The following is a 56071-nucleotide window of genomic DNA, read 5'->3' on the forward strand; positions in this document are numbered from 1 at the left end:
CCCACGACTCCATCGGCATGGGCGAGTCGCCCCGGCGGATCTTCGTGCTCGACGCCTGGCGCGAGACGGAGCTGTACACCGAGCAGGAGCGCGCGGCGCTGGCGCTGACCGAGTCGATGACGCGGATCGCCGACGCCAAGGACGTGCCGGAGGACGTCTACGCCGAGGCCGTCCGGGTGTTCACCGAAGAGCAGTACCGGGTGATCGCGTGGGCGATCATCACGATCAACTCGTGGAACCGCATCGCGGTCCCCAGCCATTCGCCGCTGCCGGACCGCACCGCGTGAGCGCCGGCGCACTGCGGGCGCTGCACGTTCCGGGACGCCCGCTGGTGCTGCCGAACGCCTGGGACGCCGACTCCGCACGACTCGTCGTCGAGGCCGGTTTCCCTGTGGTGGCAACGAGTTCCGCGGCTGTCGCGGCGGTGCTCGGCCACCCGGACGGCGAGGGCGCGCCGGTGGCCGACATGCTCGCCGCCGCCGCGCGGATCGTCGGCGCGGTGTCCGTGCCGGTGACCGTCGACGCGGAGTCCGGGTACGGCCTGGCGCCGGCCGACCTCGCGGGCCGGCTGCTGGAGATCGGCGTGGCCGGGTGCAACTACGAGGACACCGATCACTCGGCCGGTGGCCGGCGTCGGCCGTTCGACGAGCAGGCCGCGCGCATCACGGAACTGCGCAAGGCCGCGGGTGACGAGCTGGTGCTCAACGCGCGCGTCGACTCGTTCCTCGGCGTGCCCGACGAAGCGGCCGTGTTCGACGACGCTGTGGCCCGCGGCCGCGCCTACCTCGAGGCGGGCGCGGACTGCGTGTACCCGATCCTGGTGCGCTCGCCCGAACTGCTCGGCGAGTTCGTCCGCCAGGTCGGTGGCCCGGTGAACGCTGCCGCTTTCCCTGGCGGCCCGGGGCTCTCCGCACTCGCCGACCTGGGGGTGGCGCGGATTTCCCTGGGCACGGGGCTGTGGCGGCATCTGCGCGGCGTGCTGCAGGACGTCCTCGGCGGTATTGCCGCGGGGCGGCTGCCTTACTGAACCGTTAAGGCCTCCTTACCCGCGTCCGACGCGGGTAAGGAGGCCTTAACGGACTTCGGTGGCTCAGTGCTCGGTGGCCTTCTCGGCGCCCGCGCCGGTCAGGGACCGCACCTCCATCTCCGCGTACTTCGCCGCGTTGTGCTCCTTCGACAGCACGGTGCCGAGCCAGCCGAGGAAAAACGCGATCGGGATCGAGACCAGGCCCGGGTTGTCGAGCGGGAACCAGTGGAAGTCCACGCCCTGGAGCATCGACGCGCTCTTGCCCGTCTTCGCGTCGATCGGCTTCCCGGAGACCGCGGGCGAGAAGATGATCAGCACGAGGGTGATGATCAGGCCGCCGTAGATGCTCCACAGCGCGCCCTGGGTGTTGAACCGCTTCCAGAACAGCGAGTACAGGATCGTCGGCAGGTTCGCCGACGCGGCGACGGCGAACGCCAGCGCCACCAGGAAGGCGACGTTCTGCCCGTTGGCCAGGATGCCGCCGAGGATCGCGACGGCGCCGATCACCAGCGCGGTGATCCGCGCGACGCGGACCTCCGAGCCCGGCCGCGTCTTGCCCTTCTTGAGGACGTTCGTGTACACGTCGTGGGCGAAGGAGGCCGACGCGGTGATCGTCAGCCCGGCCACCACCGCGAGGATCGTGGCGAACGCGATGGCGGAGATCAGCCCCAGCAGCACCGGGCCGCCGAGTTCCAGCGCCAGCAGCGGCGCGGCCGAGTTGACGCCGCCGGGCGCGGCCTTGATCTCGTCCGGCCCGACCAGCGCGCCGGCGCCGTAGCCGAGCACCAGCGTGAACAGGTAGAACACGCCGATCAGCACGATCGCCCAGACCACCGAACGGCGGGCCTCACGCGCCGTCGGCACGGTGTAGAAGCGCATCAGCACGTGGGGCAGGCCCGCGGTGCCGAGCACCAGCGCGATGCCGAGCGAGAAGAAGTCCAGTTTGGACGTTCCGGTGGCGCCGTACTGCTTGCCCGGCCCGAGCAGCGTCTCGCCGGCCTTGCCCGCCTTGTCGACGGCGCCCTGCAGCAGGTCGGAGAAGTTGAAGCCGTACTTGCCCAGCACCCACAGCGTCATCGCGAGCGCGCCGATGATCAGCAGCGCGGCCTTGATGATCTGCACCCAGGTGGTGCCCTTCATACCGCCGATCAGCACGTAGGCGATCATGATCACGCCGACCACGGCGATGACCACGGACTGCGCGGCCTTGCCCTCGATGCCCAGCAGCAGCGCGACCAGGCCGCCCGCGCCGGACATCTGCGCCAGCAGGTAGAAGAACGACACCACGAGCGTCGAGATGGCCGCGGCGGCGCGCACGGGCCGCTGCTTCATCCGGAACGCCAGCACGTCGCCCATGGTGAACCGGCCGGTGTTGCGCAGCAGCTCCGCGACGAGCAGCAGCGCCACCAGCCACGCGACCAGGAAGCCGATCGAGTAGAGGAAGCCGTCGTAGCCGTAGACCGCGATGGCGCCGGCGATGCCGAGGAACGACGCGGCCGACAGGTAGTCGCCGGAGATCGCGATGCCGTTCTGCGGGCCGGTGAACGCGCGCCCGGCGGCGTAGTAGTCCGAGGCGGTTTTGCTGTTGCGGCTCGCGCGGAACACGATCACGAGCGTGATCAGCACGAACACGGCGAAGATGATGATGTTCAGCGTCGGGTTGCTGCCCTCGACGCCGGCCGCCAGCGTGGTCATTCGGACTCCTTCGCGGCCGGGTGCTCGATGTCCTCACGGATCCGGTCGGACAGCGGGTCCAGCTTCCGGTTGGCGTAGCGGACATACAGCCACGTGATGAGGAACGTGGAGACGAACTGCAGCAGGCCGAACAGCAGGCCGACGGTGAAGTTCCCGGCCAGCTTGGTGCTCATGAACCCGTGCGCGTAGTCCGCCAGCAGCACGTACAGCAGGTACCAGGCGAGGAACAGCCCGGCCATCGGGAAGACGAACCGCCGCAGCCGCCCGCGCAGCTCCCGGAACTCGGCGCTCTGCTGCACCTGCTCCCAGTCCGCGTCCGGCGGCCCGCCGGTCGCCTCGGTGTCGCCTGCGGTCATGGGCTTCTCCCTCGCGACGCTGCGAATGTGGTCTGCGCCACAGTAGGGAGCCGGACACGGCGGGAGGAACCGTCAGCGGCTCAAACGCCGGGCGACACGACGAACGGTTGACGAGCGGTACGCGGGCGCGGCCGAATGGGGCGGCTCCGGACCGCGCTCGCGCTCGTCGAGGTGCAGGCGGAGCATCGCCGCCCCGGCCCAGGCCGCCGGCCGCCCGCGCAGCGAGACCGCGGCCATCACGCCGAACGCGACCGGTACCGACCAGGGTGCCGGTTGCGCGACCAAGATCGCCACCCAGCCGTGCAGTTCCGGCCCGGCGAGCGCGAACAGGATCGAGCCGGACGAGCCGAGCAGCCCGGCGAGCACGCCGCTGATCGCGCCGGCCGCGGTGAGCCGCGGCCACCAGATGCCGAGCACCAGCAGCGGGCAGAACGTCGAGGCGGCCACGGTGAAGCCCCACGTCACCAGCACCCCGGCGTCGAGGCCCGCGGAGGGGAGCGCGAGCAGGACCATCGCGACGGCGACGAACACCACCGTCACGCGCAGGCGCCGCAGGCCGCCGGCCATCAGGTCGTAGGCGAGCGCGCCGGACATCACCAGCAGCAGGCCCAGTGACGTCGCGAGGAACGCGGCGAACGCGCCCGCGGTGAGCAGCGCGGTGAACAGCTGGCCGGCCCAGCCGTGGTCGACCTGGGCCGGGAGCGCGACGACCACGGTGTCGGTCGCGCCGGAGAGGTACAGCTCGGGCACGAGCACCCGGCCGAGCACGCCGTAGACGCCGGGGAAGAGGTAGAACACCCCGAGCAGCGCGACGGTGATGGCCGCGGTGCGGCGGGCGGCGCGGCCGTCCGGGCTGGTGTTGAAGCGCATCAGCACGTGGGGCAGGCCCATCGTGCCGAGCATCGTGGCGATGAGGACGGCCCACGTGCCGAGCAGCGGGTAGCCCTTGTCGTCGAGGTCGAGCAGCGGCCGTTGCCAGTCCGGCCCGCCGAGCGCCGCGCCGCCGCGCACGGCCGGGACCGGTGCGCCCGCGGCGAACACCAGCCGTTCCCCGCTGTGGGCCGTGAGCTCGCCGGGCGGGACGAGGCCGGGTTTGCCGTCGGTGAGGAGGGTGGTCGGCTCGCGCAGCACCAGCGTGACGTCGGCCTGGAACTCGACCGGGGTCTCGCGCCCGAAGTGCGTGAACTCGACCGGGTTGAGGGCGGCGTCGCGGTCCGTCGCGCTGACGTGCAGCACGAGCCAGAGCGCGGGGACGAGGAACAGCACCAGCTTCAGGAAGAACTGGAACGCCTGCACGTACGTCGCCGCGCGCATCCCGCCGAGCGCGAGGGTGACACTCACGGCCGTGCCCGCGATGACCACGCCGACCCAGTACGGCGTGGCGCCGACCGCGGTGAGCACCAGCCCGGCCGTGCGGAACTGCGGGACCACGTAGATCGTGCCGATCACCAGCACCACCACCGCGGCCAGCCGTCGCAACGCGGGAGAGGCCAGGCGCGCCTCGGCGAAGTCGGGCACGGTCAGCGCGCCGGAGCGCCGCATGGGCGCCGCGACGAGCACGAGCATCGCGATGTACCCCGCAGTGAACCCGACGGGGTACCAGAGCGCGCCGACGCCGTCCTTCACCACCAGCCCGGCCACCCCGAGGAACGACGCGGCGGACAGGTACTCACCCGACACCGCGGCGGAGTTCACGAACGGCGAGATCCGCCGTGAGGCGACCAGGAAGTCCGACGTCGTCCGCATCGCGGCGACCCCGCGCACGCCGATGAGCAGCGTCACGAGCACCACGGGCGCCACCGCGAGCGCGATCTCCACTAGCTCGATCTCCACTGGCGCGATCTCCCTTGGCGCGCCCCGGCCGGGTGGTCGCCTTGATACGCCCCAATGTGGCGTTGGTTGCGTTGGACGCACCCAATGTGGCGTTCGGTGCGCTGGACGCACCGAACGCCACATTGGGGCGCGGCGGGCGGGGGCGTCATCGCTCGTCCTCGGGGCGTTCGGCGTCCTCGGCCCGGCGGAGCTGCCAGCGGGCCAGCACGACCATCACCGGGTACGGCAGCAGCGCGATCATCAACCAGGACAACGGGATTCCCCACAACCGCACGTCGTCGAGGCCCGGTGCCGCCGCGAAGACCACGGGCAGTCCCAGCACGAGCACGAACATCGCCACCAGCGCGGGGATCCCGCGCCGCCGCTGGGCGCGGTAGAGGACCGCCGCGCGCTCGGCGTCGGCCACCTGCAGCCGGGGCATGCGCCAACGCCCGCGCGCCTGTCGCCGCGAACGGGCCAGTCGCGTCTGCGGGCTCGTGACGGCGACTCGCCGTGTCCGGCTCACCGCGCCACCAGGACTCGTGAGTGTTTATGCCGGTTAGAACCGGCATAAACACTCACGAGTCCGATCCCAGCTGGCCTCGTTGCGCCGCTTCCAGCAGCCGGTCACGCAGGTCGCGGGCGTGGCGGCGGCTCACCGGGACGTCGCCGGCCTCGGTGTGGGCCAGCAGCCCGCCCGCGGAGTCGCTGCGCAGCTCCAGCACCCCGGCGACGGCGAGCAGGAAACCGCGGTGCACGCGGGTGAAACCGGTGCCCTCCCAGTACTCCGCCAGCCGCGAGATGGGCATGCGCACCAGGTGCACGCCGCCGCGGGTGTGCAGGCGGACGTAGTCGCCGTGGGCCTCCACGAACAGGACGTCGTCGCGGCGGACGTAACGCGTGCGGCCGCCCGAGTCGACCGGCAGGGCGGCCATCGCGTCGGGGGCGGGGCGGGGACGGCCGCTCGGGGCCATCCGCAGCACCTTCGCCAGTGCCGCCGCGAGCCGTTCCGTGCGGACCGGCTTCAGCAGGTAGTCCACGGCGCCGAGGCCGTACGCCGCCACGGCGTGGCCGTCGTGCGCCGTGACGAACACGATCACCGGCGGCTCCGAGAGCTTCGCCAGCAACGACGCCAGCTCCAGGCCGTCGAGGCCCGGCATGGAGATGTCCAGGAACACCGCGTCGAACCGGTCCGCCTGCAACAGCTTCACCGCCTGCAGCGCGTCCCCGGCCCCGGCGACCTCCCCGACCTCCGGTGCCTCGCGCAGCATCCGGCACAGCTCCGCCAGCGCCGGCGGCAGGTCGTCGACGGCCAGCACCCGCAGCCCGCTCACGGCAGCACCCCCGGCTGGAACCTCGGCACCCGCACGATCACCCGGGTGCCCGCGGACAGTCCGGTCTCGACGGTCAGCCCGTACCACGCGCCGTAGACGTTCCGGAGCCGTCTGTCCACATTGGCCAGTCCGACACCAGCACCGTCGGCGCTTTCCCCGACGCGCCCCGCGAGGATGTCCGCCGCGAGCGCCGGGTCCATGCCCACCCCGTCGTCCTCCACGCTGATCACGCAGTCGTTCCCTTCCGCCTGCCCGTGCACCTGGACCAGCCCGGCGCCGGCCCGCGGCTCGATGCCGTGCCGGATCGCGTTCTCCACCAGCGGCTCCAGCACCAGGTACGGCACCGCGACGGCCAGCACCTCCGGCGCCACCCGCACCTGTACCCGCAGCCGCTCGCCCAGCACCGCGCGCTGCAGCGCCAGGTACGTCTCCACCGCGCGGAACTCCTCGGCCACCACGGTGTACTCGCCGTGGCGCGCCAAGCTGTAGCGCGTGTAGTCCGCGAAGTCCAGCATCAGGTCCCGCGCGCGGTCCGGCTCGTCGCGGACCAGTGAGGCGATCACCGTCAACGCGTTGTACACGAAGTGCGGCGACATCTCCGCTCGCAGCGCCCGTAGCTCGGCCTGCGCCGCCTGGTCGGCGGAGGCTTCCAGGCGACCGCGTTCGAGCGCCTGCACGACGACGTCGGCCGCCTGCCGCAGCACGCCGCCCGGCGGGTCGCCGATCACCAGCAGCGCGCCGGCCAGTTCATCGTGGACGTGCAGCGGCACGGCGGCCACCCCGCCCGCCGACGTCGGCTCCTCGCTGTGCAGCACCTCGTCCAGCACGTGGGCGACGGCCTCGTCCGCGCCCGGCCGCCCGGACCACAGCAGCGAACCCGACAGGTCCGTGAGGCCGAGCCCGGCGAAGCCGAACAGCCGCCGCAGCCCGTGGGTCGCCCGGCGCGCGCGGACGCCGGTGAGCCCGTCCATCAGCTCGTCGGAGGCCTTCCTGGCCGCGGCCAGCACGGACGCGGTGTCGGCGCCCGCGGCGGGCCGCCAGGGCAGGCGCGCACCCTCGGTCATCGGCGGCCTCCCCTCGGCGACGGTGTCTGGGGGAGCCGATCCTAGCCCCGAACGCCGTCAAGGCCTCCTTACCCGCGCCGCACGCGGGTAAGGAGGCCTTGACGGCCTTGAACGTGAGAAGTGCGCTGGTCCCAGCTCAGCACTTCTGCTTGTAGAAGTACTGCGAGTTCGCGTCCATGTCGGCCTTGGTGATGGAGTGCAGGTTCGCGGTGAGGTTGCGGGTCACCGACTTGCCCTCCAGCGAGGCCACCGCCTGGTCGACGCCCTGGACGCCGATCGAGGCCGGGTCCTGGGCGATCAGGGCCTGGTACTCGCCCTTGCGCAGGCCGTCCACTTCGGACGGGCTGGCGTCGAAGCCGACCAGGTTGACCTGGCCGATCTTGCCCGCGTTGCGCAGGCCGGTGGCCGCGCCCTCACCGGTGTTCAGGTTGGTGGCGAAGACGCCGATCAGGTCCGGGGTCGAGGCCAGCGCCGCGGTCACCTTGGCCGCCGCCTGGTCGGGCTCGTTCTGGGTGAACTGGATGCCCGCCGACTTGAGGTTCGGGTGGTTCTTCAGCTCTTCCTCGAAGCCCTTGGCGCGCGCGGCCGTGGTCGACGTGCCCGCGATGGTGTCGAGGATCAGCACCGAGCCCGCCTTGCCACCGGCCAGCTTCGCCAGCGTCTGCGCGGCCAGCTTGCCGCCCTCGGTGTTGTCCGAGGAGATGGACGACACCGCGACACTCTTGTCCTGGAGCGAGGTGTCCACCTCGACGATCTTCGTGCCGCGGTTCTTCACCTGCTGGATCGGCGCGAGCATCGCCTTGTCGTCGGTCGGCGTGACGAGCAGCGCGGCCGGCGGGTTGGAGCCCAGCGCGTTGACGATCGTGGTCTGCATCGCCGCGTCGAACATCTGCGGCGCCTGCGTGGTCAGGTCGTAGCCCAGCTTCTTGGCCTCGTCCTGCGCGGCGCACTGCATCGAGATGTAGAACGGCTCGGCCTGCACGCCCGGCACCAGCGCGAGCTTCTTGCTGTTCGCCGTGTTCGACGTGCCGCCGGAGCCGCTGCTGCTCTGGCCCACCTGGCCCTGGCCGCACGCGGCCACCAGCGAAGCGGTCGAGGCCAGTATGCCGGCGGTGATCAGGGTCTTGCTCAGCTTCATCTTCAAGCACCTCTTCGTACTCGGGGGGAGTCAGCGGGAGTTGCGGTTGCGACGGCGTCGCTGGTCGAACCAGACGGCCGCGATCAGCACCGCGCCGACCGCGATCATCTGCCAGAAGTCCTGGACGTGCGTGATGTTGAAGCCCTTCTTCAGCACGGCCGGGATGAACACGCCGATCACCGTGCCCAGCACTGACCCGACGCCGCCGAAGAGGCTCGTGCCGCCCATCACCGTGGCGGCGATGGCGTTCAGGTTGTCCGTGGTGTGCGCCGAGATCGTGGTCGACGCGTAGTAGGCCAGTGAGAGGAACCCGGCGGTCCCGGCCAGGAACCCGGTCAGCGTGTACACCTTCAGCAGGTGCGCGGTGACGCCGATGCCGGAGCGCCGCGCGGCTTCGGCGTTGGAGCCGACGGCGAAGGTGTAGCGGCCGAACTTCGTGGTGTGCAGCAGCCACGCGCCGATCAGCGTGATCACCACGGCCACCATCACCAGGTTCGGCACCCCGCCGAACGACGTGCCGTAGCCCAGCGTCTTGTTCAGCTCGGTGGGCACGCTGCGCACGTCGGACCCGCCGTTGAGCAGGTACGCCGCGCCGAGTGCCGCGCCCATGGTGCCCAGCGTGACGATCAGCGGCGGGATGTTCGCCACCGCGATCAGGAACCCGTTGATCAGGCCCCACACCGTGCCGGCGGCGACGGCCGCGACCAGCCCGACGATGATCACGCCCCAGCCGGCGTTCGACGCGTCGCCGCCGCTGAGCGCCTCCATCGTCTTGCCCGCCACCATGCCGGCGAAGATCAGCACCGAGCCCACGGACAGGTCGATGCCGGAGGTGATGATCACGAACGTCATGCCGACCGACAGCACGAGCAGCACGGACGTTTCGATCAGCAGCGTCTGGAAGGTGAACAGCGTCGCGAACTCGTTCGGCGCGATCGCGGTGAACACGATGACCAGCGCCAGCAGCACCAGCGCGATCCAGAACGTGTTGGCGCCGATCAGCCGCTTGCCCAGCGGCACCTTGCCGAAACCACCGTCCACAGTGGTCTGGATCTCCGGGTCCTTCGCGGGTGCGGTCACGCCGCTTCCTCCTGAACGAGAGCGCCGGTCATGGCCGCGACGAGGTCTTCCAGCTTCGTGGCCGAGCCGACGAACCGCGCGACGCGCTTGCCGAGCCGCAGCACCTCGATCCGGTCGGAGACCGACAGGACCTCGGGCATGTTGTGGCTGATCAGCACCACGGCGATGCCCTTGTCCCGCACCTTCTTGATCACGTCCAGCACGCGCTCGCGCTGCACCACGCCGAGCGCGGCGGTCGGCTCGTCCATGAACACGACCTTCGACGCCCACACCACCGAGCGCGCCACCGCGACACTCTGCCGCTGCCCGCCGGACAGGGAGCCGATCGGCACGTCGGTGCTCTGCAGCGTCACGCCGAGGCGCTTGAACTCCTCGACCGCCCGCCGCCGCATCTCGGGCTTGTCCAGCATGCCGATCTTGCCGAGGAAGCCCTTGCGGTGGATTTCCCGGCCCAGGAACAGGTTCGCGGCCGGGTCGAGCTCCGGCGCCACCGCGAGGTCCTGGTACACCGTCTCGATGCCGAGGCGCCGCGCGGTGGTGGGGGTGTCGAAGTGCACCTCGGCGCCGTCGAGCAGGATCTTGCCCGACGACGGCTGTTCGGCGCCGGACAGGCACTTCACCAGGGTCGACTTCCCGGCGCCGTTGTCGCCGATCAGTGCGGTGACCTCACCCGCGCGGGCCTGGAAGGAGGCGCCGCGCAGGGCCTCGACCGAGCCGTAGTGCTTGGTGAGGTCGACTGCGTCGAGCAGGATCTCGCTCATCGGCCTACCTCTTCTCGGGGAGCGGGGGACGGCAGCGGATCACGGTCAGGTTCCCCGTGACCTCGGCCTGGCCGGAGTCGTACGGGACCACGTAGGTGTCGCCCTTGGCCAGCGGGTGCTCGCCGCCGTCCTCCGTGCGCAGCGTGCCTTCGCCGTCGAGCACGACGAGCACGGCGAACGACGGGTCCAGCGCCACCGGCGCACCGGTCACCTGGAGCCGGTCCGCGCGGAAGAACGCGTCCGAGCCCGCCGCCAGCAGGTCCACAGTGGACGAGGTGTCCGCCGCGGTGTGCTTGACGATGGACTTCAACCGCTCTTCGTCCCAGCCGGAGGTGTCCAGCGTCTCGATCGCGGTGTCGAAGCCGATGCCGAGGTGGCCCTTCTCCGGCGAGGCCAGGAAGTCCCGCCACTCCAACGTCAGCGAGAAGTCCGTGGGCTGCTGCAGCTCGACCACGAACACGCCCTCGCCGATCGCGTGCGGCAGGCCCGACGGGATGTACACCGTGTCGCCGGCCTGGACGCCGACGCTGTTGAGCGCGCCCAGCATGCTCGGCGCGTCCTGCTCGCGGGTCCACTCGGCGACGGTCGCCTTGTCCACCGTCTCCTTGAAGCCCGGGTACACCCGCGGGTCGTCGCCGTAGGTGCCGACCACGATCCACGCCTCGGTCTTGCCGAAGTGCGAGTCGAAGTGCTGCTGGGCGAACGCGTCCGACGGGTGGAAGTGCACCGGCAGCCGCTGCCCGGCGTCGAGCAGCTTCACCAGCAGGCCGGTGGAGTCGCCGAGCGACGCCACGTGCTTGGCGCCGAGCCACGCGGCCGCGTTCTCGCGCACGGCGTCGCGCAGCCAGACGCCGCTGGGCAGCCGGGTCAGTCCGGTGGTGTCCTGGCCGAACATCGTGGTGACGGACCCGACCCAGTCCTCGGGGCCGAACTTGGTCTCGGAGCCGACGCCGCGCAGGGCCGCGATGGCGTCGCCGCCGCGATAGAACTGCGGCGGCTGGTTGGCCGGGAGCCGGATCGGCTCGAGGTGCGTGCTCACGGGGCGACCTCACCGGAACCGCGGGCGACAAGATGCACGGGCAGGATTACCTTTCTCGGTGCGGACTGATCCCCCTGGACGCGGGCGAACAGCAGCTCTGCCCCCGCGTGCCCGAGGGCGCTGACGTCGTGTGCGACGACCGTGACGGGCGGGTCCAGCAGATCCGCCAGCTCGAAGTCGTCGAAGCTGACCATGGCGAGCCGGTGCGGCGCGTGCGCCAGCGCGCGCAGCAGGTGGACCGCCACCCGGTTGTTGCCGGCGATCACCGCGGTGGCGGCGCCGGGGCCGGTGAGCAGGGACCGCACGGCGTGGCCGACGGTCTCCGGCGTGGGCGTGGTCATCACGACCAGGCTCTCGTCGTAGGAGATGCCGTTGCGGACGCAGCCCTCGCGGAAGCCGCGCAGGCGCTCGGCCGCGGTGAAGATGTCCGGGCTGTCGCCGAGGAAGGCGATCCGGCGGTGGCCGTGGACCGCGAGGTGGGTGACCGCCTCGATGGCGCCGCCGAGGTTGTCGAGGAGCACGGTGTCGGCCACGATGTCGCCGGCCGGCCGGTCGAGGAACACCACGGGCGTGCCCGCGCGCATCTCCGGCACCAGGTAGCCGTGCTGCATGCCGGCGGGGACGACGAGGATGCCGTCCACGCGGCGCGCACAGAACTCCAGGGCCAGCTCGCGCTCGCGGTCGGAGTTCTCCTCCGACGAGCCGGTGAGCACCTGGCGGCCGAACGAGGTCGCGATCCGCTCGACCGCGCGGTTCAGCTCCGAGTAGAAGGGGTTGCCGACGTCCTCGACGATGAGGCCGATGGTGCCGGTCGTGGACCCGCGGCGCAGGTTGCGCGCGCCGAGGTTGCGCCGGAAGCCGAGCTGCTCGATGGCCGCGACCACCCGCTCGGCGGTGTCCGGATGCACCGCGGGCTCGTCGTTGACGACCCGCGACACCGTTTTGATGCTGACGCCCGCCAGCCGGGCCACGTCGCTCATGGTGGCCCGTCTGCTCGCCGGGCGGGGGAGCCCGTCCGCTTCCCGGCCGTGAGGAGACAACGTTGTCATAGTGGCGCAGATTGCACACCACGCAGCGGGGGTATGTCAATCCCCGTGCCGCGATGACCGGAATTCAGCCTGCGAAAGTCGTGGTGCAATCGGCTGATCAGTCTGTCCTGAACTGGACAGACTCCCACCTCGGACTTGACGTTCTCGTGAGGTATTGCCCAAGGTTGCCCGCATCGACGGTGTGCGCGACAAGGTTGTCATCCATGCCTGGACCACGGTGGTGGGCGACCGGCGTCGCGCCGACAATTGGAGAGGCGATGGCGATATGGCGCGAGCGCGCTGGAGAGCCGGACTGATCTTCCTGACCACGGCGGTGGTGGCGGCGATGGCCCCGGCCGCGCCCGCCCTCGCGGCGGCGAATGCCCCGGCCCAGGACCTGGCCAAGTGGGTCAACCCGTTCGTCGGGACGCGGCCCGGTGGTGCGGACCAGGGGACCGGCGGCGGCGCCGGCAACACCTTCCCCGGCGCGGTGGCGCCGTTCGGCATGGTGCAGTGGAGCCCGGACACGGTGAAGTCCCAGCCGGGCGGGTACTTCTACGACGACAACGCCCTCACCGGGTTCAGCCTCACGCACCTTTCGGGCGCGGGCTGCTCGAGTTACGAGGACATCCCGTTCATCCCGTACGTGGGCGAGGTGACCACCTCCCCGGCGACCGACCCCGGCCACTACACCTCGACGTTCTCGCACGACAACGAGCACGCCACTGCCGGCGCGTACGACGTGAAGCTGGACAGCGGCGCGAAAGTCGAGCTGAGCGCGACCCAGCGCACCGGCTCCGCGCGCCTGACCTACCCGGCCGGCGCGTCCTCGACCCTGCTGGTGAACACCTCCGGCTCGGTCAACGGCACCGACGACGCGTCGATCAGCATCGGCAAGGACACGATCAGCGGCTGGGCGACCAGCGGCCGGTTCTGCGGCGCGAAGAACAGCTACCGGGTCTACTTCTCGGCGAAGTTCGACACCCCGTTCGCCTCCGTCGGCACCTGGAAGAACGGCGCGGTGACGCCGAACAAGACCGCCGAGTCCGGCGGCGCGAAGGCCAAGGTGGCCCAGCCGAACGGCGTCGACGCCGCGATCGCGCGCCCGGCCAAGGAGAAGACCCAGGACACCACGGTCAGCGGCCCCGGCAGCGGCGGCTACGTCACCTTCGCGAACCTCAACGGCGCGCAGGTCAACGCCCAGGTCGGCCTGTCGTTCGTGTCGGTCGACGGGGCGAACGCGAACCTCAAGGCCGAGAACAACGGCAAGAAGTCGTTCGACCAGGTGGCCGCGGCGACGCGCCAGGCGTGGAACGACCAGCTCGGCAAGATCGCGGTGAGCGGCGGCGCCGACGCCGACATGACGACGTTCTACACCTCGCTCTACCACTCGCTGATCCAGCCGAACGTGTTCTCCGATGTGGACGGCAGCTACCCCGGCTTCGACGGGCGCATCCACAAGGCGGACAAGGGCCACGCGATGTACACCAACTTCTCCGGCTGGGACATCTACCGCTCGGAGATCCCGCTGCTGGCGACGATCGACCCGAAGCAGACCTCGGACATCGTCCGCTCGATGATGGCGTACGCCGAACAGGGCGGCGCGTGGGACCGCTGGACCGTGGCCAACGACTACACCGGCGTGATGAACGGCGACCCGTACCACATCATCGTCTCCAGCGCGTACGCCTTCGGTGCCCGTGACTTCGACGCCCAGAAGGCGTTGCTGCTCATGATCAAGGGCGCGACCCAGCCGACGCAGGGTTACACCGAGCGGCCGGGCCTGGCCGACTACCAGAAGCTCGGCTACGTGCCGGGCGCCGGCGCGGACACGCTCGAGTACTCCAGCGCCGACTTCTCCATCGCCGAGTTCGCGAAGCGGCTGGGCGACAGCGCCACGTACACCACGTTCATGAAGCGCGCGCAGAACTGGCAGAACCTCTACAACCCGGGCACCGGGCACCTGCAGCCGCGCAACGCGGACGGCTCGTTCTCCGGCAGCTTCGACCCCGCCAGCTCGCAGGGCTGGGTCGAGGGCAACGGCGCGCAGTACGACTGGATGGTGCCCTACGACCTCGGCGGCCTGGTCACGGCGTTCGGCGGCAACACCGCCGTGCAGTCCCGATTGGACACTTTCTTCACCGAGCTGAACGCGGGCACGCAGAAGCCGTACGCCTTCATGGGCAACGAGCCGAACTCCAACGCGCCGTTCGTCTACTCCTTCGCGGGCGCCCCGGCCAAGACCCAGTCCATCGTGCACCGGTCGATGGACGAGCTGTACAACCCCCGCCCCGAGGGCCTGATCGGCAACGACGACCTCGGGCAGATGTCGGCCTGGTACGTCTGGTCCGCGCTCGGCCTGTACCCGGAGATCCCGGGCCGCGCCGAGACGCTGCTCACCACGCCGCGGTTCGCCCACTCCGTGCTCACCACGGGCGCGGGCAAGAAGATCACCGTCAACGCGCCGGGCACCGGTGACTACGTGGGCAGCCTGAAGGTCAACGGCTCGCCCGAGGCCAAGGCGTGGCTGCCGGAGGCGCTGATCTCCTCCGGGGGCACGCTGGACTACACGCGTTCGGCCACCGCCACCGCGTGGGGCAGCGCCGCGGCCGACGCGCCGCCGTCGTTCCGCGACCAGGAGAAGCCGAGCCTGTCCTTTGTGGACCCGGCCCGCGTGGTGGCCCCGGCCGGTTCGACCACTACGGCCTCGGCCGGCGTGCAGGACCTGTCCGGTACCGCGAAGACGTGGACCTACACCACCGGCTCGGTCGACGGGATCACCCTCTCGCCGTCGACCGGCAGCGTCGTGGTGCCCGCGGGCGGCAAGGCGCACGCCACGTTCACCGTTTCCGTGCCGCCCGGCACGTCCGACGGTTCACGGCGGATCCCGGTGACCTTCTCGGCGCCGGGCCTGGCCGGCACCCAGGCGACGCTCACCGTGCTGGTCGCGCAGCCGAACAGCTGGCTCGCCACGGTCGACAACACCGGCATCTCGCCGGACTCCGACCCGTCGAAGGCCAACTTCGACGGCGGCGGCTGGAGCTACTCGGCCGACGCGCTGGCCGCGGCCGGCGCCAAGCCGGGCGGCACGGTGACCAGTGACGGGATCAAGTTCACCTGGCCGTCGTTCGCCACCGGCGATCCCGACAACGCGGTCGCCAACGGCCAGACGGTGAACGTGACCGGCAGCGGCACCCAGCTTTCCCTGCTCGGCGCGGGCGCGGACGGCAACGCGCAGGGCACGCTCACCATCACCTACACCGACGGCAGCAAGTCCACCGCGACCGTCGGGATGTCGGACTGGACGCTGGGCGGCGGCGGCGCGCAGCCGGCGTTCGGCAACCGGATCGTGCTGAACACGCCGTACCGCAACGCCTCGGGCGGCGACCCGCAGCAGATTCGCACGATGGTGTTCGGCACGGCGCCGATCACGCTCGACGCCGGTAAGACGGTGGCCAGCGTGACGTTGCCGTCCAACGTCAGCGGCGGAGTGCTGCACGTGTTCGGCATCGGCATCGGCTGATCTGAAACCCCGCAGTCGTCAAGCCCAGTGCCGTCAAGGCCTCCTTACCCGCGTCCGACGCGGGTAAGGAGGCCTTGACGGACTTTCACCAGTAAGGAAGCTCAATGAGGAGCAGAGTTCTGGCGGGCGCCGTCGCGCTCGCCGTCGTCGCGGCCGGGCTGACCCCCGCGCCCGCCGGCGCGCGCCCGGGCGGTGACCCGCTCGACGCCGTCAACACGTTCATCGGCACGCAGGACGAGGGGAACACCTTCCCCGGTGCGTCCGCGCCGTTCGGCATGACGCAGGTCAGCCCGCAGACGACCCATTACGCCGGCTACCTCTACACCGACACCGCGATCCGCGGCTTCGGCCACTTCTTCCTGTCCGGCGCGGGCTGCTGGGAGCAGGGCGGCCTGGTGTCCACGCTGCCCACCACCGGCGAGGTCGGCCCGGGCGGCGCCTTCGACACGACGAAGCCCGCCACTTTCGACAACGCCGCCTACGCCGCGCCGTACACCCACGACGGCGAGGTCGGGAAGCCCGGCTACTACAAGGTGCACCTCACCGGCTACGGCGGCGTGGACGTGGAGACGACCGCGAGCACCCGCAGCGGCGTCGAGCGCTACACGTTCGACAAGTCCGGTCCCGCCAACGTGTTCGTGAACGTCGGGCAGGCCAACGCCAAGGAACCGGTGACGGGCAGCAGTGTGCGCGTGATCGACGACCACACCATCGCGGGCACGGTCGAGGCACAGGCGTTCTGCGGCGGCAAGGCCTACACCACGTACTTCACCACGAAGTTCGACAAGCCGTTCTCCAGCTACGGCACCTGGTCGCCCACCGGCGGCACGCCCGGCAGCAAGGAGTCCGCCGGTGGCGCGGGCCTGCGTGGCGCGTGGCTGACCTTCCCGAAGGGCGGCCAGGTCACGGCCACCACCTCGACGTCCCAAGTGGACGCCCGGGGCGCCGACATCAACCTCGCCGCCTCCCGGCAGCGCCCGTTCGACGCGGTGAAGGCCGACGTGCAGCGCGACTGGCGGCAGGAGCTGTCCAGTGTGGACATCGGCGGCGGCACGACCGACGACCGCACGGTGTTCTACACCTCGCTGTACCACTCGTTCCTGCAGCCGCTCACCGCGAACGACGCGGACGGGCGGTACTACGGCTTCGACAAGAAGATCCACTGGGCGATCGGCTGGACGTACTACGACTTCTTCTCGCTGTGGGACACCTACCGCTCGCAGAACCAGCTGCTCGCGCTGCTGAAGCCCGACCGGGCCCGTGACATCGCGAAGAGCATCCTCGCCATCCACGACCAGGGCGGCTGGCTGCCGCGGTGGGCGTACGCGAGCCAGGAGACGAACACGATGACCGGCGACCCGGTCACGCCGTTCCTGGTGGACCTGTGGCGGTTCGGCGCGCTGAGCGGGGACGAGGCGCGGGCGTACCAGGCGCTCCTGCAGAACTCGCGGGAGATCCCGCCGGCGTCCTCGCCGTTCCAGGGCCGCTCGGGCAACGCGAGCTACCAGGCCGACGGTTTTGTCCAGTACCAGCCCGACTTCCCGAAGAAGGGCCAGGACACCGACCCGAACCACGGCGCTTCGGCCACCCTCGAATACGCCCTCGGCGACTGCTCGTTGTCGGTGATGGCGGCGGCGCTGGGCAAGAAGCAGGACGCGGCCGCGCTGGCCGCGAAGGGCCGCACGTACTCCACGCTCTGGGACCCGAGCGTGAGCGACCGCGGCTTCACCGGCTTCTTCCGGCCGAAGGTCCCTGGCGGCTCCTGGTTCACCCCGGCCGACGGCCCGTACAGCCCGCAGAGCCAGGACGGCTTCCACGAGGGCACGGCGTGGCAGTACCAGTGGCTGGTGCAGCAGGACGTGCCCGGCCTGGAGCAGAAGATGGGCGGGGCGGCGAACGTCGGCAAGCGCCTCGACGACTTCTTCTCCTACGACAACCTGGTGAAGGACCCGGCGGCGACCGTCCGCAAGGACTGGGTGGTCGGCCCGTACAGCTACTACAACCAGTTCCGCTATAACCCAAATAACGAGCCGGACCTGCACTCGCCGTGGATGTACACGCTCACCGGGCAGCCGTGGAAGACCTCCGCGGTGGTGCGCGCGGCGCACACGCTGTTCACCAACGCGCCCAACGGCGTCACCGGCAACGACGACCTCGGCACGATGTCGGCGTGGTACGTCTTCAGCGCGCTGGGCCTCTACCCGGCGGTGCCGGGCACGGGCAATTTCGTGCTGAACGCGCCGCGCTTCGCGAAGTCCGTCCTGCATCTTGAGAACGGCCGCTCGGTCACGATCAAGGCCGGCGGCGCGGACGGCGCGAAGCTGCAGTACGTGCAGGGCCTGAAGGTGGGCTCTCGTCCGAGCGACAAGTCCTACGTCAGCGTCGAGCAACTCCGCCGTGGCACGACTCTGGACTTCTCGCTGACGACGGACGCGGCGGAGGCGACGTGGGCAACGTCACCATCGTCGGCGCCGCCGTCGCCATGTGCCGGTTAGTGTCCGGCTGAGGACAATCCGTGAAGGCTCTTTCCCGCCATGCAGGATCGGGAAGGGGCCTTCACGGTTTTCCCGGCATTTCGCCGCGGCTCACCGCGGTTCGCCCCAGTGGTCCAGACCACAATGGACCAGTTTCGTGAGCACGATCACGGCCCCCGGTGTTCCGGTGAGGGCGATCACGCCTCACACTGTTCTCATACAACGTCCGACAGTGCTGTTGACGCCAAGCGGGTCCGTCCGTCTTGGACAGTGCTACTCGGACGTTTTTGTGTGTGCAGGCAGCACGCACCCGTGTGACGCACAGGAGGAAGTCGTGTCCAGCAAGGCCGCTCTCGTGTTCCGCGTGGCCGCAGTCGCCGAAGCCCTGTCCTGGGCCGCGTTGCTGATCGGGATGTTTCTCAAGTACGTCGTGCACTCCTCCGGTGAGGGCGGCGTGCCCGTCATCGGCATGGTGCACGGCGTGATCTTCGTCCTGTACCTGCTGGTTTCCCTCTCCGTGGCGAAGCCGCTCGGCTGGCGCCCGAAGACCCTGGTGCTCGCGCTGCTGTCCAGCATCCCGCCGCTGTTCACCTGGCTGTTCGAGAAGTGGGCCCTGCGCAACGGCCGCCTCGACGGCCCGGAGCGCCTGACCCACGGCGGCGTCGGCCTGTTCGAGCCGCGCGTGCCGGAGACCGCGGCCGCCTGACCTGCTCTTCCTGACTCGTGAGTGTTTATGACGGTTAGAACCGTCATGAACACTCACGAGTTTTTTATTCGCTGAAGTCGCCCGAGGACTTGCGGACCTTGGTGAGCAGCTCGGTGAGCTGCTCGACCTGGCGCTCGGTCAGGCCGCTGAGGCCGAAGTCGATCGAGATGACGGCGTCCGTCGCGGCTTCGCGGCGCCGCCGGCCGTCGTCGGTGATCTCCACCAGCGTGGTGCGGCGGTCGGTGGGGTGCGGCACGCGCTTGACGAGGCCGTCGCGCTCCAGCCGGTCGACTATGTTGGTGACGCTGGTGGGGTGCAGCTGCAGCCGTTCACCCATCACCCGCATCGGCAGGCTGGCGGTGCGGGCGAAGGTGAGCAGCACAAGCGCCTCGTAGCGGGCGAAGGTGAGGCCGTGCGGCTTGAGCGCGCCGTCCACCGCGGACTGGATGATCTGTTGCACCCGCATCACACCGGTGACCGCGGCCATGGTTCCGGCCGGGCCGATCCGGTCCTCCCAGAGCTCGGCCGCGCGGGCGATCGGGTCGAACGGCAACGGACGGTTCATGACACGCGAAATTACCAGCGAGTACTCCGAACGTGACGCTCGACCTGCTCGGTGGCTTTTGACCGATCCGACAAGTGAAGGGACCCGGACATGATCGTCGCGTTCAGCGTGAGCCCCTCGGGCGGCGACCCGGACGGCGGAGTCAGCGAGGCGGTTTCGCGCGCCGTGAAGGTGGTCCGGGACAGCGGGCTGCCCAACTCGACCAACGCGATGTTCACCAACGTCGAAGGCAGCTGGGACGAGTGCATGGCCGTGGTGAAGCAGGCCGTCGAAGCCGCGGGGGAGGGCTCGGCGCGCGTCGGGCTGGTCCTCAAGGCCGACATCCGCCCCGGCTACGACTCGGGCCAGCTGACGGCGAAGGTCGAGCGCGTCGAGGCGCACCTGCGGGAGGACTGAGCGCGGCTCCGTGCCCTGAAGGCCACCATCAGGGTCGTTGGTGCCCTCAAGGCTCCCTTCAGGGCACGCCACAGCGGTGGGATCATCTGGCCGTAGCGGTATGCGTGACCGAGGTTGATCGCTAGTCCGTGCTGGACCCTGCGCGGAAGATGGGATCGAGAATCGCGGCGACGAGTGCGACTTGGTTGTCGAGGAGCTCTTCGGAGATGGTGTCGCGTCCTTCCTTGCGTCGCCATGCGGCCCATTTGGTCTGTCCGACGGTTCCGTAGCCGGCCAGGTGCAGGCTGACGGGTTCGAGGTGGACGCCGCGGTAGCGGGCGGCCGCCTGAGCGGAGCGCAGAAGCTCGTCTGCGTCGACGCCGTGCTGGGCGAGTTGGACGATGTCGATGTAGTCACGCCATCGGGTGCTGGTGATGCCTCGCTCGAGGATGGTGACGCCCTTTTCCGCGATGGTCGTCTCTGGTGCGTAGCCGAGTATCTTGATCGGATCCCCGAGTACTCGCCCGATTCGCACGGTTCGTGGAGCGGGGACGATCGGGTCGCCGGTGGACACGTCCCAGGCTGCGACACCCTGCCAGGGTCCGATCGCGGCCTTCACTCGCACTCGATAGCCGGGATAGTCGGCTTGCTCGCGAATCTCCTGCACGGTGATCGTTTCGACGTCGAAGACCACGCCGTCGGGGGCGTCGACGGCGGCGATGTCGTGCACCACGGTGCTGAGGTGCGCGGTCGAGACCTCGGCGTTGACTGCGTTCGCGTCGACGTCTTTGGTGGGGCGGCGTATCCCGTAGGCGGCGAGCAGGATGCCGCCTTTGAGAACGAAGTCCTCGGCATGGGTCGTGCGGGTGAGGCGGTCAAGGAACGATTCGAGGACGTGCCGGAGCAGGTATTCCTGCGTCGGGACGGCGTGTCCTGTTTTTGCCGCGGTCGAACGTGCGGTGGCCTGGATCTGCTTGAAGGTCGCGTCGCCGGTGTTCATGCGAGTGCGTCCAGCGCGGTGAGGATCGGGGTCTTGGCCCTGGGCAGGGTGGTGGCGAGCTTGATGAGGTGTGCGGGCTTACCGCCGCGGCGCAGCCACTCCTTCAAGGCGTCCCGGGCGAGTTCGTAGCCGATCTCACCGCGGAGGCGGAAGGCGTCGGCGATCGACCGTTCGGGGGAGTAGAGCCCGATTGCCAACTCGGTGCCGGGGATGGGGATCTCGTCGCGGCCGAGTTCGAAGGTGGCCCGGTCGAAGGAGTGCCACGCGATCGATGGGTTCCCGGCGGGGATGCGCGACCCCCGAGGGATCGCGACGTCCAGCGCGGCCGGGATGGTGTCGGTCAGATCATGGTGGGCCAGTGCCGAGGTCAGGCAGACCGTCGCCTTCGGGCGCCGGATCGCTGCCTCGGTCCAATCCCAGTCCGCTGCGGCGGCGTCCGCCGGCAGATAGATCCCGCGGGCGATGCGCTCCAGCTGTCCTTCCCGCGCGGCGCGGTACAGCCCGCTGCGCGACAGGCCGTGACGTTCGGCCGTGCCCGGTGTCACCGTCGTCATCGCAGCCACCTCCGCTCGTGGAACAAAACGTCTACACGTAAGAGTACCTGATGACAGTTCGTTCCAAGCTGTCCCTTTGTCGGGCCGGGCTGATCAGGCGGCCCGATCACGGCAACGGCGGGGTGAACGCCACCGTCCAGCGGCCCTCTTCCGCCGTCACGGCCAGCCGGTAGCTGAACGCCCGGTGGTCACCGGCCACACCGGTGACCACGGCGGTGGTCGGCGACCGGTCGTCCGGGACGAGGCGCACGGCGACGTCACGGACGGCCTGGTCGTTCAGCACGGCGACGTAGTCGTCGGCGAAGTCCGAGGCGCCCGAGCCGGGGTAGTTCAGCAGGCTGCCCAGCGCGTCGGCGTCGTGGGCGGTGAGTGCCGAGGCCAGCGCGTCGCGCAGGGCGGCCGGGGAGGGGGCGCCGGGGTCGGGCTGGTGGGCGATGAGCACGGTGACCGTCCCCAGCCACACGGCCACCGCGGCGATCGCCAGGGTCACCGTCATCCTCCGCCGGCTCATCATGTCCGCCGTCACCTCCCGCCCGTTCCCGCGTGAGCTTGCCCGAGCCGGGTGAACCGCGCCGGGCGGGGCGGGCACCGGCAGTGAAATGCCGGGGGCAGACGTGCCAGGATGGCAGAGTGACACACCCACGCGGATCTGCAGCGAACTCGGCGGCGATGTCCGCCGCACTGTCCGGCGCGGTCGACCTGTCCGCGCTCAAGGCCCGGGCCGAATCGTCCCGGAACCAGCCCCCGGCGCCGCCCGCGGGCGCGCCGCCGGCGAGTGGCTCCGCGCCGCCGTCCGGCGCGGTCTTCGACGTCACCGAGGCCACCTTCCAGTCCGACGTCGTCGAGCGCTCGCTGAACCAGCTCGTCGTGGTGGACCTGTGGGCCGAATGGTGCGGCCCGTGCAAGCAGCTCAGCCCGGTGCTGGAGCGCCTGGCCGCCGAGTCCGGCGGCGCCTGGGTGCTCGCCAAGGTCGACGTGGACGCGAACCCGCGCATCGCGCAGCTGTTCGGCGCCCAGTCGATCCCGACCGTCGTCGCCATCGGCGGCGGCCAGCCCGTGGACGCGTTCTCCGGCGCCCTGCCGGAGCCCGAGATCCGCAAGTGGCTGAGCGCCCTGCTCGACGCGCTGCGCGATCAGCTGCCCGGCATCCGTGCCGCGGAGGAGGCGAGCGGCGGCCCGGTCGAGGAGCCGGAGGACCCGCGCTTCACCGAGGCGGAGGACGCCTTCGAACAGGGTGACTTCGCCGCCGCGCAGGCCGCCTACGAACGCATCCTCGACGCCGAGCCCGCCAACGAGCTGGCCAAGAACGCGCTGGCCCAGGTGAAGTTCACCGCCCGTGCCGAAGCGGCCGACCCGAACGCCCGCGCGAAGGCCGACGCCGACCCCGCGGACCTCGACGCCCAGCTCGCCGCCGCGGACCTGGACATCGCGGAGCAGGACGTGGACGCCGCCTTCACCCGGCTGATCGACACGGTCCGCCGTACCGCGGGCGACGACCGCAACCGCGTCCGCGAGCACCTGGTCGCCCTGTTCGAGCTGTTCGACCCGGCGGACGAGCGCGTCATGAAGGCTCGCCGCAATCTGGCGAGCGCCCTGTTCTGAGGAGAACCGGCGAGCACGGCGGACACCGTGCTCGCCGGATCCCCGCCCGTCACGGCTCGGCGATGTCCAGCGTGACCTTGGACAGCGGGCAACCCACGCAGGCCAGGACGTAGCCGTCGGCCTTCTGCGACGGCGTCAGGCAGTTCGGTCCGCTCATCGCGACCTCCCCGCTGCGGAGCTTCACCATGCAGTCGCCGCAATTGCCGACCGTGCACGAGTACGGCATCGGCAGCCCCGCCGCGAGCCCGGCGTCGAGCAGCGTCTGGCCGGGCTCGACCACCACGGAGCCGACCTCGTGCGTCCCGTCCTCGACGACCATCTCCTGCGGCGCGGTGGTCGCGGCGGTGGTGTCCGCCCCGCTGGTGTAGCGCTCGTGGTGCACGCGGTCGTCCGGCACACCGTGCTCGGTCAGGACGCCCTTGACCGTGTCCATCAGCGCCTCGGGTCCGCACAGGTAGTACCGCGCGTCTTCTGACGGCCGCAGCTCGGTGAGCCAGCTGCGCGCACCCGCAGCGTCGAGCCGTCCGCGCTCCTGCGTCAGGACGTGTGTGACCGCGAGTCGTGCCGAATTCTCCTTGCCCAGCCGGAGGAGCTCGTCGGCGAAGATGACCTCCTCCTCGCTGCGGTTGGTGTAGAGCAGCGCGATCCGGTGAGTCCCCGACGTCGCGAGCAGGGTGCGGATCATGCTCATCATCGGCGTCACCCCGCTGCCCGCGGCGACCAGGACAACCTCGTGCGCCGCCGCCGGATCGGCGTGGAACGCCCCCGAAGGGCCGCGCACCGACAGCCGGTCCCCGGCGCGAAGGTTCCGGTGGACGTGGGTCGAGAACCGGCCGCCTTCGACCTGCTTGACCGTGACCTCCAGCCGCGCTGCCCCGGGCACCGACGACGCGGAGTAGGCGCGCCGCACCGGCTGGCCGTCGATGTCCGTGACCAGCGTGAAGAACTGCCCTGGCCGGAAGTCGAAGGAGCCCGGGTGCTCGGCGTCTTCCAGCACGAGGGTGACCGCGCTGGGTGTTTCCCGGCGTACCTCGGCGATCCGCACCTCCCGCAACGGGTTCTCCGCCGCGGGCTCGGCGGCGAGACGCTTCAGCCGTGCGCCGCGCTGTGAGCCGACCTCGACGTCGTCGTAACCCTCCTTCTGCAGCCCGGACCGGTAGGCGCGGTTCATCACCAGCCGCACCACCCGGCCGATCCCGGGGATCCGTGCAACGACCTTGAGCACGCGAGCGAGCACGCCGCCCTCGGCGTTGGCCATGTTCGTGGCGAGGTGGTCCCCGGCCAGCACCATCAGGTCCGGCACCGTGCCGCGCTCCAGGTGCGCGGCCGCGGTCCACGCCCGCGAGCGCGTCACGGCGGCGCTGGCGGTCACTTCGGCGTGCTCGACGTCGATGAGCAGCGCCGCGTGCGGGGGCGTCCCGCGCAACGCCATCGTCTCCAGCAGCGCCGGATCGTCGGTGATCGAGCCCCGGCCGCTGACGTGCAGCACGCCGGTCCGGCCCGGGACGAGCGCGGCGAACGAGAGCCGGTCGTCCTGGAGCAGGTTGTGCAGGCTGTCCGCGCGCTTGTTGCCCTTGCGGTCCGGGATGGCCAGCGTCCGGCTGTCGAGGATCCGCGCGACGGCCTGCCGGTCCCCGCGCGGGCTGGTGTCACTGCCACCCGATCCGTCCCAAGTGGACAGAGTGAGGAACGAGGCGGCGGCAAGGAACTCCGCGACGCCGGGCCGGGACAGCGGGCCCTCGCCTTCGACCTCGGGCGTCGGCTCGGCGGGAGCGGGCGGCTGCCACAGGCGCGAGCGGATGACGGCCTGCGCGCAATGCACGTACGCCTCTTCGATGTCGACGAACGTCTCGGCGCCCTTCCGCTTGGCCACGGAACCGTTGACGCGCAACGTTTCCCCGACGCCCGGCAGGAGGAAGACGAACGACGCCGGGCCGTGCGCCTCGTCATCGGGCAGGGTGAACGAGATCCGCGTGGGCGAGTGGACGCGCGCGAATCCCGGTGGGCCGCCGAGGAACGTCGTGTGGCTGACGCCGTCGGCGTCGCGGTAGCCGAAGCCCGCGAGCGGGCAGTGCGCCAGGATGGTCCGGCAGCCCTCGTCGAGGGCGCTGATCTGCTTCAGCGCGATCATCGACGGCGGTTGTCCCAGGATGCCCTCGACCTCGTCGACCGTGGTCAGGCGGTGGAGTGTGCTCAACTGCATCGTCAATTCCCCCTCATCCCGGTGCGGACCAGCCGTGGCGCCAATAACCCGCGAACGAGATGTCCGCCTTCGCCAGGCCGCGGTCGTTGACAAGGTGCCGCCGCACCGACGTGGCCAGCCGGGACTCGCCCGCGACCCACGCGTAGACGCGGCCGGGCGGCATCGTCGCGCGGCGAACCGCTTCCAGCACAACGGTTCCCGGTCGGTGGTCCGGGACGTCGTCGCGGCTGGACCAGTGGATTCGCACCCCGGGCGGTGCCACCACGGCCCGTACGTCGGCCGCGGTCGGCACTTCCAGGTAGACCTCCGCGGTCAGCGACGGCGGCGCCTGGTCGAGGATCGCCAGGATGGCCGGCAGCGCGGTCTCGTCGCCGACGAGCAGTTGCGACTGCGCGTGCTCCGGCGGCCGGTACGTGGTGCCCATGTCGAAGATGCCCGCCGGGTCCCCGGGCCGCACCCGGCGCACCCAGGACGACAGGGGGGAGTCGCCGTGCAGGGCGAACTCGATGTCGACCTCGTCCTCGGCGGGCCGGGCGCGGCGGATCGTCAGGGTCCGGACCTGGGGGCGGACCGACTTCGGCATCAGCAGCACCTGGGCCATCCACGCCTCGCTCGACGCGGTCGGCATTCGCAGCGCGGTCTGGCCTTCGCGGGGGAAGAACAGCCGGACGGCCTGGTCGCCACCGGCGACAGTCAGGTCCTGCAGCGCCGGGCCGCCGAGGGTGACGCTCGCGAAGCCCGGCGTCAGCGACTCGCGGCGGCGTACCTCCAGCGTGATCATCGTGCGCGACTCCGGCAGGCGCACCTTCGGGATCACGCGATCCCGCCTGAAGTCTTGTTTACGCAGCTCATAGCATTATTATGAGCATTAACTCAAGTATTGACCACTCGCTTTTGCCGCCCCAAGAGGAGGACCAGGATGCCACCGGCAGACCGCCGTTTAGAGCCACGTCGCAAGCCCCGCCAGGTGCGCGCCGAGCTCACCCGCGAGCGCATCCTCACCGCGGCTGCTCACGTTTTCGCCGAGCACGGCTACGCCGCCGGCACCACCAACCGCATCGCCGAGCGCGCCCGCATTTCCATCGGCTCGCTGTACCAGTACTTCCCGAACAAGGACGCCATCCTCGCCGAGCTCCTGATCCAGCACATCGACCGCGGCACCTGGACGGAGACCGACACGCTCGACCTCTCGCCCGGGACGCTGGAGGCGACGGTCCGGGCGCTGATCCGCGACGCGATCGACAACCACAGCGACGATCCCCGGCTGCTCCGGGTGATGGTCGAGGAGGCACCGGTCTCCCAGGAGCTGCTGAACACGGTCGCCCGGCACGGGAAACTGCGCACGGCCCAGGTCCGCGACGTCCTCGTCCGGCACCCCGACGTCCAGGTGGGCGACCCCGAGGTGGCCGCGGAGCTCATCCTGTTCACGGTGGAGATGAACACGCACAAGTTCATGGCCGCCCCGCAGGACTTCCCCGTCGAAACGTTCGAGAACGAGCTGGTCGCCATGATCACCCGCTACCTGCGCGGGGACCAGTAGCCGTTCGAAGACCAGGCCTCAGCCGTACTGCTTCGAGCAGACCGAAGACCCCTCCAGATACCCGCGCCGCAGGGACTCGACGCGGTCGAAGCCGCTGTCCGGGCGCTTGCCGTTGAGGTCGGCGGAGACCAGGCCGTCCGGGCGGAGCAGGTCGGCGATGGCCTCGTCCAGGTCGCCGGACGAAAGCCGCAGCTCGCCGGGGCGGTTGGTGAACGCGGCCCACGCGCCCACGAGACACGACGTCCGCAGGCCGGCGTTCGCGTTGTCCAGCGACGCGCCCACGCCCTTCTGAATCCCCATCGCGTAGCGCGAGGCCACTTCGGCGAACGCCGCGAAATCGCCGAGGCCGCCGCGGTCCTTGCCCGCCTGTCCGGCCTGCGGGTCGGACGGCTGCGCCAGCTGGGTGAGCCGGTCCAGATCGATGTTCACGGTGTTGTCGGCCGGGCAGTACGACGCGGGCGGTGTGCTCGGGCCGCCGGAGCAGCTCCCGTTGCCCGGCACGATCTCCGGCGCGGCCACACCGGCGCCCTTGAACGCCGTGTCGAGGCTTCCCTTGAGCAGCTTCAACGTGCTGTCGTTGAGCTTCGCGTCGCCCTTGCCGGTGTCCTTCTTGTCGAACGGCCGCTCGGTGAGCCGGGCCTGCACGTTCTGCGTGTTCATCCCGGCGCACTCCGTCGGGCCCTTCTCGAACCCGGACTGGAAGGCGAAGGTGCGGTCGAACGCCGTGCCGTGCGCCTGCCGGTCGGTGGCGCTGGTGCCCGCCTGGTCGCGGATGAAGAACATCGCGGCCATGACCTGGTCGAGGCCCTCGGCGGTGGACACCTGGTAGTACTTGCTCTTGCCCTCGGCCACCCAGCGGAAGTAGCCGCCGGCGAAGCAGTCGGCCTGCTGCTCCTTCACGACGGTCGGGGTGCTCTTGGTGATGCCCGCCTTGTCCCCGAGCCGGTACTGGATCGCGTGGCCGAACTCGTGCGCCAGCACGGTGACCACCGACATCGGCCCGAAGCGCTGGCGCAGCATCGGCAGCAGCACGCCGCGGTCCCACGCCACCGAGTCGTCCTGCGCGCAGTAGAACGCGTTCACCAGCTGCTTGACACTGCCGCAGGCGGTGTCCTCGGTGTCGGAGTTCGAGTCGTAGGACAGCAGCGACGTGACGGGCTTGAACTTCAGGCCGCCGAAGTCCGCGGGCAGCGTGGCGCCCCAGTACGTCTCCACGTCGGCGATCGCGGCGGTGGCGAGCTGGTCGTCCTGGCCGCCGTCGGCGTTCTTGACGTCCAGCCCCGGCGCGGGCGCGCCGGGCTTGAGGCCGCTTTCGAAGTGCGTCACCGGCAGGCCCGCGACGTTGCCCGCCCCGGCCGTGGCCGGCCCGGAAGACCCGTTGCCGCCGCACGCGGCCACCCCGAGCGCCGCCACCAGCGCGAGCGCCACCAGCGCCCGGCCTCCCCCTTGGCTCATCTTCACTCGTTCCACTCTTCGGCCCACCGGGGCCGGGTCGACAACGGCCAGGCAGGACCCTACTCAGCGGTTACGCCGGATGCGCGCGTTATCCCCGAAGTGGTCGCGGCTCGGAGGTGAGTAAGGACGCGGTGCTGCGTCGCCCGGACGGCCGCGTGCTGCGCCGCTCGCCCGAGGCCGGCGTGGCAGCCGGCCGAGCACCCACTCCCTTCCGCGGCGGGCGGCGGGCGTAGGAGGCGGAAGCGCGGTCGCGAGCCGTGTGGCCCGGGCCACGTGATCCCCGAAGCGGGGCGCGAGCGCCCGCCGCCCCGGCCCGATATGGTCGCTGCTCATGCGTGCAGTCCGCCGGTTCACCGTTCGCGCCAGCCTGCCCGAGTCGCTCGCCGGTCTCGGGGCGCTCGCCACCAACCTTCGCTGGACCTGGCATCCGCCGACCCGCGACCTGTTCGCGTCGATGGACGCGGAGCTGTTCAACGCCATCCGCGACCCGCTGCGGATGCTCACCGCGCTGCCGCCGGAACGGCTGTCCGAGCTGGCTGTCGACGAGGACTTCCTGCGCCGCACCCAGGAGGCGGCCGCCGACCTGGAGCGCTACCTCACGGAGCCGCGCTGGTACCAGCGGCGCACGGACGAAGGCCTGCCCGGCGCCGTCGCGTACTTCTCGATGGAGTTCGGCGTCACGGAGGCGCTGCCGAACTACTCCGGCGGGCTCGGCGTGCTCGCGGGAGACCACCTCAAGGCGGCGTCCGACCTCGGCGTGCCGATGATCGGCGCCGGCCTGCTGTACCGGTCCGGCTACTTCCGCCAGGCGCTGTCGCTGGACGGCTGGCAGGTCGAGCACTACCCGGTGATCGACCCGAACGCGTTCCCACTGGAGCTGGTCACCGACGCCGGCCGCCCGGTGCTCGTCGAGGTCGCCATGCCCGGCGGGCGCGAGCTGCGCGCGCAGATCTGGCGCGCCCGCGTCGGCCGGATCCCGCTGCTGCTGCTCGATTCCGACATCGAGGCCAACGACGAGGACCTGCGCCCCGTCACCGACCGGCTCTACGGCGGCGACGCCGACCACCGCATCCGCCAGGAGATCCTGGCCGGCATCGGCGGCTTCCGCGCGGTCCGGAAGTTCTGCGAGCTCACCGGGCACCCGCAGCCGCTGGTGTTCCACACCAACGAAGGCCACGCCGGCTTCCTCGGCCTGGAGCGGGCGCGCGAGATCATCCAGTCCGACGGGCTGGCGTTCGACGAGGCGCTGCCCGCCGTCCGCGCGGGCACGGTGTTCACCACGCACACGCCGGTCAGCGCGGGCATCGACCGCTTCCCGGTGGACCTCGTGCAGCGCTACTTCACCGACGGCAGGCTGGTCCCGGACGTCGACCCGCGGCGCGTGCTGGCGCTCGGCGCCGAGGACAACCCGGGCCTGTTCAACATGGCGCACATGGGTTTGCGGCTCGCCCAGCGCGCGAACGGCGTCTCGGAGCTGCACGGCCGCGTCACCCGCCGGATGTTCTCCCGGCTGTGGCCCGGTTTCGACGAGGACGAGGTGCCGGTCTCGTCCATCACCAACGGCGTGCACGGGCCGACCTGGGTCGCGCGTGAACTGAGCGCCCTGCTGGGCGGCAACCACGACGAGTTCGGCCACGAGGGCCGGACGCCGGGCAGCTCGCTGCGCGACGGCGTCTCGGACGAGCAGCTGTGGGCGCTGCGCCGTGAGCTGCGCGAGAAGCTCGTGGGCGAGGTCCGGCGGCGCGTGCGCGCGGCGTGGGTGCAGCGTGGCGCGTCGGCGCTGGAACTGGGCTGGACCGACCGCGTCTTCGACCCGGACGTGCTGACTGTCGGCTTCGCGCGCCGCGTGCCGACGTACAAGCGGCTGACGCTGATGCTGCGCGACCCGGACCGGCTGCGCGCGCTGCTGCTCGACGAGCGGCGGCCGATCCAGATCGTGATCGGCGGCAAATCGCACCCCGCCGACGAGAACGGCAAGCAGCTGATCCAGCAGATCGTCCGGTTCGTCGACGACCCGGCGGTGCGGCACCGGATCGTCTTCCTGCCGGACTACGACATGTCCATGGCCCGCTACCTCTACCGCGGCTGCGACGTGTGGCTGAACAATCCCGTGCGGCCGCTGGAGGCGTGCGGCACGTCGGGCATGAAGTCGGCGCTCAACGGCGGCCTCAACCTGTCCATCCGGGACGGCTGGTGGGAGGAGTGCTACGACGGCAGCAACGGCTGGGCCATCCCGACCGCCGACGGCATCACCGACCCGCTGCGCCGCGACGACCTCGAGGCCGCCGCGCTGTACGACCTGCTGGGCCAGCAGATCGCGCCGCTGTATTACGACAACGACGCGGCGGGCGTGCCGGGAGGCTGGCTGTCGATGGTGTGGCACACGCTGGAGACGCTCGGCCCGTTCGTGCAGGCGTCGCGGATGGTGCGCGAGTACGTGGATTCCGGCTACCTGCCCGCGGCGCGCATGGTCGCCGCCGCGACCGGCGACGGCTACCGCGGCGCCCTGTCGCTGGCCGACTACCGCACCAAGCTCGAGGTCGCGTGGCCGCGTGTGCGGATCTTCGACTCGGAGCTGCTCTACGACCACGCCGAACGGCTGGTGGTCGGCGCCGAGGTCACCGTGCGCGCCCGCATCGACCTGGCCGGGCTCGATCGGTCCGAAGTGGACGTCCAGGCCGTCGTCGGCCAGGTCGGCGACGCCGACGAACTCACCGACACCGTCACGGTCCCGATGCGGGAGGACGGCATCGGCGCGTTCGCCGCGTCGCTCACCCTGCCGCGCGCGGGCTCGGTCGGCTACACCGTGCGGGTGCTGCCGAAACACGACCTGCTGGCCAGCCCGGCCGAGCTGGCCCGCGTGGTTCTCGCCTGAAGCCTCGTGAGTGTTTATGACGGTTAGAACCGTCATAAACACTCACGACCAGTACGCCGCCCGTCCATCCGGGACATCGGCACCGGGCGGACCATCGCCCACGGCCCGCCGGTGGCACCCGTGGGTGGCGGCACCACGATCGGCCGCCGGTCCGGCTCGGCGGCCGGGAACCCCGGCCAGGCCGGGAACCCGCCGCCCGGGTACCTGCTTTCCGCGTACCCGGGCCACCTCGCCGTCCGCGCGCCCTCCTGGTACTCCGCCGGATTCCGCGCCAGCTCCCGCGCGGCCAGCCGCCGCTCGAGGCGGCGTCGCGCCCGCCAGCTCACGCCGAGAGCGGTCAGGAGCGCGCCGTTCGACATCGCCAGCACCACGATGACCACGAGTTCCACCGAAGTCTCCTTCGTCCCGCTGGCCGCTTTCCGGCCTGCCCGTTGTTTCGAACGTAGCCGCGCTCGTGTCTTTCACACCGCCGTTCCGGTGATTCTCGCGCGGAAATCACGGAAGACAGACGTACGTTTTTTTCACGGAAAGTGACTTTTCCGAGAGTTGACTATCCGGCGGCGCGACTTTTCCGGGATTTTCGGCCGGCGCCCTCCGGGCCACCGGGACTTTTCCGAGTTTCCCCACGTCAGAGCGTCGTCCGGGAACAGTTGTCCGATCTGGGTCAATGCACCGCTGCGCCGCGTTCGTGTCGGCTTCGGTTAAGATCGGCCGCTCCTGAGTCGGAAAGGGGGAGCTGGGTGCATCGGCAGCTCGAGGCGGTCCGAAGGGAATTCCCTCCGGACAAGACGGTGGAACGCGCTATTGACGGTCTGCACAAGAACGAGGGGGTCTGGCGCAAAAAGCTGGACGAGTACCTCGGCGCGGAGCTGTGCCGCCGCTGGCGCGTGCGGCCGGGCGCCTCGCCGGCCGAGGTGCGCACGGTGGTCGTCGCCCGGCTCGCCGCGGTGCTGGAGCACTTCGGCGACCGCACCCTGACCGACGTCTTCTGGGTCGCGTACAATGTCGGCCTGCCACGAGACGAGGCCGCCAAGAAGCTGGATGGCCGGTTCCGGCGTCTCGGCTCCGGCCGCACCAAGTTCGACGGACAGCGCAAGCTGTTCACCCAACGGCTCGCCGAGAGCGTCGGCCGGCCGCTGCCCCCGCTCACTCCGGCCGAGTTGCACGCCGCCCGCGGCTTGCTGGCCGAGGCGGCGGAGGGCGGTAAGCCGCACCCCGTCGAGGTGTTCGTCGACCCCGTGCACTTCGTCCTTTCCTGGTTCCCCGAGGAGCGGGTGTGCGTCCCCATGGTCGGCGACGACCCGCTCGTCGCCTCCTTGGGCGACGGGGGCGACTGGTGCTGCGTGTTCACCAGCGACGCGCTCCTCGACAGTTACCGGGCCATCGTGGGCGAACTGTGGTCCCAGGTCCGGTGGCGCTCCGGCCGGCAGGTCGTGCAGGACGCCGTACGCCGCCCGGTGCCGGCCGGCGTGCTGGTGAACCCGAGTGGCGTGCTGGGCGCGGGAACTGAGCGATCGCTCTCGCTGCCGCCGGCCGCCGCACGCGCGTTGGCCGGGTTCTGAGGCGGCCGGACCGACGACGATGACCGGTTACGAAACCGATCCCGCGCGCCTCCGCCAGGCGGCCGACCGGCTGGCCGAGCAGCACGGCGAATTCGAGAACGGCGGCGGCCCGCTGCGCTTCAGCATGCGACCCGAAGGCGCGGGCGAGGCGCTGCTGGCGCGGAGCCTCGCCCGCTTCCACGAGGCGTCGTCGCGCGCCACGGAACTGGTGGGCACCGATCTGGCCCGGCTCGCCGAACGTCTGAAGACCGCCGCGGACCACTACTCCGGCTACGAGTCCGAGGCGGCCGAGGCGATCCGGGAAGCCGGCGCCGCGCCGACCGGCACCCCTGACGCCACCGAGGACACGAGCGATATCCGGAGGGTTCTCGGCTGATGGGCGAGCACTACTCGGGACTGCCGGCGTCGTGGTCCGACATCGTCAGGCTCATGCGCACCGAGGCCGAGCGGTGCGGCCGGCTGGCCGAGCTCTTCGACCCGATCGAAGCGCGCCTGGAGGAGCAGAAGCTGCCCGCGTGGTCCGGTGCGGCCCAGGAGGCCTACTCCGGGGTGCGCGGGAAGCAGCGTGACCAGGCCATGCGCGCGGCCGACGCCCACCGTCGCGCCGCCCTCGCGCTGCACCGCTACGCCGACGCGGTCGCGGACCTGGCCGCGCGGCACCCCGACGGCGCGGACGGTCCGGAACTCGCCGCCTTGCTGGCGGAGCGCGGTCACCACGCTGACGACGCCGTTCGCATGCTGGACGTGGCGACCGCTTCGCTGGAAGAACTCGAAGCCACGCTCACCGGACTTCCGGCTCAGCCGGCGCCCGTCATCGATCGCCCCGCCGCGACGCCGGAGCCACCGGCTACCGCCAGTCTCTCGCTGCCCACCAGCACGGCTCCCCGGCTGTCCACATGGGACGAAGTCCAGCATCCCGCGCCCGGCGGCGCCAACCCGGACCTGCAGGCCCTCAGCGACGCGGTCCTTCGCCACTTCCAGACGGCGGGCGGCATCACCGCACGCCTGGAGCCCCGCACCCGCTCGTGAGTGTTTATGACGGTTCTAACCGTCCTAAACACTCACGAGCCCTCACGGCACCGCGGCCGACCCCACCCGCCGTAACCGGCAACCCAGCCGCCGCCCAAGCGCGAAACCCGCCCGCGAGGTCGGTCGCCCCAGGCAGCCCGAGACGCTGGAGATCAGCGGCCGCGAGGCTGGACGAGTAGCCCTCGTTGCACACCACGATCGCGACGGTCCCCGTCGTGACGCCCGGCAGCTTCCACTCGCTGTCCGGGGCCAGGCGCCATTCCAGGTGGATCCGCTCGACGACCACCGAGCCGGGGATCTCGCCCTCGTCGAGCCGGTTCGCGTGCGGCCGGATGTCCACGATCAGCGCGCCGTCGGACTGCAGCCGCTGTGCGCGCACCGGGTCCACGCGGTCCAGCGAGGACCGGGCGCCGTCCAGGAGTTCGTCGATCGCGCTCATCGGCCGAGTATGGCCGGGAGCGGCGGGATCTCCGCGGGCACGTCCGCGAGGGTCCGGTAGTCCCGCGTCGCCACCAGCGGCGGCGAGTACGCGTGGACGCTGGCCGCCGGCGCGTCGCCGATGCCCGTGACCTGGTGCGCGCGCCCGGCGCCGAAGCCGATGCCCTCGCCCGCGGTGTGCGTGCGGCGGCGGATCGGCCCGCCGGGGTAGCGGTACTCCTCGCCCAGCTCACCCTGCAGCACCGTGAACGAGCCGGACGCGCCGCCGTGGTCGTGCGGCTTCGTGTGCTGGCCGGGCAGCCACGACAGCAGCCACAGCTCGACGCCGTCGGTCAGCGCGAGCCGCGCCCACCAGCGGCTGTCCTCGTCGAAGCGCAGCAGCCCGCGCAGGCCGCCGGTCAGCTCGGTGGTGACGGTCGTGGTCAGGTCGGCCAGCTCCCGCGGCGTCCACAGCAGCCGCGACGGGTGCAGCAGCTGCGGTAGCAGCGGGTCGGTCAGCTGGGGGTGGATCTCGACGTCCACGCGGTTGATCGAAGTGGTCAACGGAGGTGCTCCTCGTTCGAAGGTGACGGCTGAGGTGACCCAGCGCGTGAAATCACACAGCGCGGCACGCGAGGACGCCGGGCGTCCTCGGCTTTTCAGCGGGCGTGCCGCGCGGGCGTACACCCGGACGAAGCCACGAGGAGCAGGTCGATCGCGCGACGGCGCCAGAACGATCCCCGGGTGACGGGGACGGCGGCGTGCGCGGGCCTGAACATGCTTCGATCCTGCCACAGTCCGGCGGCCCGCCTGTGTTCTGTCCCACCGGCTGGACGTTCGCGGGGCGAACAAACCCGGGCGGGTGCGAACGCGTGCGCGAGGGCGGCCACAATGGGCTTGTGAGCGAGCCGACCCTGCCCAGCGACCTTGACGATCTCGTGGTGCGGATGGCCGGTGTCGGCGTCCGACGGAGCGGGAACGACCTCCTCGCCGGCCTCGACTGGAGTGTCGAGCTGGACGAGCGCTGGGTCGTGCTCGGCCCGAACGGCGCCGGCAAGACCACCCTCCTGCGGCTGGCCGCCGCCGAGCTGCACCCGACCTCGGGCACCGTCGACCTGCTCGGCGACCGCATCGGCCGGGTCAACATCTTCGACCTGCGCCCCCGTATCGGGTTCACCTCCGCCGCGATCGCCCAGCGCGTCCCCGGCGACGAGCTGGTGCGCGACGTCGTGGTGAGCGCCGGTTACGCCGTGATGGGCCGCTGGCGCGAGGCCTACGACGCGCTGGACATCAACCGCGCCGCCGAACTGCTGGGCACGCTCGGCATCGCGCACATGGCCGAGCGCACCTTCGGCACGCTGTCCGAGGGCGAGCGCAAGCGTGTGCTGATCGCGCGGTCGCTGATGACCGACCCCGAGCTGCTGCTGCTCGACGAGCCGGCGGCCGGCCTGGACCTGGGCGGCCGCGAGGACCTCGTCGCGCGGCTGTCGGACCTCGCGCTGGACCCGGACGCGCCGGCCATGGTGCTCGTGACGCACCACGTGGAGGAGATCCCGCCGGGCTTCACCCACGCGTTGCTGCTGAAGGACGGCCACGCCGTGGTCGCCGGGCTGGTGGACGACGTGATCACGAGCGAGAACCTGTCGAAGACGTTCGACCAGGACCTGGTCCTGCAGCGCTCGGGCGAGCGGTTCTTCGCCCGTCGTCGGTAGGTTGTCCTTACCGGCCGGTAGCCTGCTGGCCGGTGCGTCAACGAGGAGGAAGTCGCGTGGCAGAGTTCGTAAGCCTGGAGGTCGAGGGCGGGGTCGGCACGATCCGGCTCGACCGGCCGCCGGTCAACGCGCTGAACAACCAGGTGCAGGCCGAGCTCGCCGAGGCGGCACGTGAGGCTTCGGACCGCGACGACGTCCGCGCGGTGATCCTGTACGGCGGCGAGAAGACCTTCGCGGGCGGCGCGGACATCAAGGAGATGGCCGACCGCACGTACCCGGAGATCGCCAAGTTCGGCGCCGAGCTGACCGCGTCGCTCACGCGCATCGCGAACATCCCGAAGCCGGTCGTCGCGGCCATCACCGGGTACGCCCTCGGCGGCGGCCTGGAGCTGGCGCTGACCGCGGACTGGCGGGTCGCGGGCGACAACGTCAAGGTCGGCCAGCCGGAGATCCAGCTCGGCATCATCCCCGGCGCCGGCGGCACGCAGCGGCTGTCGCGGCTGATCGGCCCGAGCAAGGCCAAGGACCTGATCTTCACCGGCCGGTTTGTGAAGGCCGAAGAGGCGCTCAAGCTGGGCATCCTCGACGAGGTCGTGGCCCCGGACGACGTCTACGCCGCTGCGCGCAAGTGGGCCGCGCAGTTCGCGAACGGTCCCGCCGTGGCGTTGCGCGCCGCGAAGACGGCCATCGACTCGGGCCTCGACGTCGACCTCGACACCGGCCTCAAGATCGAGACCCAGCTGTTCACCGCCCTGTGGGCGACCGAAGACCAGGCGAACGGCATGAAGTCGTTCATCGAGAACGGCCCCGGCAAGGCCACTTTCGAGGGGAAGTGACCGGCGTGACCGATCCTGCACCGAACCCGCACGCCACGGCCGAAGAGGTCCAGGCGGCCTACGGCGACCCGAAGCTCGCGAACGTCCTCTACCACGACTGGGAAGCCGGGACGTACGACGAGAAGTGGTCGATCTCCTACGACGAGCGCTGCATCTCCTACGCCACCGACGTGTTCAACGCCGTCGCGGGCGAGGACGGCCAGCCGTACCAGCACGCCATGGAACTGGGCAGCGGCACCGGTTTCTTCCTGCTGAACCTGATGCAGGGCGGCGTCGCCAAGAAGGGCTCGGTCACCGACCTGTCTCCCGGCATGGTGCAGGTCGCGCTGCGCAACGCGGAAGGCCTCGGCCTCGACGTCGACGGCCGGGTCGCCGACGCGGAGCGGATCCCGTACGAGGACAACACGTTCGACCTCGTCGTCGGGCACGCCGTGCTGCACCACATCCCGGACGTCCGCGCGGCGTTCGCCGAGGTGCTGCGGGTGCTCAAGCCCGGCGGCCGGTTCGTGTTCGCCGGTGAGCCGACCAAGGTGGGCGACTTCTACGCCCGCAAGCTCGGCCAGTTCACCTGGTTCCTGACGACCAGGGTGACGAAGCTGTCCGCGCTGAGCGGCTGGCGCCGTCCGCAGGAGGAGCTGGACGAGTCCTCGCGCGCGGCGGCTTTGGAGGCCGTGGTGGACATCCACACCTTCGACCCGTCGGAGCTGGAGTCCATGGCGCGCGGCGCCGGGGCCCAGGACGTGCGCGCGGTCACCGAGGAGTTCTCGGCCGCGCTCGCGGGCTGGCCGATCCGGACGTTCGAGGCCGCCGTGCCGCAGGAGAAGCTGACGGTGCGCTGGCGCCTGTTCGCCTACCACCTGTGGCTGCGACTGTCCGCTTTGGACAAAAAGGTGCTCTCGAAGGTGCTGCCGCGCGAGCTGTTCTACAACGTGATGATCACCGGGACCAAACGGCCGTCCTGAATTGGCCTACGGTTTCACGTCCGACGACGTCGCCTTCCTGCGCTCCGGCGCGGGACGGGCGGCGCTCGCCGAGTCCTCCGCGCTGCCGCTGACCGACGCCACTCGCATCGCCGACGTCGGCGCCGTGCGGCGCTCGGTGGGGGAGCGGTACGCGGCCGCGGTGCTGGAAACCGTGGTGCTGCGGCGGAAATCGGCCGCGAAGCTGGCGGACGCGGGCGAGTGGCTGTTCACCGGCGACGCGCTCCAGCAGGCGAGCGCGACGCCGGTGGCCCGGCACCGGGCCACTCGGCTCGCCGGTTTCGATGTTCATGACGTCACGTGTTCCGTGGGTGCTGACCTGGTGGAGCTGGCCCGGGTGGCTCGTCGCGCGCTCGGGTCCGATGTGGACGCTGTGCGGCTGGAGATGGCGCGGCACAACGCTTCTGTTGCCGGAGTAACGCCCGGCGTCGTCCGGGCCGATGCGCTGGCGCCGGTCAGCCGCGGCACCGTTGTGGTCGCGGACCCGGCCCGGCGCGACTCGGCGGGCCGTCGCACCTGGAAGCCCGCCGATTTCCTGCCCCCGCTCGACGGGCTGGTGGACGCCTACCCCGGCCGTCCACTGTCGATCAAGTGCGCGCCTGGCATGGACTTCACGATCGCGCCGTGGGCCGAGGAAGTGGAACTGGTCTCGCTCGACGGCGCAGTCCGTGAAGCCTGTCTCTGGCGCGGCCTGTCCGACGGCGTCTCGCGGCGGGCCACCGTGCTGCGTTCGGACGGTGCACAGTGGACGCTGACCGACGCCTCGCCGGACGAGATTCCGGTACGGGAGCCGGGGAAGTGGATCATCGACCCGGACGGCGCCGTCGTCCGCGCCGGGCTGGTGCGGCACTACGCGGCGCGGCACGGGCTGTGGCAGCTCGACGAGCGCATCGCGTACCTGACCGGGGACACCCCGCCGCCCGGCGTGCGGGCCTTCCGGGTGCTGGAACACGGCCCGTACAACGAAAAGTCGCTGCGGTCCGTCCTCAAGCGACTCGACGTGGGGCGGCTGGAGATCCTGGTGCGCGGCCTGGACATCGACCCGGACGCGTTGCGTCGCAGGCTGAAACCGCGCGGTCACGCGGAGTCCACTGTGGTGCTCACCCGGATCGGCCGGTCGCCCGCGGTTTTCGTCTGCCAGGCCGAGCGCATCCCTTCGGAGGGTGGAATCCCGGACGGCGGCAGCGTAAGTTCTCCAGGTCGTTGACAACTACGGAGGGGTCCCCGTGTCCCGTTTCTCAGGTCTCGTCAAGCTTGCCGCCGCCGCGGCGATCGGTGCCACCGTGGCGGGCGGTGCGACCGCGCTGGCCGGCTCGGACGCCGTCACCGCCGCCCACGGCCGGGAGCCGGCCAACATCGGCCAGGTGAAGAACGACGTCAAGGCCTACTACGGCGACTACCTCGACGCCTCGGGCAAGCACCACTACTCCGACAGCAGCCGGTTCGTCACCGACACCAAGCGCGTGGTCGCGGACGCGAAGCGGTACCTGACGCAGAAGCTCGGCACGGTGAAGAACCCGGCGATCGTGCTCGACGTCGACGACACCTCCGAGGTCACCTACGGCTGGGAGGCCGACAACGACTTCGGCTTCGACCCGGTCAAGCAGCAGCAGGCGATCGACAACGGCACCTTCGTGGCCAACAAGCCGGTGCTGGAGCTGGCGAACTGGGCGGCGCAGCGCGGGGTGAAGGTCTACTTCCTCACCGGGCGCAGCACGCCGCAGGGCCCGCAGTCGCTGAAGAACCTGGCGAACGAGGGCTACCCGGCCCCGGCCGACGCGTTCTTCAAGCCGGCCGGCACCGCGCCGGACTACCTGCCGTGCGGGCTGACCTGCAACACCGTGCAGTACAAGTCCGGCACCCGCGCGCACATCCAGGCGACCGGCGCGCACATCGTGCTGAACATCGGGGACCAGTTCAGCGACCTCGAGGGCGGCTACGCCGACAACCCGGTCAAGCTGCCGAACCCGATGTACTACCTGCCTTGAGCCCGGCGCCACTCCGGCCGTCCACAATGGATGGCCGGAGTGGCTTTCGGCTGGTTCAGCCGTTGTAGCCCGCGAAGATCTTCGCGAACTCGTAGGGCTGCTGCGGGATGTTGGTGCACTTGTAGAGCGCGCCGGTGCACGCGTTCGCGTCGCGGCCGGACTCCCAGAACGACAGCATGCCGATGTGCACGGTCTTCGCGAAGCCGACCAGCGCGGTGGCGTCCTTCTGGTAGAAGATCTCGTTCTGCGAGTCGTTGACGCCGATCATCGGGGTGACGCCGACCTTCTGCCAGGCGTCCGCGTCCGACAGCCCGAAGATGGACTTGACCTGGGCCTGCGTGGCCTTGGCGGCGGAGATCGCCTTCGCGCCCTCGTCGCCGGCGCCCTGGTAGTAGTCCATCGCCATCACGTTGACCATGTCCACGTCGACGCCCGCGGACTTGGCGGCGTTGACGACGTTGAGGCCGTCCGCGGTGAGGCCGTCGGGCAGCACGGGCAGGGTCAGTGAGATCTTGAGGCCGGGGTTGTCGGCCTGCACGGTCTTCAGGGCCTGCGACCGGCGCTGGATCGTCGCCGTGTCGGCCACGGCGGCGCCCTCGATGTCCAGGTCGATGTACTTGAGGCCGTATGCCTTCACGACCGCGTCGTACTCGGCGACCAGTGCCGAGGTGTCCGTGCACGCCTGGGCCAGCTCGATGCCCGACGCGCCGCCGAACGACACCTTCACGTCGCCGCCGCCCGCGCGGATCTTGGCGATTTCGTCGGACTGCCAGCCGGCACGCGGGTCGTAGGCGTTGAACCAGCTCGCTTTGCAGCCGGCCGAGGTGACGAAGCCGAGGGTGAAGCTCTTCGCGCCGCCGCTCGCGGACATGGTGGACAAAACCGGCGTCGGCCAGGCGCCCATGTCCACATAGGGCGCGACGGGAACCGCCGAGCCGGTGACGGCGGGAGCGGCGCCGGCCGTGGTCGCCGGCGCGGCCAGCCCGGCGGCGATCGCCACCAGCCCGCCGAACGCGATGGCCAGTTTCCGGGGAGAGGGGAGTCGCATTGGTGAAACCTCCACAGCGGGGACCTGGAGAATGGGAAACCTTGTCCAAATGGTATAGACCAATAAACTGGTTCAGGCCATAGGCCATTCGGAGGCAGTGGGGTCCCGGTCAGCGGGAGTGGTGGAGGTTTCGCCGGTTTCGTCAGGACTGGCCGAGGTTGTCCGAGCACCTTTTGAGCAGCTGGGCGAGCCGTCGCTGGTCGGTGGCGGAAAGGCCGTCCACCATGCGTTCCTCGACCTCGGCGATCAGCTTTTCGGCGCCTTGCAGGTGGATCTTGCCGGAGCGGGTGAGTGTCACGGGCCGCGCCCGCCCGCTGGTCGCTTCGGCCGCGACGGTCACCAGCTTGGCCGTCCGCAGCCCACCGAGAACGTCTCGCAGCGACTGCCGCGTGACGAAGCACTGCCGCGCCAACTCAGCGGACGACGCCCCTGGGTTGTCGGCGAGCGCCCGCAGCACGGCGTACTGCGACATCGACAGCCCGATCGGGCGCAACTGCTCATCGCACGACTGCCGCAACGCCTGCTGTGTGCGCTTGACCAGGTAACCGGGCCGGCTCGTGGTCTCGGCTTGACTCATGACAGGAACCTTACACATAATGGCCGATGCAAGGAACCTGTCATAGAAGGAGCACCATGCCCACCACGACGATCGACCTCGCCGCCGAGGTCGCCACCCTGCTGAACGTCTTCACCGTCGACCCGGCCCGACAGCGCGAGCTGGTGACGGTGCTGGAGACCGCCACGGAAACGGTCATGCGCCACCAGCCGGGTTTCATCTCCGCGAACATCCACGCGAGCCTCGACGGCACCCGCGTTGCCAACTACTCCCAGTGGTCCACGGTGGACGCCTTCCAGGCGATGCTGGCCAACCCGGAGTGCATTCCGCACCTGGACTCCGCCCGCGCACTCGCCCACTCGGACCCGCACATGTACACAGTCGAGTCGATCCACCACGTCTGACTGCGGCTTTCGGTCGGCGCCGCCTCGGTCCGCTGCGCTTGACCGCGCCGTTCAGTCGTGTCAGCCCTGGCCTGCCGCGCCTGCCGCGCCTGCCGCGCCTGCCGCGCCTGCCGCGCCTGCCGCGCCTGCCGCTCGGCGTCGGCGTCGGCGTCGGCCAGCCACACTTGACTGCGGTGTTTGGTCGGCGTCGGTCTTGGCCTGTCGCGCCTGACTGCGGCGCCCGCCCGCCATGTCGGTTCGGCTTTCGCCCGATCTCGGCCCGCTAGGTCCGGCTTCGGCTCGACATGTCGGGCACTGGCGCCATTTCAGGCTTCGGCTTGCCACACCGGGCGTCAGATTCCGTGCTCGACCCCGACCCACCGCGCCCGATCTCGCCCCTCCAGACGTGGCCGCGGCGCCCGCCCACCATGCCGGGTTCGGCGTTCGCCAGCTTCGGGCCACCGGCCGCGGACCGGCCGCCATCCGCTGCCGGGCCCGACTCAGCCGACAGCGAGCGCCGTGACTCCCGAGACGTAGCGTCCGCCCTTCAGGTCACCCAACGGCACCAGGCGCGGCAGCGCGAGCGGCTTCCCGTCCTCCACCGTGGACAGCAGCAGTGGCCGTCCGCCGACGGATTCCTCGGCGAGCGTCACGGCGGCGCCGTAACCGTCGGAGCCGACGGCGACCACCGGCTTGTCCGGCGTCGGCAGCACCCCGGCCAGCAGCAGGACAAGCGCGAGCGACGGCCCGGACTCGGTGTGCGTCTGCGGCCCGGCGTCGGAGTTGAATTTCGCCGTCACCGTCCGGCGCGGCAGGTGGGCGAGCAGCGCCGGCGGCAGCGTGACGGACCGTCGGCCCTGCGTAACGCGCACAGCCCGGTCGGCCGCACCGGCGTCGGACACCACGACGGTGACAGTCCGGACGTCGGCCACGGTGCGGCCGGCGTTCCGGTCACCCGGCACCGTCAGGTCGACGCCATGGCGCCCGGCCCGGAACACCGCCGGGTGATTGCCGATCGACGGGTCGATCTCGGCGAGCGCGAACGTCACGGACCGGTGCGCGCTCCCCGTCACCCGCACCGTCACGCGCAACGCGGTGTTCTTCCCCGGCGGCAACGTAGGCGCCGATTCGGCGACAACCTGCTGCAGCCCGTCCCCGGCAAGCTCCCCAGCCGAGTACGACGCCGGCGCCGCCACGGCCCCGCCCACGGAAACAACGTCCGACGCCGTGGCCACCCCACCACTGGCCCCCAGCTCGACGGCCACCGCCAGCCCAACGACGATCCCGCGCATCCGCGCCCCCTTCGGCCGATCACCCCCGCAGGCGCGGACGATCGGCCGGAGTTTAGCCGTTTCTCCGGAGATCGTGTGCGTGCTGCCGCCGGCTCAGAACGCCACCTCGCGACCCTCGACATCCGCTATCCCGCGCACCCGCTACTCGCGACACCCGCTAGCCGCGCCGTCACCCCAGCCGATAGCTCCGCCGCCTCTCGCAGGCGACGCTCGTCCGCTGAGGCGCCGGCGGCTGTGCCTCGCCGAAAACGGGTCGCGCTCCCAGCCGTTGCCGGGAACCGGCGACAACCCCGGCAGCCGGGATGCGCCGGGTCCTCGGCAACGCCTGCGCGCCGCCCACGACCCAGCGCTCGGACCTCGCCGAAAACCGGCGACGTCTGCCCACCGGCTCGACCGCAGCCCCCGGTCAGCCCCGCCGCCGGGCCACCAGCACAGCGTCGCGAATGGACACTTCGTGCCCGTCCGGGAGAGCCGCCGTCCGGGGCCGCGCGTCGGTGACCACGGGGTCCCAGCCGTCGTCGAGCGTCGCGGCGACGGATTCCGCCGTGAAGAACATGTCGGGCACCTGCGGCCGCGGCGCCTCTGTCTCCAGGTCCGACGGGTGGTGCCCGACGATGAGCAGCGTCCCGCCCGGGGCGACCGCCGCCGCCAGGCGCGCGAACAGCGCCGTGCGCTCGGGTGTCGGCAGGTGCATGAACTGAGCCGACACCAGGTCGAACTGCTCCTCGGGCGCCCACGACGTCAAATCGGTCCGCACCCAGGAGATCTGCTCGTCCAGACCCTGCGACGTCGCCTGTTTGGCTCCGCGCTCCAGCGCCGTGGCCGAAAAGTCGACGGCCGTCACGCGCCAGCCGGACGAGGCGAGCCACAGTGCGTCGCCGCCTTCGCCGCAGCCCGCGTCCAGCGCGCGCCCCGGACGCAGGTTTGCCGCCTCGGTCACCAGCTGGGGGTTGGGCCGCCCGCTCCAGACCGACGTCTGCGAGCCGTAGAGCTCTTCCCAGAATCCCTGGTCGAACACCGGCATTTGCTCCGTCATGTCAGATCCCATGCCTTCTCGCACCGGCCACCAGCTCGCTGACGCGTTGTTCGGTTTCGTGCGCGAACGGTCCGTTCGCGTCCAGTGCCAGCCGCACGTCTTCGTCGACGAGGTCGAAGTTCAGCGCGGCGGCGGCGTTCAGCCCGGCGCCCGCGGAGATGATCACCTGCGACTTGAAGTCCGTCACGTTCCCCGCCACCCACACGTCGGGAACGGCCGTGGCGCCATTCGCGTCGGACGGCACGGCCGAGCCGACCACATACCCGCCCATCTCCTGCTCCACCGCCGCCAGACCGAGCGACGCGAGCACGCCCACCCGCGCGGTGAACCGCGGCGCGACCACCATTGCCTCCCGCGCGACGACCTCGCCCGAGCGCAACCGGACGCCGGTGAGCGCGTCGCCGGTCACCTCCAGCGCGGCGACCTCGCCCTCCACGACGCGGACCCCGCGCGCGGCCAGCTGCTTGACCTGGTCGGCGTCGAGCGCCGGCGCGGTGTGCAGGAACAGCGTGACGTCCGCCGTCCACTGCCGCCACAGCAACGCCTGGTGCGCGGACATCGGGTTCGTCGCGAGGATGCCGACGGCCTGGTCACGCACCTCCCAGCCATGGCAGTAGGGGCAGTGCAGCACGTCGCGTCCCCAGCGCTCGGCCACGCCGGGCACGTCCGGCAGCTCGTCGACCAGGCCCGTCGCCACCAGGAGACGACGCGCGCGCACCGAACGGCCGTCGGCCAGCTCCAGGACGAAGTCGCCGTCTTCGCGTCGACGCGCGGTCGTGACGGTCCCGCTCACGACCTGGCCGCCGTAGCCCTCGACCTCCGCGCGCCCGGCCGCCGTCAGGTCGGCGGGCGTGATGCCCTCGCGGGTCAGGTAGTTGTGCACGTGCCCGGCCGGTGCGTTCCGCGGCTCGCCGGCGTCGACGACCAGCACCGAACGGCGCGCCCGCGACAGCGCCACCGCGCCGCTCAGGCCGGCCGCCCCGCCCCCGACGACCACGACGTCGTATCTCTCGTCCACTGGGTTCCTCCCGTTGTTCGCCTGTCCCTTCGGACTATCCGCACCGACGGAGGACTTGACAAATATGTTTGCCAAACCAGCAAATAGAGGGATGACCGACGACCAGCCTGACTTCGGCGAGGTACTCCAGACGATCGGCCCGCGGCTGCGCGGCCTGCGGCGACAGCGAAACGCGACGTTGACGCAGCTCTCGGCGACTACCGGGATCTCGGTCAGCACCCTGTCGCGGCTGGAGTCGGGGCAGCGGAAGCCGACCCTGGAGCTGCTGCTGCCGCTGGCCCGCGCCCACCAGGTGCCGCTCGACGAGCTCGTCGACGCGCCGCCGACGGGCGATCCGCGGCTGCACCCGCGTCCGGTCGTGCGCAACGGAATCACGATCATGCCGCTCACCCGCCGCCCCGGCGGCCTGCGCGCGTACAAGCAGATCTTCCCGCCGCACTGGCCGGACCAGGAACCGGACCTGCGAGTGCACGACGGGTACGAATGGGCCTATGTCCTTTCCGGACGGTTACGCCTCATCCTCGGCGAGCACGACTTCATCCTCCGGCCGGGTGAGGTGGTGGAGTTCGACACGCACGTTCCGCACTGGTTCGGCAATCCCGGGCCGGAGCCGTGCGAGGTGCTCGCGTTGTTCGGGCCGCAGGGTGAGCGGTTCCACGTCCGCGCCCGCCCCGCGTCAGGATCCTGACATCTGCCGACGCAGCCGTGCCTTGACATCTCGTAGGCCTCAGCCCCGGTAATGCCCATCGGGTATCACAGGGGTGGGAACAGGTCTTGGACGCTGCCCGGTCTCCGGCCGCAGAGTGGAAGAGAACCACCACCGCGGAAGGGAATTTCTCATGACAACGGCAACTGGGCAGCTCGACGGCCGGCACGTGGTCGTCCTGGGCGGCACGTCGGGGATCGGCTTCGCGACGGCGGCCGCGGCGGCTGCCGAGGGCGCGAAAGTGACTGTCGCGTCCAGCCGGCAGTCCAGTGTGGACAGGGCGCTCGCGCAACTGCCGGCGACGGCGACGGGCCGCGCGCTCGACCTCGCCGACGCCACGAAGGTCCGTGCGCTCTTCGACGAGCTGGGCGAGTTCGACCACCTCGTCTACACCGCGGCCGAACCGCTCACGCTGATGCCGCTGGACACCCTCGACGTCGAGGCCGCCCGCAGTTTCTTCGGGCTGCGCTACTTCGGCGCGCTCACCGCCGTGCAGGCCGCGGTTCCGCACCTGCGCAAGGGCGGTTCGATCACCCTGACCAGCGGCACGGCGGGCACCCGTGGCGGCCCGGGCTGGGGCGTCGCGGCGAGCATCTGCGCGGCCGTCGAAGGGCTGACCCGCTCGCTCGCGGTTGAGCTCGCGCCGCTGCGGGTCAACGCCGTCGCCCCCGGCATCGTGCGCTCACCGCTCTGGCAGGGCATGGCCGACGCCGACCGTGAGCAGATGTACGAGGAGACGGGTGCTGCCCTGCCCACGGGCCGCGTCGGCGAGCCCGAGGACGTCGCGCGCGCCTACGTCTACTGCATGACCCAGCCGTGGGCCACCGGCACCGTCCAGCTGATCGACGGCGGCACGGTCCTGGTCTGAGCGGCACGACTGTCCCGCTCGCGACGTCGCCAAAATCGTCACCGGGCACCTGGGTCGCCACGGGCACCGATCACCCGGGCGACCCAAGAACCGACCCGGTCAGCGGTCCAGCTGCGCGGCCACGTCCAGCGTCCGGTCCCGCTCTGCGCGTGAGCCCAGCGGCGTGACGATGAGGTCGGTGACCCCGGCCTCGCGGTATCGCGCCAGCTCGCGCAGCACCGTCTTCTCGTCACCGGTGACGACGGTGTCCGCCGGGCCCGACAGGCCGCCGCGGTCGAGGATGGCGCGGTACGCCGGCAGGTCGTTGACGATGCCGAAGTCGCGGGCGACCGCCTCGCGCACGCCGTCCGGGTCCGTGCTGACCGACGTCATCACCGCCGCGGCCACCCGCGCGCCGTCGGCCAGCCGGGGGACGAGGTAGTCGGCGACGGTCGAGGGCTGGGTCCACACCGCGATCGTGCCGTCGGCCAGGTCGCGGGCCACTTCCAGCATCCGTGGCCCCAGCGCGGAGACGAGCACGGGCGGCGGCGTGGCGACGTCGATGGCCAGCTGGGTGTCGACGGTGAAGAACTCGCCCGCGTACTTCACGTGCTCGCCGCGCAGGAGCGGGCGGAGCACCTCGAGGTACTCGCGCGTGTGGCGCGCGGGCGAGGTGTACGGGATGCCGAATTGGCCGGTGATGAACGTGGCGTGGCTGGGCCCGACGCCGAGCGTGAGCCGTCCGCCGGTGAGGGACTGGACGGTCAGCGCCGACGTCGCCATCACGATCGGGTGCTGCGGGTACGTCGGCACGATCGCGGTGGCGAGTTCCGCCGGGCCGTCGCCGACGGCGAGCAGCAGGCCGAGTGGGTCCATGCCGCCGGGCAGCTGGTTGGCCCAGAGGCTGTCGAGCCCGCGTGCGGTGACCGCGGCCGCTTCGTCCCGGAGTTCGCTGATGGGGACACCGCCGGTGGCGATGAGGTGGGTTCCGATGCGCATATCCCCAGTTCAGCGCGGAAATCTCCGGGCAGCGAGGCCCACTGGACCTGCGCAGCGATCAGGTAATGTGATCGTCGCAGGTCGAGGGGGTTTGATGGAGCTTCGGGCACTGCGCTATTTCGTCATGGTGGCGGAGGAACTGCACTTCGGACGCGCGGCCGAGCGGCTGCGCATCGTGCAGCCCGCGGTCAGTCAGCAGATCGCGCGGCTGGAGCGGGAGCTGGGCGTCCGGCTGCTGGACCGCTCGCCGCGCGCGGTCCGGCTCACCGACGCCGGTCGACGCGTCCTGGTCGCGGCGCGTGATGCCCTGTCGGCGGCTGAACGGGTCCGCGTCGCCGCTGGGGAGCGGCCGGGGGAGTGGCGCGTCGGCACGGCCGCGGGGCTCACCGGCCGGCTGGAACGCGGGATCGACGCGCTGCGCGAGCGGAACCCGTCGTTCGAGGTGGTCCTCGTGGACCTGCCCGTCACCGAACGGCTGGACGCGGTCCGCCGCGGTGAGCTCGACCTCGCGCTGGTGCGCGGCACCGTCGCCGCCCCGGGGCTACGCGTGCTGCCGGCCTGGTCAGAGCCGTTGCGCGCCGTCGTCTCCGCGCGCCACGCGGCTGCCGACGGGGAGGCGGTGACGCTCGAGGACCTGTCCGCCGACGTCCTGCGCCTGCCCGACCGCCGGAACGACCCGCCCCTTTACGACGCCGTCGTCGAGGCCCTCGGAGACGCCGGCGTGTCCCCGCCGCTGGGGCGCCCCACCGGCACCACGCAGGACACCGTCGTCGAGGTCGGCTCCGATCCGTCCAGCTGGGCCCTGCTCCCGGCCGACCAGATCGCCGGCTTGGGCACGAACCGCGTGCGCGCCCTGCCGCTCAAGCCGGACCTCTCGGTCACCGGCTACGTCCTCACTCGGGACGACGACACCTCGGAGCCTTGTGTGGACCTCGTCGTCTCGGTCTTCCGCGACCCGGACGAATAAAACGGCTCAGTTCGGTCGATAAAACCTTGGCCGGCGAATTCTCGGGCGGGCGTCCCTGGACTGACTGAGCGGATCGAACCAAGCCGGCGCCACTTACGCGCCGGCCTGCCGGACGGCCTCGGCCACCTGAGCGGGAGAGGTGTGCGAGGGGCTCCCGTGACCCGGAAGGACCCACGACGCCGGCAGCTGGGCGAGCCGTTCGAGGGACGCGCGCGACTCGTCCGGGTCATCCGTGAACGGTGCGGGCTGCGGGCCGGTACGCCCGGTCAGCACGTGCCGGGTCGTCAGGGCGTCGCCGACGAAAACGGCGTCGGCGAGCGGCACGTGCACGGCGACGCTTCCCGGTGAGTGGCCCGGCATCTGCACGATCACCGGGCTTCCCGGAAGGTCCAGGACGTCGCCGTCGGCAACCTCGATCACCTCGTGCACGTACTTGGTGCGCAGCGCGTTCTTGCGCAGGGAGTACCAGAAGAAGCCGATCGTGGCGCCGAGCTTCATCGGGCCCATCGGGGTCTTGGGCTTCTCGCCCGTGCGCGCGCGGACGGCGTCGGCGGCGTGCACGTAGACCGGCACTCCGTGCTCGCTCCGCAGTCGTTCGGCGAAGCCGAGGTGATCGGCGTCCCCGTGGGTCAGCACCAGTCCCCGGATGTCGTCGGCCGACTTGCCCAGCGACCGCAGCTCGTTCTGCAGGTCGTGCCAGTGGCCGGGCATGCCCGCGTCGATGAGGGTGATGCCCTCGTCGGTGTCGATCAGGTAGCACGCCACCACGTCGTTGCCGAGGCGGTGCAGGTGAGGAGCGAGCTTCATGGGGTTGCCCTTCGAGGGTTACGGTCGGCTACGATGGCTACGGTACATAGCCTTGATGGCTACGGTCAATAGCTTTGGATGCGGAAGGGGCGAACAGTGCCGACTCCTGAGAAGACCTCGCTGAGCGCGATCGTCGCGGCGGGCCGGGAAATCCTGGAGTCGGGCGGTCAGGATCGGCTGACGATGCAGAGCGTCGCCGGCCGCGTCGGGGTCCGCGCTCCGTCGCTGTACAAGCACGTCCGTGACCGCGCGGCGCTGCTGGCCGCCGTGGCCGGGGCCGCCGTCGACGACCTCGTCGCCCGGCTCGAAGCGACCGACGGCTCGCTCGAAGGGCTGGTGCACGCGTACCGCAGCTTCGCCCAGGGCAGTCCCGAGGGCTTTCGGCTGATGATGCTTTCCGCGCTGGCCCCGGCGGAGGCCCTCGACCGCGCCGTCGCCCCGATTCTGCAGGTGTCCCGGCAACTCGTCGGAGAGGCAGCCGCGCTCGAAGCCGCACGCTTGCTGACCGCGTGGGCCACGGGTTTCATCCAGATGGAACTCGCCGGCGCCTTCCGGCTCGGGGGAGACGTCGATCGCGCCTTCGAGTACGGCCTCGTCCGCCTGCGCCGCGCGCTCACGGACGAGGCGGAGCAGCCGAGCGCCACTGGCGATCCGTCCTCTGTGGACTGACTTGCCGCGGGTCAGCCTTCCGCGGTGCGGGAGTGGTGGGCCGGGGCGTGCAGGCTGCCCAGCAGTGCGAGGGCGTCGGCGTTGGGCGTGCCGGGTTCGGCGTGGTAGATGATCAGCTGCTGCCCGGGCGCGCTGCGCACGTCGAACGCCTGGTAGGTGAGGGTGAGCGGGCCGACCTCGGGGTGCACGAGCTGCTTGGGCTCTCGGCTCTTGCCGCGCACCTGATGGGTTTCCCACAGCGTGCGGAACTGCTCGCTGCCCTCGCTGAGTTCGGCTACCAGATGCCGCAGAACCGGGTCGTGCGGATCGAAGCCCGCGGCCACCCGCAGGTTCGCCACGGTGGCCTGCGCCGTCCAGTCCCAGCGTGCGTAGAACTGCCGTCCGGCGGGGTCGAGGAAGGTCATACGGGCCAGGTTGTCCGGCGCACGGAACGGTGAGAACAGCGCGTCGGCCAGGGTGTTGGTGGCCAGTACGTCCAGGGTGCGGTTGAGCACGAAGGCCGGGGTGTGCGGGTAGCCGTCCATGAGCTGCCGCAGTTCGGGGCTCACGGTCTGCGGTACCGGCGCGGGTGCGCGTTCCGGCGTGGTTCCGGCCAGGCGGTACAGGTGCTCGAGGGCGTCCTGGCCGAGGTCCAGCGCACGGCCCAGCGCTTCGAGAACCTGCGCGGACGGGCGGGTCTCGCGGCCCTGTTCCAGGCGGGTGTAGTAGTCGGCGTTCACCCCGGCCAGCACGGCGACCTCCTCGCGGCGCAGCCCGGCCACCTTGCGCCGGCCGGAGTAGAGCAGCCCCGCGTCTTCCGGAGACCGCTGCGCGCGGCGTGCCCGCAGGAACTCACCCAGCTCGTTGACGCCCATGGCACCAGGCTAGATCGCCGCCCGCCCGGTTGGCTGGGTGCGGCACACCCAGTCACCGCGCGTCCTGCCATTCCCCTCGGCTGCCGTCGAGGGTGGGAAGCACAACAGGGACTGAGGTGAGTGATGACAGATCGTGAAACGGCCACCGACGTGGTGGGCATGTGGGTCACCGCGGACGGCCACATCCGGCAAGAACTGCGCGCCGATGGACGTTATGACGAAGCGCGCGGTGACCGGCGTAGTGCCTACACCGGCCGGTACACCGTGACCGGCGGCCATCTGGATTACGTCGACGACACCGGGTTCACCGCGACCGGGGACATCCGCGACAACGTGCTCTACCACGAGCACCTCGTCCTTTACCGCGAATCCGACCACCGGCAGGTGCGGCGATGAGCGCGCCGTCCACCGATCGCGAACTGGACGGGAAGGTCGCGCTGGTCACCGGCGCCGCCCGCGGGGTCGGCGCGGCCACCGTCGGCTGGCTGCACGCCCGCGGCGCGCGGGTGCTGGCCACCGACCTCCGCCCCGAGGTGGCGGACCTGGAGGCTCGGTTCGACGGGGTTTCCACCCTGGTGGGTGACGTGTCGCGGGAGGAGACCGCGGTGCGGTCGGTGGCCGCGGCGCTCGAGGAGTTCGGCGGCCTGGACATCCTGGTCAGCAACGCCGGCCGCTCGGTGAACAAGCCGATCACCGAGACCACGGCGTCCGATTGGGACGAGCTGATGTCCATCAACGCCCGCGCGGCGTTCCTGCACTCCCGCGAGGCGTTCCGGGCCATGCGTGAACGCGGCGGCGCGATCGTCACGGTCGGCTCGTTCGCCTGCACGGTCGGGCTGCCCGAGGCCGCGGCCTACAGCGCGTCCAAGGGGGCGTTGGCGCAGTTGACCAAGGTGCTCGCGCTGGAGGGCGGCCCGCACGGCATCCGCGCCAACGTCGTCGCCCCCGGGGTGATCGAGACCGACATGCTCGACAACTTCCGGGACGACAGCCGCGCGTACCTGCGTTCCTTCGGCGACGCCCACCCACTGGGCCGCGTCGCGCAGCCCGAGGAGATCGCCGAGGTGATCGGGTTCCTGGCCTCGCCCCGGTCCAGCTTCATCACCGGCGCGGTCGTCGCCGCCGACGGCGGTTACACCGCGGCATGACTTCCCGCAATCACCACGACAGGAAAGAGAACACCATGCCTGGACGGCTCACCGGCAAGATCGCGCTGATCACGGGCGCGACCGGGGGCATCGGCTCGGCCACCGCGGAACTGTTCGCCCGCGAAGGCGCCAGCCTGGTCGTCGCCGACATCGCCGAGGAAGCGTTACGGGACCTGGCCGCGCGCCTGGAGGCCAAGGGCGCCGACGTGCTCGCGGCCCGCTTGGACGTCTCCTCGTCCGAGAACTGGGGCGAGGTCATCGAGCTGACGCGTCAGCGCTTCGGGCGGCTGGACGTGCTGGTCAACATCGCCGGCATCGTGGACTGGCCCGGCATCGAGGGCACCGAGCAGGAATCCTGGGACCGGGTGATCGCGGTCAACCAGACGGGCACCTGGCTCGGCATGAAAACCGCGATGCCCCTGCTTCGCGCCTCCGGCAACGCCTCGATCGTCAACACCTCCTCGGTCCTCGGCCTCATCGGCAGCGGAGTCGCCGCCGCGTACCAGGCGTCCAAGGGGGCTGTGCGGCTGCTGACCAAGACCGCCGCCGTCGAGTACGCCACCCAGGGCGTCCGGGTCAACTCGGTGCACCCCGGAGTCATCGCCACCCCGATGATCCAGGACATCCTCGACGAACAGGGCGACCAGCAGCCCGACGTCGTGCGCACGCCCATGCGCCGCGCGGGCAGCCCCGCCGAAATCGCCCCCGCGATGCTTTTCCTGGCCAGCGACGAATCCTCGTTCGTCACGGGCACCGAACTCATCGTCGACGGCGGGCTCACCGCGCACTGAACGGCTCGTCCCGCTGGGCCGCCGTCTCAGCGGGACGGCCACGGACGAAAGGAAATCTGCCGTGTCCGTCTGGCTCATCACCGGCATCTCGCGCGGCTTGGGACGTTCCCTCGCCCTCGCCGCGCTCCACCGCGGCCACACCGTGGTCGGCACCACGCGCACCGGCGCCACCGACCTCGACGTTCCGGGGAGACGTCTGCACGTGCTCCCACTGGAACTCACCGACCCCGGCCAGACGCGGTCCATCGCGACCCGCGCCCGAGAGTTGGCGGGCGGACTCGACGTCGTGGTCAACAACGCCGGCTACGGCCTGCTCGGGGCCGTCGAGGAAGCCACCGCCGAACAGGCTGCCCACGTGTTCGACGTCAACTTCTTCGGTCCGATGCGCATCATCCAGGCGGTACTGCCGCACCTGCGCGCGCAAGGGCACGGGCACCTGGTGAACATCGCCTCCATCGCGGCGCTGGACCCGCGGGCCGGATCAGGCCTCTACGCCGCGGCCAAAGCCGCCCTGGTCGCCGTTTCCGAAGCCCTGGCCGAGGAACTGGGCCCCCTCGGCATCGGCGTCACCGCGGTCGAGCCGGGCTCGTTCCGCACCGAGTTCCTCACGCCCGAATCCGTCCGGCGCACCTCGTCTCCCATCGACGATTACGCCGCCACCAGCGGTTTGTCCGTCTCCCACCTGGACACCATCAACGGCCACCAGCCGGGCGACCCCGATCGCGCGGCCCAGATCATCCTTGATGCCGTCAGCGGCGACCGGCCGCCGGAGCACCTCGTGCTCGGTGCTGACGCTCTCGACCGGACTCGGGCCAACGTCCACCGTCTACTCGACGACCTCAACACCTGGGAGACCGCCTCGGTCAGCACCGCCTTTTCGACCCACAGGTGACGACCACGGTTCACCCCGAGTAGCCCATCAGGACACGACTTCCCGCGTCCTGATGAGCGGAGCGTGGTCCAACGCGCTTGCCGAACTCGGGTTCAGCCGAGTTCGGCTCGGCGTCGCCGCAATTCGTCGATGGTCGCGTCGACCGTGTCCCGGTGCTGCTGGATCCGCCCGACGACCCGGTCGATCTCGGCGCGGATCTCGTCGGCTTCGCCGCGCTCGACCTCCACGTGATCGGGGTGGATCCGGGTCTGATCGCCGACCACCAGCGGCCGGTCGACGCGAGGGATGCGGGACATCCGGTTGTTGATGAAGTCGTCCAGCCCGTCCAGGCTGTCGTTGAGACGCTCGGTCCACGACAGCCGCCGGATGGCCTCTTTCTCGGGATCACGTTCGTTCCACGACGCGTCGGCCATGGTGCGGGTCAGCGCCTCGTCGGTGGCGCGGAAGTTCAGCAGCAGGCTGGTGATGGCGCGCCGAACCGGTTCCACGTCGCGCTGAGCTGATTCCTGTTGTCGCGAGGCGGCGGTCCAGTTCCGTTGGCCGCCTCGCCGTTTGTAGTGCTGCTGCATCGCCTGTTTGGAGCGTTCGCCGTAGATCGCGCCCAGCTGTTCCCACGTCCAGCCGCTGTCCATGATCGATTCGATCAGCACCCGCTCGGCCTGCTCGACGGCTTCGCGGGCCCAGGGCATCATCCGCAACGCGCTCAAGGATTCATCCACCTCGTCAACGTATCGATTGACGGCCTGTTACGTCAACCAATTCGTTGACGTCAGCTCGATCAGCACTGGGCGACCTCGGCGCGTTGCTGGCATCGCGGGCTTGTCGATCGAAGTTGACAGTGTGCTGTCATGTAGCTAGTTTGGTCGGACATGGCAGCACGCTGTCATGTTGCACTACGAATTCGGCTGTCCAATGTGGTCAACGCGGTAACTCGCGATTGGCTCGAACGTGGAGAGGAACCGCTTGTGCGGATTGGCATCGGACTTCCGAATCAGGTGCGCGACGTGAACACGTCGATCATTCCCCGCTGGGCGGCGCGGGCCGAGGAAGCGGGGTTTTCCACCCTCGCGTCGACTGGGCGCTACGCGTACCCGGGCGTGAGTGACACCGTCGCGCTGGCGGCCGCGGCGGGGGCGACCACGACGATCGGCCTGCTCAGCGCGGTCCTGCTGGCCCCGACGTGGCCGGGTGCCTTGCTGGCCAAGGAAATCGCGGGCATCGACGGTGTCTCCGGCGGCCGTCTCACGCTCGGCGTCGGAGTCGGGTCACGCGCGGACGAATTCACCGTGCCCGGGCACGGACTGCGTGGTCGCGGCGGGCGCTTGGAATCCGACCTGGCGACCTACCGCCACGTATGGGGTGGCGGGCTGGTCGGCGACGGGCCGAATCCGGCTGTGCCATCGGGAACCCGGCAGGTCCCCATGCTGTTCGGCGGCTACTCCGCGCCCACGCTGGACCGCATGGTGCGCTGGGGCGAGGGCTACATCGGCGGCTCGCTGCCGGTGACCATGACGGCGCCCAGCTTTGAGGCGGCGAAACGCGCCTGGCAGGAGGCAGGCCGCCAGGGAGTCCCGAAACTGGTCGTACTCGCCTACTTTGCATTGGGGGACAGCGAGACCGGCCGGGCGAACATCCGGGACTTCTACCGGATGGCGCCCGACGACATCGCCGGCAACGTGGTGCTCTGCACCGCCCCGGAAATGATCAGGCAGTCCATCAAGGACTACACCGCTCTCGGCGTCGACGAGATCATCTTCGTCCCCGCCACCGACGACCTCGACGAGGTCACCCGGCTCGCCGACATCGTCACCTGACCGTCGGCGGGCGCAGACCTTGGCATCCCGATTCTGCGCAAGCGGAAGGCCGGCGCAGAATCGGCGGAAAAGCCTTAATGTAGGTTCTCGCCGCTCGTGATCAGTCTCAAATTCTTGGCATTTCCTCGGCTGGTGAGCCTGCGGCTGCGGCGAGCGGGCAGCGTGGGCTGGTCTAGCCGCTTGTCCGAAGGTCCTCATCGCGGCATGACCGGACGGCCGAATGCGGAGCGGAGTTCGGGCTGGAACTCTGACGCGCCAGGTGCGGGGCCGTAGATCTTGACAACGCGCGACGCCCGAACGCCTGGCGCTGTAGCTCAGCAGCCGCTCGATCTACAACCCAGCAACGGCCTTGGCGAACCAATATGCTTCTGCTGCGGCGCAGGTCATCAGCTGCCACCAGGTGTCGCCGTGCTTCGCGGTTTCTTCGTCGTGCCCGCCCATCCGGCATCGAGCAGGGCGAAGATCTGGTCGAGTGCGGACTCGGCGTCATCCCGCCCTCGGACGAGGGTGACGG

Annotated in this window: 58 protein-coding genes (2 of these 58 only partly in view); 27 read left to right on the plus strand and 31 right to left on the minus strand. The window is 70.7% G+C overall.

Annotation, left to right across the window (positions count from 1 at the left end):
• Together OG943_RS45650 and OG943_RS45655 are read left to right on the plus strand one after the other, a co-directional pair.
• Positions 1-287: the 3' portion of a carboxymuconolactone decarboxylase family protein gene (locus tag OG943_RS45650; RefSeq protein WP_328607093.1), read on the plus strand. Its footprint begins 178 nt before the window's first position; the window shows 287 of its 465 coding nt (coding positions 179-465); the start codon falls outside the window, past its left edge; the stop codon is at positions 285-287.
• Positions 284-1027 (plus strand): isocitrate lyase/PEP mutase family protein, encoded by a 744-nt coding sequence (locus tag OG943_RS45655; protein WP_328607094.1) that lies wholly within the window; start codon positions 284-286, stop codon positions 1025-1027. Before OG943_RS45650 ends, OG943_RS45655 begins: the two co-directional genes overlap by 4 nt.
• Before the next feature lie 63 nt (positions 1028-1090).
• Here the strand turns inward: OG943_RS45655 and OG943_RS45660 are convergent, their stop codons facing one another.
• The 11 genes from OG943_RS45660 to OG943_RS45710 all read right to left on the minus strand — a co-directional run bounded on the left by OG943_RS45660 (position 1091) and on the right by OG943_RS45710 (position 12286).
• A complete protein-coding gene (locus OG943_RS45660) occupies positions 1091-2722 on the minus strand; it encodes a solute symporter family protein (protein ID WP_328607095.1) in 1632 nt (543 codons plus the stop codon).
• The gene (locus OG943_RS45665) at positions 2719-3078 is read right to left on the minus strand and encodes a DUF485 domain-containing protein (RefSeq protein WP_328607096.1); all 360 of its coding nucleotides are present in this window, start codon (positions 3076-3078) and stop codon (positions 2719-2721) included. Before OG943_RS45665 ends, OG943_RS45660 begins: the two co-directional genes overlap by 4 nt.
• Positions 3079-3150: 72 nt before the next feature.
• Positions 3151-4896 carry a sodium/solute symporter gene (locus OG943_RS45670; RefSeq protein ID WP_328612347.1) on the minus strand — a complete coding sequence of 582 codons (1746 nt, stop codon included), beginning with the start codon at positions 4894-4896 and terminating at the stop codon, positions 3151-3153.
• A gap of 160 nt (positions 4897-5056) precedes the next feature.
• On the minus strand, positions 5057-5416 hold the full coding sequence (locus tag OG943_RS45675; protein ID WP_328607097.1) for a hypothetical protein: 360 nt from the start codon (positions 5414-5416) through the stop codon (positions 5057-5059).
• A gap of 52 nt (positions 5417-5468) precedes the next feature.
• Positions 5469-6224, minus strand: coding sequence for a LytR/AlgR family response regulator transcription factor (locus tag OG943_RS45680; protein WP_328607098.1), 756 nt, complete (start codon positions 6222-6224; stop codon positions 5469-5471).
• On the minus strand, positions 6221-7288 hold the full coding sequence (locus tag OG943_RS45685) for a sensor histidine kinase (RefSeq protein WP_328607099.1): 1068 nt from the start codon (positions 7286-7288) through the stop codon (positions 6221-6223). Before OG943_RS45685 ends, OG943_RS45680 begins: the two co-directional genes overlap by 4 nt.
• A 136-nt stretch (positions 7289-7424) precedes the next feature.
• Positions 7425-8426 carry an ABC transporter substrate-binding protein gene (locus tag OG943_RS45690; protein WP_328607100.1) on the minus strand — a complete coding sequence of 334 codons (1002 nt, stop codon included), beginning with the start codon at positions 8424-8426 and terminating at the stop codon, positions 7425-7427.
• Positions 8427-8456: 30 nt separating this feature from the next.
• Positions 8457-9506, minus strand: a complete 1050-nt coding sequence (locus OG943_RS45695; protein ID WP_328607101.1) for an ABC transporter permease — start codon at positions 9504-9506, stop codon at positions 8457-8459.
• Complete coding sequence (locus OG943_RS45700; protein ID WP_328607102.1) at positions 9503-10267, minus strand: ATP-binding cassette domain-containing protein; 765 nt, start codon at positions 10265-10267, stop codon at positions 9503-9505. The genes OG943_RS45695 and OG943_RS45700 overlap by 4 nt, the downstream gene beginning before the upstream one ends.
• A gap of 4 nt (positions 10268-10271) precedes the next feature.
• Positions 10272-11306 (minus strand): class I mannose-6-phosphate isomerase, encoded by a 1035-nt coding sequence (locus OG943_RS45705; protein WP_328607103.1) that lies wholly within the window; start codon positions 11304-11306, stop codon positions 10272-10274.
• Positions 11303-12286: a LacI family DNA-binding transcriptional regulator gene (locus tag OG943_RS45710; RefSeq protein WP_328607104.1), complete on the minus strand. Its 984-nt coding sequence runs from the start codon at positions 12284-12286 to the stop codon at positions 11303-11305. The genes OG943_RS45705 and OG943_RS45710 overlap by 4 nt, the downstream gene beginning before the upstream one ends.
• 334 nt (positions 12287-12620) lie before the next feature.
• Between OG943_RS45710 and OG943_RS45715 the strand changes: the two genes are divergently transcribed.
• From OG943_RS45715 to OG943_RS45725, 3 genes are all read left to right on the plus strand, one after another.
• Positions 12621-15857 carry a GH92 family glycosyl hydrolase gene (locus OG943_RS45715; RefSeq protein WP_328607105.1) on the plus strand — a complete coding sequence of 1079 codons (3237 nt, stop codon included), beginning with the start codon at positions 12621-12623 and terminating at the stop codon, positions 15855-15857.
• Positions 15858-15961: 104 nt separating this feature from the next.
• A complete protein-coding gene (locus OG943_RS45720) occupies positions 15962-18352 on the plus strand; it encodes a GH92 family glycosyl hydrolase (protein ID WP_328607106.1) in 2391 nt (796 codons plus the stop codon).
• A 313-nt stretch (positions 18353-18665) separates the two neighbouring features.
• Positions 18666-19037, plus strand: a complete 372-nt coding sequence (locus tag OG943_RS45725; protein WP_328607107.1) for a DUF3817 domain-containing protein — start codon at positions 18666-18668, stop codon at positions 19035-19037.
• 64 nt (positions 19038-19101) lie between these two features.
• Here OG943_RS45725 and OG943_RS45730 read toward each other — a convergent pair whose 3' ends face one another.
• The gene (locus OG943_RS45730) at positions 19102-19602 is read right to left on the minus strand and encodes a MarR family winged helix-turn-helix transcriptional regulator (RefSeq protein WP_328607108.1); all 501 of its coding nucleotides are present in this window, start codon (positions 19600-19602) and stop codon (positions 19102-19104) included.
• A gap of 90 nt (positions 19603-19692) precedes the next feature.
• On the opposite strand from OG943_RS45730, the gene OG943_RS45735 reads away from it, so the two are divergent.
• A complete protein-coding gene (locus tag OG943_RS45735; protein ID WP_328607109.1) occupies positions 19693-19998 on the plus strand; it encodes a thiamine-binding protein in 306 nt (101 codons plus the stop codon).
• Between the two features lie 121 nt (positions 19999-20119).
• On the opposite strand, the gene OG943_RS45740 is transcribed toward OG943_RS45735, so the two are convergent.
• The 3 genes from OG943_RS45740 to OG943_RS45750 all read right to left on the minus strand — a co-directional run bounded on the left by OG943_RS45740 (position 20120) and on the right by OG943_RS45750 (position 22027).
• Positions 20120-20977 (minus strand): nucleotidyl transferase AbiEii/AbiGii toxin family protein, encoded by an 858-nt coding sequence (locus OG943_RS45740; RefSeq protein WP_328607110.1) that lies wholly within the window; start codon positions 20975-20977, stop codon positions 20120-20122.
• Complete coding sequence (locus OG943_RS45745) at positions 20974-21531, minus strand: type IV toxin-antitoxin system AbiEi family antitoxin domain-containing protein (protein WP_328607111.1); 558 nt, start codon at positions 21529-21531, stop codon at positions 20974-20976. The genes OG943_RS45740 and OG943_RS45745 overlap by 4 nt, the downstream gene beginning before the upstream one ends.
• Positions 21532-21637: 106 nt before the next feature.
• Positions 21638-22027: a hypothetical protein gene (locus tag OG943_RS45750; protein WP_328607112.1), complete on the minus strand. Its 390-nt coding sequence runs from the start codon at positions 22025-22027 to the stop codon at positions 21638-21640.
• 134 nt (positions 22028-22161) lie between these two features.
• Here OG943_RS45750 and OG943_RS45755 point away from each other — a divergent pair, with 134 nt between their 5' ends.
• Positions 22162-23133 carry a tetratricopeptide repeat protein gene (locus OG943_RS45755; protein WP_328607113.1) on the plus strand — a complete coding sequence of 324 codons (972 nt, stop codon included), beginning with the start codon at positions 22162-22164 and terminating at the stop codon, positions 23131-23133.
• 49 nt (positions 23134-23182) lie between these two features.
• On the opposite strand, the gene OG943_RS45760 is transcribed toward OG943_RS45755, so the two are convergent.
• Together OG943_RS45760 and OG943_RS45765 are read right to left on the minus strand one after the other, a co-directional pair.
• A complete protein-coding gene (locus OG943_RS45760; RefSeq protein WP_328607114.1) occupies positions 23183-25336 on the minus strand; it encodes a 2Fe-2S iron-sulfur cluster-binding protein in 2154 nt (717 codons plus the stop codon).
• 13 nt (positions 25337-25349) lie between these two features.
• Positions 25350-26153, minus strand: coding sequence for a siderophore-interacting protein (locus OG943_RS45765; protein WP_328607115.1), 804 nt, complete (start codon positions 26151-26153; stop codon positions 25350-25352).
• Positions 26154-26303: 150 nt separating this feature from the next.
• On the opposite strand from OG943_RS45765, the gene OG943_RS45770 reads away from it, so the two are divergent.
• Positions 26304-26876, plus strand: coding sequence for a TetR/AcrR family transcriptional regulator (locus tag OG943_RS45770; protein WP_328607116.1), 573 nt, complete (start codon positions 26304-26306; stop codon positions 26874-26876).
• A gap of 18 nt (positions 26877-26894) precedes the next feature.
• Here OG943_RS45770 and OG943_RS45775 read toward each other — a convergent pair whose 3' ends face one another.
• Entirely contained in the window at positions 26895-28331 is a 1437-nt protein-coding gene (locus OG943_RS45775; RefSeq protein ID WP_328607117.1) for a neutral zinc metallopeptidase, read from the minus strand.
• Between the two features lie 331 nt (positions 28332-28662).
• On the opposite strand from OG943_RS45775, the gene glgP reads away from it, so the two are divergent.
• Positions 28663-31206 carry an alpha-glucan family phosphorylase gene (gene glgP / locus OG943_RS45780; protein ID WP_328607118.1) on the plus strand — a complete coding sequence of 848 codons (2544 nt, stop codon included), beginning with the start codon at positions 28663-28665 and terminating at the stop codon, positions 31204-31206.
• Between the two features lie 32 nt (positions 31207-31238).
• On the opposite strand, the gene OG943_RS45785 is transcribed toward glgP, so the two are convergent.
• On the minus strand, positions 31239-31595 hold the full coding sequence (locus OG943_RS45785; protein ID WP_328607119.1) for a hypothetical protein: 357 nt from the start codon (positions 31593-31595) through the stop codon (positions 31239-31241).
• A gap of 351 nt (positions 31596-31946) precedes the next feature.
• Between OG943_RS45785 and OG943_RS45790 the strand changes: the two genes are divergently transcribed.
• The 3 genes from OG943_RS45790 to OG943_RS45800 are packed head-to-tail and all read left to right on the plus strand — an operon-like array spanning position 31947 to position 33797.
• Positions 31947-32768, plus strand: a complete 822-nt coding sequence (locus OG943_RS45790) for a hypothetical protein (protein ID WP_328607120.1) — start codon at positions 31947-31949, stop codon at positions 32766-32768.
• Between the two features lie 19 nt (positions 32769-32787).
• Entirely contained in the window at positions 32788-33144 is a 357-nt protein-coding gene (locus OG943_RS45795; RefSeq protein ID WP_328607121.1) for a hypothetical protein, read from the plus strand.
• A complete protein-coding gene (locus tag OG943_RS45800; protein ID WP_328607122.1) occupies positions 33144-33797 on the plus strand; it encodes a hypothetical protein in 654 nt (217 codons plus the stop codon). The genes OG943_RS45795 and OG943_RS45800 overlap by 1 nt, the downstream gene beginning before the upstream one ends.
• Positions 33798-33801: 4 nt before the next feature.
• On the opposite strand, the gene OG943_RS45805 is transcribed toward OG943_RS45800, so the two are convergent.
• Positions 33802-34236, minus strand: coding sequence for a rhodanese-like domain-containing protein (locus OG943_RS45805; RefSeq protein ID WP_328607123.1), 435 nt, complete (start codon positions 34234-34236; stop codon positions 33802-33804).
• Positions 34233-34778, minus strand: a complete 546-nt coding sequence (locus OG943_RS45810) for a cysteine dioxygenase (protein ID WP_328607124.1) — start codon at positions 34776-34778, stop codon at positions 34233-34235. Before OG943_RS45810 ends, OG943_RS45805 begins: the two co-directional genes overlap by 4 nt.
• Positions 34779-35113: 335 nt before the next feature.
• Here OG943_RS45810 and OG943_RS45815 point away from each other — a divergent pair, with 335 nt between their 5' ends.
• Genes OG943_RS45815 through OG943_RS45835 form a run of 5 tightly spaced genes read left to right on the plus strand, consistent with a single transcriptional unit; the run spans position 35114 to position 39730 of the window.
• Positions 35114-35926: an ABC transporter ATP-binding protein gene (locus OG943_RS45815; protein ID WP_328607125.1), complete on the plus strand. Its 813-nt coding sequence runs from the start codon at positions 35114-35116 to the stop codon at positions 35924-35926.
• A 56-nt stretch (positions 35927-35982) separates the two neighbouring features.
• Positions 35983-36762, plus strand: a complete 780-nt coding sequence (locus OG943_RS45820) for an enoyl-CoA hydratase/isomerase family protein (RefSeq protein WP_328607126.1) — start codon at positions 35983-35985, stop codon at positions 36760-36762.
• On the plus strand, positions 36759-37724 hold the full coding sequence (locus tag OG943_RS45825) for a class I SAM-dependent methyltransferase (protein ID WP_328607127.1): 966 nt from the start codon (positions 36759-36761) through the stop codon (positions 37722-37724). The genes OG943_RS45820 and OG943_RS45825 overlap by 4 nt, the downstream gene beginning before the upstream one ends.
• 1 nt (position 37725) lies before the next feature.
• The gene (locus tag OG943_RS45830; RefSeq protein WP_328607128.1) at positions 37726-38949 is read left to right on the plus strand and encodes a class I SAM-dependent methyltransferase; all 1224 of its coding nucleotides are present in this window, start codon (positions 37726-37728) and stop codon (positions 38947-38949) included.
• A 19-nt stretch (positions 38950-38968) separates the two neighbouring features.
• Positions 38969-39730, plus strand: a complete 762-nt coding sequence (locus OG943_RS45835) for an HAD family acid phosphatase (protein WP_328607129.1) — start codon at positions 38969-38971, stop codon at positions 39728-39730.
• A gap of 55 nt (positions 39731-39785) precedes the next feature.
• Here the strand turns inward: OG943_RS45835 and OG943_RS45840 are convergent, their stop codons facing one another.
• The gene (locus OG943_RS45840; protein WP_328607130.1) at positions 39786-40778 is read right to left on the minus strand and encodes a chitinase; all 993 of its coding nucleotides are present in this window, start codon (positions 40776-40778) and stop codon (positions 39786-39788) included.
• A gap of 142 nt (positions 40779-40920) precedes the next feature.
• Positions 40921-41355, minus strand: coding sequence for a MarR family winged helix-turn-helix transcriptional regulator (locus tag OG943_RS45845; protein ID WP_328607131.1), 435 nt, complete (start codon positions 41353-41355; stop codon positions 40921-40923).
• Positions 41356-41411: 56 nt separating this feature from the next.
• Here OG943_RS45845 and OG943_RS45850 point away from each other — a divergent pair, with 56 nt between their 5' ends.
• Positions 41412-41738 (plus strand): antibiotic biosynthesis monooxygenase family protein, encoded by a 327-nt coding sequence (locus tag OG943_RS45850; protein ID WP_328607132.1) that lies wholly within the window; start codon positions 41412-41414, stop codon positions 41736-41738.
• A gap of 479 nt (positions 41739-42217) precedes the next feature.
• Here OG943_RS45850 and OG943_RS45855 read toward each other — a convergent pair whose 3' ends face one another.
• From OG943_RS45855 to OG943_RS45865, 3 genes are all read right to left on the minus strand, one after another.
• Positions 42218-43009 (minus strand): hypothetical protein, encoded by a 792-nt coding sequence (locus OG943_RS45855; protein WP_328607133.1) that lies wholly within the window; start codon positions 43007-43009, stop codon positions 42218-42220.
• 406 nt (positions 43010-43415) lie between these two features.
• Positions 43416-44045, minus strand: coding sequence for an SAM-dependent methyltransferase (locus OG943_RS45860; protein WP_328607134.1), 630 nt, complete (start codon positions 44043-44045; stop codon positions 43416-43418).
• 1 nt (position 44046) lies between these two features.
• A complete protein-coding gene (locus OG943_RS45865) occupies positions 44047-45063 on the minus strand; it encodes an NAD(P)/FAD-dependent oxidoreductase (RefSeq protein ID WP_328607135.1) in 1017 nt (338 codons plus the stop codon).
• Positions 45064-45154: 91 nt separating this feature from the next.
• On the opposite strand from OG943_RS45865, the gene OG943_RS45870 reads away from it, so the two are divergent.
• Both OG943_RS45870 and OG943_RS45875 read left to right on the plus strand, forming a co-directional pair.
• Entirely contained in the window at positions 45155-45751 is a 597-nt protein-coding gene (locus tag OG943_RS45870; RefSeq protein WP_328607136.1) for a helix-turn-helix domain-containing protein, read from the plus strand.
• A gap of 151 nt (positions 45752-45902) precedes the next feature.
• A complete protein-coding gene (locus OG943_RS45875; protein WP_328607137.1) occupies positions 45903-46637 on the plus strand; it encodes an SDR family oxidoreductase in 735 nt (244 codons plus the stop codon).
• Between the two features lie 99 nt (positions 46638-46736).
• Here the strand turns inward: OG943_RS45875 and OG943_RS45880 are convergent, their stop codons facing one another.
• Positions 46737-47615, minus strand: coding sequence for a TIGR03564 family F420-dependent LLM class oxidoreductase (locus OG943_RS45880; protein ID WP_328607138.1), 879 nt, complete (start codon positions 47613-47615; stop codon positions 46737-46739).
• Positions 47616-47709: 94 nt separating this feature from the next.
• On the opposite strand from OG943_RS45880, the gene OG943_RS45885 reads away from it, so the two are divergent.
• Complete coding sequence (locus OG943_RS45885) at positions 47710-48582, plus strand: LysR family transcriptional regulator (protein ID WP_328607139.1); 873 nt, start codon at positions 47710-47712, stop codon at positions 48580-48582.
• Between the two features lie 93 nt (positions 48583-48675).
• Here OG943_RS45885 and OG943_RS45890 read toward each other — a convergent pair whose 3' ends face one another.
• The gene (locus OG943_RS45890) at positions 48676-49389 is read right to left on the minus strand and encodes an MBL fold metallo-hydrolase (protein WP_328607140.1); all 714 of its coding nucleotides are present in this window, start codon (positions 49387-49389) and stop codon (positions 48676-48678) included.
• Positions 49390-49485: 96 nt separating this feature from the next.
• On the opposite strand from OG943_RS45890, the gene OG943_RS45895 reads away from it, so the two are divergent.
• On the plus strand, positions 49486-50058 hold the full coding sequence (locus tag OG943_RS45895) for a TetR/AcrR family transcriptional regulator (protein WP_328607141.1): 573 nt from the start codon (positions 49486-49488) through the stop codon (positions 50056-50058).
• An 11-nt stretch (positions 50059-50069) separates the two neighbouring features.
• On the opposite strand, the gene OG943_RS45900 is transcribed toward OG943_RS45895, so the two are convergent.
• A complete protein-coding gene (locus OG943_RS45900; protein ID WP_328607142.1) occupies positions 50070-50912 on the minus strand; it encodes a helix-turn-helix transcriptional regulator in 843 nt (280 codons plus the stop codon).
• Between the two features lie 123 nt (positions 50913-51035).
• Here OG943_RS45900 and OG943_RS45905 point away from each other — a divergent pair, with 123 nt between their 5' ends.
• The 4 genes from OG943_RS45905 (at position 51036) to OG943_RS45920 (ending at position 53743) form a co-directional block, all read left to right on the plus strand.
• Positions 51036-51308, plus strand: coding sequence for an Atu4866 domain-containing protein (locus OG943_RS45905; RefSeq protein ID WP_328607143.1), 273 nt, complete (start codon positions 51036-51038; stop codon positions 51306-51308).
• The gene (locus OG943_RS45910; protein ID WP_328607144.1) at positions 51305-52060 is read left to right on the plus strand and encodes an SDR family NAD(P)-dependent oxidoreductase; all 756 of its coding nucleotides are present in this window, start codon (positions 51305-51307) and stop codon (positions 52058-52060) included. Before OG943_RS45905 ends, OG943_RS45910 begins: the two co-directional genes overlap by 4 nt.
• A 35-nt stretch (positions 52061-52095) precedes the next feature.
• Positions 52096-52851, plus strand: a complete 756-nt coding sequence (locus OG943_RS45915; protein ID WP_328607145.1) for an SDR family NAD(P)-dependent oxidoreductase — start codon at positions 52096-52098, stop codon at positions 52849-52851.
• Positions 52852-52912: 61 nt separating this feature from the next.
• Positions 52913-53743 carry an SDR family NAD(P)-dependent oxidoreductase gene (locus OG943_RS45920; protein ID WP_328607146.1) on the plus strand — a complete coding sequence of 277 codons (831 nt, stop codon included), beginning with the start codon at positions 52913-52915 and terminating at the stop codon, positions 53741-53743.
• A 92-nt stretch (positions 53744-53835) separates the two neighbouring features.
• Here OG943_RS45920 and OG943_RS45925 read toward each other — a convergent pair whose 3' ends face one another.
• Positions 53836-54462, minus strand: coding sequence for a hypothetical protein (locus OG943_RS45925; protein WP_328607147.1), 627 nt, complete (start codon positions 54460-54462; stop codon positions 53836-53838).
• A 285-nt stretch (positions 54463-54747) separates the two neighbouring features.
• On the opposite strand from OG943_RS45925, the gene OG943_RS45930 reads away from it, so the two are divergent.
• Positions 54748-55557, plus strand: a complete 810-nt coding sequence (locus OG943_RS45930) for an LLM class flavin-dependent oxidoreductase (protein WP_328607148.1) — start codon at positions 54748-54750, stop codon at positions 55555-55557.
• 386 nt (positions 55558-55943) lie between these two features.
• Here the strand turns inward: OG943_RS45930 and OG943_RS45935 are convergent, their stop codons facing one another.
• A protein-coding gene (locus OG943_RS45935; protein ID WP_328607149.1) for a TetR/AcrR family transcriptional regulator crosses the window boundary here: on the minus strand, positions 55944-56071 show its 3' portion. Its footprint extends 487 nt past the window's final position; 128 of the gene's 615 nt are visible here — the last part of the coding sequence; its start codon lies off the right edge, out of view — the gene reads right to left on this strand; the stop codon is at positions 55944-55946.

The organism is Amycolatopsis sp. NBC_00345, from assembly GCF_036116635.1.
Lineage (GTDB): Bacteria > Actinomycetota > Actinomycetes > Mycobacteriales > Pseudonocardiaceae > Amycolatopsis.

Coding starts and splice junctions, on each gene's coding strand:
- OG943_RS45710 (WP_328607104.1), bottom strand. CDS start 12,286: ATGAGCGACGTGGCCCGGCTGGCGGGCGTCAGCATCAAAACGGTGTCG.
- OG943_RS45760 (WP_328607114.1), bottom strand. CDS start 25,336: ATGCAGTTGAGCACACTCCACCGCCTGACCACGGTCGACGAGGTCGAG.
- OG943_RS45690 (WP_328607100.1), bottom strand. CDS start 8,426: ATGAAGCTGAGCAAGACCCTGATCACCGCCGGCATACTGGCCTCGACC.
- OG943_RS45850 (WP_328607132.1), top strand. CDS start 41,412: ATGCCCACCACGACGATCGACCTCGCCGCCGAGGTCGCCACCCTGCTG.
- OG943_RS45805 (WP_328607123.1), bottom strand. CDS start 34,236: ATGAGCGCGATCGACGAACTCCTGGACGGCGCCCGGTCCTCGCTGGAC.
- OG943_RS45715 (WP_328607105.1), top strand. CDS start 12,621: ATGGCGCGAGCGCGCTGGAGAGCCGGACTGATCTTCCTGACCACGGCG.
- OG943_RS45890 (WP_328607140.1), bottom strand. CDS start 49,389: ATGAAGCTCGCTCCTCACCTGCACCGCCTCGGCAACGACGTGGTGGCG.
- OG943_RS45795 (WP_328607121.1), top strand. CDS start 32,788: ATGACCGGTTACGAAACCGATCCCGCGCGCCTCCGCCAGGCGGCCGAC.
- OG943_RS45880 (WP_328607138.1), bottom strand. CDS start 47,615: ATGCGCATCGGAACCCACCTCATCGCCACCGGCGGTGTCCCCATCAGC.
- OG943_RS45860 (WP_328607134.1), bottom strand. CDS start 44,045: ATGACGGAGCAAATGCCGGTGTTCGACCAGGGATTCTGGGAAGAGCTC.
- OG943_RS45735 (WP_328607109.1), top strand. CDS start 19,693: ATGATCGTCGCGTTCAGCGTGAGCCCCTCGGGCGGCGACCCGGACGGC.
- OG943_RS45845 (WP_328607131.1), bottom strand. CDS start 41,355: ATGAGTCAAGCCGAGACCACGAGCCGGCCCGGTTACCTGGTCAAGCGC.
- OG943_RS45775 (WP_328607117.1), bottom strand. CDS start 28,331: ATGAGCCAAGGGGGAGGCCGGGCGCTGGTGGCGCTCGCGCTGGTGGCG.
- OG943_RS45660 (WP_328607095.1), bottom strand. CDS start 2,722: ATGACCACGCTGGCGGCCGGCGTCGAGGGCAGCAACCCGACGCTGAAC.
- OG943_RS45740 (WP_328607110.1), bottom strand. CDS start 20,977: ATGAACACCGGCGACGCGACCTTCAAGCAGATCCAGGCCACCGCACGT.
- OG943_RS45915 (WP_328607145.1), top strand. CDS start 52,096: ATGCCTGGACGGCTCACCGGCAAGATCGCGCTGATCACGGGCGCGACC.
- OG943_RS45900 (WP_328607142.1), bottom strand. CDS start 50,912: ATGGGCGTCAACGAGCTGGGTGAGTTCCTGCGGGCACGCCGCGCGCAG.
- OG943_RS45745 (WP_328607111.1), bottom strand. CDS start 21,531: ATGACGACGGTGACACCGGGCACGGCCGAACGTCACGGCCTGTCGCGC.
- OG943_RS45870 (WP_328607136.1), top strand. CDS start 45,155: ATGACCGACGACCAGCCTGACTTCGGCGAGGTACTCCAGACGATCGGC.
- OG943_RS45910 (WP_328607144.1), top strand. CDS start 51,305: ATGAGCGCGCCGTCCACCGATCGCGAACTGGACGGGAAGGTCGCGCTG.
- OG943_RS45905 (WP_328607143.1), top strand. CDS start 51,036: ATGACAGATCGTGAAACGGCCACCGACGTGGTGGGCATGTGGGTCACC.
- OG943_RS45665 (WP_328607096.1), bottom strand. CDS start 3,078: ATGACCGCAGGCGACACCGAGGCGACCGGCGGGCCGCCGGACGCGGAC.
- OG943_RS45730 (WP_328607108.1), bottom strand. CDS start 19,602: ATGAACCGTCCGTTGCCGTTCGACCCGATCGCCCGCGCGGCCGAGCTC.
- OG943_RS45700 (WP_328607102.1), bottom strand. CDS start 10,267: ATGAGCGAGATCCTGCTCGACGCAGTCGACCTCACCAAGCACTACGGC.
- OG943_RS45875 (WP_328607137.1), top strand. CDS start 45,903: ATGACAACGGCAACTGGGCAGCTCGACGGCCGGCACGTGGTCGTCCTG.
- OG943_RS45685 (WP_328607099.1), bottom strand. CDS start 7,288: ATGACCGAGGGTGCGCGCCTGCCCTGGCGGCCCGCCGCGGGCGCCGAC.
- OG943_RS45885 (WP_328607139.1), top strand. CDS start 47,710: ATGGAGCTTCGGGCACTGCGCTATTTCGTCATGGTGGCGGAGGAACTG.
- OG943_RS45800 (WP_328607122.1), top strand. CDS start 33,144: ATGGGCGAGCACTACTCGGGACTGCCGGCGTCGTGGTCCGACATCGTC.
- OG943_RS45855 (WP_328607133.1), bottom strand. CDS start 43,009: ATGCGCGGGATCGTCGTTGGGCTGGCGGTGGCCGTCGAGCTGGGGGCC.
- OG943_RS45750 (WP_328607112.1), bottom strand. CDS start 22,027: ATGACGGTGACCCTGGCGATCGCCGCGGTGGCCGTGTGGCTGGGGACG.
- glgP (WP_328607118.1), top strand. CDS start 28,663: ATGCGTGCAGTCCGCCGGTTCACCGTTCGCGCCAGCCTGCCCGAGTCG.
- OG943_RS45720 (WP_328607106.1), top strand. CDS start 15,962: ATGAGGAGCAGAGTTCTGGCGGGCGCCGTCGCGCTCGCCGTCGTCGCG.
- OG943_RS45840 (WP_328607130.1), bottom strand. CDS start 40,778: ATGCGACTCCCCTCTCCCCGGAAACTGGCCATCGCGTTCGGCGGGCTG.